This window comes from Marinagarivorans algicola (genome assembly GCF_001292705.1).
Classification (GTDB): Bacteria; Pseudomonadota; Gammaproteobacteria; order Pseudomonadales; family Cellvibrionaceae; genus Marinagarivorans; species Marinagarivorans algicola.
Genome location: NZ_LGAK01000010.1, coordinates 57,672 through 115,342, shown reverse-complemented (window position 1 = coordinate 115,342; position 57,671 = coordinate 57,672). Strand labels below are relative to the sequence as shown.

Genomic DNA, 57,671 nt, shown 5'->3' with positions numbered 1-57,671 from the left:
CCCCGTGGGGAGTCTGCAATTTGAGGTGGGTATACAAACTTTTAATACCGAAGTACAAGCAAATATTAGTCGCAAGCAAAACAACACTAAATCAAAAGATAATTTGATCTGGCTTAGAGATAATACCTCTGCGCATATCCATGCTGATCTTATTTTTGGGCTGCCCGGTGAAACATTCGATTCCTTTAAAGAGAGCTTTAATCAGTTATATCATTGCCGTCCTCATGAAATACAATTGGGTATATTAAAGCGTTTAAAGGGCAGTCCTATTATTCGGCATACCAAAGCTTTTGATTTACGCTTCAATCCATTGCCACCGTTTAATATATTAAGTACTGATAGGGTCGGATTTTCGACAATGCAAAAAATCAATCGCTTTGCGCGCTACTGGGATATGATTGGTAACTCAGGGCGATTTAAATATACCCTGCCTCACGTCTTATCAGATAAACCATTTGATGAGTTTATGGCCATCACACAATGGATTTATGATAAAACAGGGCAAAGCCATAATATTAGCCTTAAAAAGCTTTATGAGTTTTTTTCGCAGGCGATAGAAGCCTTGTTTCCTGAAAAGCATGCCTTGGTGATTTCTAAATTAAAAGAAGACTATAGCGCATCAAAATTAAAGAGCGTATTTGAGGGGCTTAATTTGTATGCGGTGCAGCATGTAGAGCCTGTGAGTAAAAACAAATCATTACAGCGCCAGCAGCGCCATATGAGTTAGAGCTATTGCAGAGCAGTTGTTACATCTGCGAGAGTGAGAGCTAAGTGGTAATCAAGCGCATAGGAAGTACTAAACATGAGTCATCGAATTGCAGTATTGGGTTCGGCTTTTAACCCGCCGCATATGGGGCATGCAAATGTTGTTGAGCAGGCACTGACTTTATTTGATCGCGTTATATTGGTGCCCAGTTTTGCCCATGCATTTGGCAAAAAAATGGCTCCTTTTACTTTAAGGCTTGCGATGGTTGAGGCGCTGAGGGTGTATGCAGGCTGGGGCGCGCGTGTTGAGGTCAGTGATATTGAACAAAAAATTGCTGCGCAAAAACCTTTTGGTGTCCCTATTTATACCTTTGATGTACTTGAAGCCATAGAGGTCATAGAGCCCCGTAGTACATTAACATTTGTGGTAGGGCCAGATAATGCTGCAGCGGCTACGTGGGCCAAGTTTTATAAAAGTGAAGATATTGACTTGCGCTGGGGGCGTTGGGTTGCCAAAGAGCAAAAGTCTATACGCAGTACCGCTATTCGGGCGATTATTGAACAGGGGCAATACCCACCGGAAAGCGCTTGTCCGGCCGTTGTCGTGCAGCCGTATTTTAATTTTGTAAATACTATTGGTACGTGTGGTGCGAGCTAGCCCGCCCCTATGTCAGAATTGGGTAATTCGTGGTAATAAAGCCCCCATTATGATTTTGAAAGCTACTGAGTTGTTAGCCAATATTAAAGGAGCCCGATTGTGAATGGCGTGAATAATAAAAAATTTACCGTACTAAATAAAAAGAGCTTATATAGCGGTTTTTTAAAGCTCAATAGATACACTTTACAGCACAGTTTACATCGAGGGGGCATGAGCCAGCCTGTGGTGCGTGAAGTCATGGAGCGCGGCCATGCGGTGGCGGTACTATTACACGATCCTACGAGAGATGAAATTGTATTAGTTGAGCAATTTAGGGCGGGCGCTATACATGAGGACAACCCTTGGCTTACCGAATTGGTGGCAGGCATGGTCGAGCCAGAGGAGAGTTTGGAGGATGTTGCCCGCAGAGAGGCAGAAGAAGAAAGCGGTGCGCAGGTGGGCGAGCTAGAATTTATCGGGAATTACTTTGGCTCGGTAGGGGCTTGTACCGAGAAGACAACCCTCTTTTATGCTCAAATCGATGCTACCCAAGTAGAGGGCATACATGGTGTTGCGGCTGAGAGCGAAGATATTCGCGTTGTTAAGTTATCGGCAAAGCAGTTTCTTGCACATCTGGATGCCCCGTTACTGCATACCGCGAGTTTAATGATTGCGGGTTTGTGGTTTAAAGTCCATAAATGTTGATACTCAGGCTTTACTTTGGTTGATGTGATGGCTACCGCTTAGGTTATGACTACACTTCAGGTGATGGCGACATTTAAGCGCTTAGCCTGCTTGAGTCTTAGCATTAAGGGGGGCGACATGGGTAACAAAAAAAACAGCGATGAGCACCGGCGCTGTCAAGCGCACAGTGATGGTGAGCGCAAAAGGTATGTGCGCGACTTGTGGATATACAGTGGTGCGATTATTTTCTTTATGCCGTTGGGCATGCAGATTTTTTGTTTGGCTGGACTATCATTTTTATCCTTGAGTATTATTGATGATGACGATGGTGAATAGGTTGAGCTACCTAGTGATTGCAGGTATAACTCAGCTCTTATTTGTGTTTAATGTGCTAGGGTATTTATGTCACGTTCTTCTTGTTTTGATAGTGCTAGCCGCAGTGAGGCTAGTTTTGATAATACCCATGTTGATAATACCTATGTTGATAGTGCGCGCTTTGATGCTATTGCTACAGAGGTTTACCTGCACGGCTTTAGTGTACAAGCTAATGCATTGCCATTGGCGTTAGCCAAAAAATTACATGCTCGTATGACAAGCTTACCCCCAGAAGCATTCGAGCGTGCAGGTATTGGTAGGCACGAGAGTCATCAGCATAACCAAGCTGTGCGCAGTGATCGTATTCGCTGGCTTGATAGCGCTGATGTGAGTGTTGATGGTGAGTGGTTAAAGTGGGCTGAGCAACTACAGCAGGCGCTCAATAGGCGATTATTTTTGGGGTTGTTTTCTTTTGAGAGTCATTTTGCGCACTATCGTGCAGGTGACTTTTATAGGCGCCATATTGATGCCTTTAAAGGGCAAGCGAGCCGCACAGTGTCCTTAGTGGTTTACTTAAATCGTGATTGGGATGAGGCCTGCGGAGGTGAGCTTGTGCTCTATCGTGATCGCGAGGATCAAAAGGGTATTCAAGTTGTGCCTAGTTTTGCTAAAGTTGTCGTATTTTTGAGCGAAGAGTTTCCGCACGAGGTGCTACCAGCGACGCGCGATCGCTATTCTATAGCCGGTTGGTTTCGAGTGAATACGTCTGACTCGGGGCGTATTGACCCGCCAAGCTAGGTCAAAATTGTGCATGGGCGCAGGTTGGTGCCTTGCCGGTACGCAGTGGATTTAGGCGTAAATTACGTAAAATAGTGCAGCGATTACTGGCAAATGTGACCAAACCCAACATACTAATATGTACATTCGATGTTTGACACGTTGAGGTTTATTACCTTACTGTACAATAACTGCGGATACATAAACTGCCGATTAAAGGCCTGAATGAAGATTATTATGAATAAATTAAAGAAGGCACTGCTTTGTGTTGCGATTGCATTTGGGCTAGTCAATGTAACCGCTCACGCACAAATTACCGCAACAGAGCTTGGCCAGCAGCTCGAGGATAAAAAGCAAGAAGCCGAGTACTTAGAGAAAGAAATTGGCTTTGCTAAATTACGCCGCCAAGCCTCACAAGACAAGCTCAAAGCTTACGAAAATGACCTAGCGCAAAAACAAAAAGAACTCAAGCAAGCGCAAGAGCGTTATACCTCTGCGCCGACCCCTGAAAACGAGCAGTTTTTACGCAATGCCGAGCAGCGCATTGAGCTAGCAGACTTAAGCATTAAATCGCGCATCTCTTCGGTCGTTCGCCTAGAAGCCAAAGAAGAGGAGCTCGTGTCTAAATTAGGTGCGCTAAAAAGTGAGCTTGCTAAACTCAATAGCAGCGTCAATAAAACGCGCCAAGCCCAAAATACAGAGCAAAATACACAAAACCTTAAGAGTGAAGTGCTCGCGCGCGAAGAACTACTACAGCGTCGCTTAGAAACTTTACAGCGTGAAAATGACCGCTTGAGACAGGTGGCACTTAATGAAACTGAAAAGCGTGAGCAAGCTGAGGAGCGTGCAACATCTGCTATAGAGCGTGCGCAAACTGCCGAGTTAGCATTGGCGCAAGCAAAAGGTACCAGCACTAAGGTTGCGGCTGAAGATGTCATGGCTGAAGATGATACACAAAGTGCACGCGCACGCGCCAAAGCTGAGATGCAACGGATGCAAGCGAAGCTAGCGTCTGGTGGTGCGGGCGGCAGCAGTGGCGTCAATTTGTTTTTGCGTGGCGCCGATGGTACCGATTACGGTATGTTCAAATATTTAGGTGCTCAGCAATACCGTGCTGACGCTGTAATTCATCAAGCCTCTTCACGTTTTCGGGTGGCTGGCCGTACCTACCAAGTCAAAGTTTCAAAAGCGGGCTTGGGGCAAGAATTTGTCTTTTTATATGATATGAGTAATCCCGAATCGCCACGGTTTGTGACCTTTAAAAAATCATTATTAGACTGATAAGAGCGCAGCGATAGACTCGCTGTTAAGGTCTCTATAATGTATCGTCAATCAACTTAAAAACCGACTTTCGCAGTCGGTTTTTTTGTGCCCGCATTTATCAGGCTCTGACTGTTAAATCACTTAAGAGTCAGTCAGCGATTGCTGTACGCTTGTTTAGCAAGAGTTAGACTGGCTCTACATTTTCTGCTTGTGGGCCTTTTTGGCCTACACCCTCGGTAAAAGTGACCGCCTGCCCTTCTTTTAGTGTTTTAAAACCAGTGCCTTGAATACTACTAAAATGCACAAACAAATCGGCTCCGTTATCACGACTAATAAAGCCATAGCCTTTGCTTTCGTTAAACCATTTGACGCTTCCGGTAATTTTATCTGACATTGGAATAATTAGACCTTTGTTAAGCTGTTTTTATATGACAAGGTGCATAATTGCGACTCGTTATAAGTTACGGTAGCGCCAAAATATGACGGCACAATGACACTGGCGCTATTATGTGCGTGCTTATATGGGTAGGGCCGACGCTTAAACGCCCGGTCAATAATCCGTCAGCACCCTATCAGGAGGGGGTTTTCAGTTTGGTTGAGAGTTACCTTGTTTTTATAGGGTGAGAGCTGACATTTTTATAATACATCGCCCTGTTTTGTCATAACTTAAGGGCCTACGATCTAAATAATGAGAGTTTTGATTATGATGATATCTCCAAAAATACCTGCTCACTGGCTTAGAGTGATCATTATTACAGCGGCAGCTACTGGGGGTGCAGGCGCGTCAGCTAACGATCACCAGCCACTTGAGGAGCCACGTTGGCAGCATACCGAACCTGATTATGATGAGCAATTTTCACAGCGTGAACGTGAGCGTAACAGGCAGCGTGCGCACGAACGCTTGAATCGTGAGCGCGAAGCCATGCAGCAAGATTTTAATCGGCAAATGCGCGAGTTAGATTTAGAAGGTCAGCGTATTGAACAGCGTAGCAACCAACAACGCGATGAACTTAATCGCAAGCGAGACGCCCTGAATCGTGCGCGCGATAGGCAAAATCAAGCCTATGACCGCGCTGCGCAGCAATTAAATTCACAGTGATAAGATGAGTAGAGCCTAAGTGCTTTAGTCAACGGCTCGACCGCGCCGCAAACAATTATGTAAATATTGGGGTAACTATTCAGCCAAGCTGAAAAATTTCATTGGATAGGGTGTTGATGATGGATTATTTTCTGGGCATATCAGCGCAATGATTTTTACATGCCCAATTTCGGTGCTTCTGAATAGTTATCTTTTAATGATAGTGCTTGTCATCAGCTGTTGTATATGTGGTTGCCATCCTTGGCTCTAGATCGCGCAAGGATGACTTCTTGTAGGTGGGCTTTATTTAGCTACTGAGCATAAAGGTTTGGGAGGGGTCGACGAGGACTTTATGGCTCATGCCTTCACGGCCAAATAGCATCAAGTAGCTCATGTCAGAGCGATCGGTCAAAGTGATTTCTATGGGCCAGCTTTGTTCGCCCAGCTCCAATAGCGTCTTAATCACATAGCGCTCTTGTGACTCCCCATTTGATGATTTAATACGGCGGATATCACAAATAGGTGTACAGCAAGTAACTAACTCATCAATGTTATAAATGTCTGGGTGAATATCAAATTGCACAAATGGTTTGCCGTTTTGTTTTAGGCGCGTGATATTGTCAACGTGTAATGATGATGTTTGTGCGCCAGTGTCTACGCGAATCTCCAAATTATTAATACCTAATTCGGGCAAGTTGCAGGTTTCTAGGCTGCCAATAATCATTTTAGGCTCGGGCGCTGCAGGTGTGGCTCCTTTAGAGTGTGTTTTTGTCATAGTTTGGCCTGCTGAAAGGATAGTGTTATTGTCATTGATATGGTCACTGTTGAAATCGGTATACTGACGGGCTTATGGTTGCTGTATGCCGTAAATATGCGAGTTGTCATTAGGCGCGTTACTGGCTAATAGCGTGTCTTGCATTTTTTCGATATTCTCGGCGATGTCTTCATCGGGTTCAGAGAAATAGGCGATATGAAACATTGCCTCACCCTCCTGAGCAAGAGGGATATTTTGTTTGCCAATAATAATCCCAGCACGCGGTGTAGTTACATGGTCAAAAATCTCGCCGTAAGGACTGCCAATAGTGGCGAGAATATCGCCTTTTTGCACTTGATCGCCTAGGTTTTTGAGGTTGTTCACGATGCCGCTTTCATTCGCGCGGCACCAAACACTATTGTTAGCAATAAAATGCTGTATCTTTTTTTGTGGCCCTTTACGTTTGACCATGCCGATATGATTCAGAATATTGAGAATCCCTTTGACCCCTGCACGAATCGATAGCTCATCAAAGCGTAATGCTTGGCCAGCTTCATATAATAAAATCTTAGTCCCCGACTCGACGGCGGCTTCACGCAATGAGCCATCGCGTAAATTAGAATTCAATAAAACCGGTACGCCAAAAGCTTCGGCTAAATTAAGTGTTTCAGGATCTTCTAGATTGGCGCGTATCTGTGGCAAGTTTGAGCGATGAATAGCGCCAGTGTGTAAATCTATGCCGTAGTCGCAGTGTTGAACAATTTCGGTTAAAAAAGTATGCGCCATACGACCGGCGAGTGAGCCTTTGGCCGAGCCTGGAAAGCAGCGATTTAAATCGCGACGATCTGGCATGTAGCGGCTTTGGTTTTGGACACCATAAATATTCACAATAGGGACTAAAATTAATGTGCCATGCGTTAATTTAAGGCTTTTTAAATTGATGAGGCGACGCACAATTTCGATGCCATTGAGCTCATCGCCATGTACTGCAGCGCTGACAAAAACAGTCGGCCCATCTTTTTTGGCTCTAATGACATAAACCGGCATGGCAACATCGGTATCGGTATATAAGCGAATGCCGGGAATATCGATTTTTTGTGTGCTATCAGGGGCAATGGTGTGCCCGCCAATAATCAATGTTTTCATGGATTGTGTAAACTCTGTTTTAAGCATTACTGTTGTGGCATGATACGGCTAATCTGTAACGAAAAGCCGCGTGTTTAGCGAATTAGCCTTGACCGCGCGTGCGGGTATTGTTGGGTTTTGCATGGGTTTCGATATGAGCATAAATAAGATCGGCAACATCGAGCTCCGTGGCTTTTTCTATACCCTCTAAACCTGGCGAAGAGTTAACCTCCATGACAACCGGGCCATTTTTAGACTGTAAAATATCCACCCCGCATACACCTAGCCCCATCACTTTGGCAGCGTTAACGGCTGTTGCACGTTCGGCACGCGTTAACTTGACGAGTGTAGCGCTACCGCCTCGATGTAAGTTAGAGCGAAACTCGCCTTCAGCACCTTGGCGCTTCATGGCGGCAACGACTTTATCGCCAATCACAAAACAGCGAATATCAGCTCCGCCAGCTTCAGCGATATATTCTTGCACCAAAATATTCGCTTTTAAGCCCATAAAGGCTTCAATAATAGACTCGGCGGCTTTGTTGGTATCGGCTAAGACGACGCCAATACCTTGCGTACCTTCGAGCAATTTAATCACTAAAGGCGCGCCGCCTACATTTTTAACAAGGTCTTTAATTTTATCGGGTTTGCTGGCGAAACCAGTACGCGGTAGGCCGACACCTTTGCGTGATAATAGTTGTAGCGAACGCAATTTATCGCGTGAGCGACTAATGGCAACCGACTCGTTCACGCAAAAAGTGCCCATCATTTCAAATTGGCGAACAACGGCGGTACCGTAAAAAGTAATTGAGGCGCCAATGCGTGGAATCACCGCATCATACAAGGGAAGCTCTTCGCCGTTGTAGCGTACTGCGGGACGATTTTGGGTGATATCCATGTAGCAATGCAGTGTGTCGATAATATCAACGGTATGGCCACGCGCTTCGCCAGCTTCTTTTAGGCGGCGGGTGGAATACAGGTTTTCTCCACGAGAGAGTACAGCAATACGCATAATAAAGTCCTAGCGCAAGGGCGGGCATTAGCACAAAACAGGCAGACGCAAAGGCACTTGAGCAAAATGTCAGTAAGAGTTTTAAGAATAATTTAAGGCTAAGGACTAGCCTAAATACTACAACGGCGTTGTAGACCTACTTTTAAACATGGTGTTAAACACCTGTAAAAGCAGCCCTAGGAACAGGGCTGGTTAGATTGCAGGCAGATTAAGCCCAACGTGAATCGCTGTAAAGTCTTTTTTTTATTTATTTGTTGCTAGCGACTAGGTGCCGTATTCAGCGGCATTAGGCGATAACTGGCGCCTTTGAACAGCAGGCTATGAGTGGTGCTATTCAGTGCGGTTTCTTGGCATACCGGATGGGTTATTGCGCTTCTTTTGCCATGTCATCGACGAGCTGTTCTTCTGTGTTTAGCGCAAGTTCTGCATCGCCGCATTCCCAGCCCCAGTTGCGCTGCTGCTCGACAAAGGCAGTGGCTTTTTCTTCGCAATAACCCTTGCTGTTTTGGGCAGCCCATAAGACTTGCTCGCTAGCGGTGCCTTTTTGGTAGCTGACACTGCAAGGCACTGGCGCATCGCCGGCATAATTAATTTTAATGGTGCGAGTGGTATCATTTTTGGTGCACACAAAGCGTGCATCACTTTGTGCCAACACAGTAGGCGCCGCTAAGCTAGTTAGGGCAGCGGTTATGATAATGCGGTTGAGCATAGGTATATCCTCTTGTTAATAGCGGGTTTAACTCATCAGCTGCGTAGCATAATGCAGTAATTGTCGTGTGTCTTTAAAAACGCTTTGCGCGCCAAGTTGTTGCAGGTCTATACCCTGAGCATAGCCTTGCTCGACAAGCCAGCAAGGTATACCGGCATGTTGTGCGCTTTTCGCATCGGCTGTACTGTCTCCAATCATCAAGGCGCGACTGGGCGGGCAGTGAAAGCGCGAGCATAAGGTTAACAATGGCAGAGGACTAGGCTTGCACTCTGGCAAGCTATTGCCGCCTACAATAGCACTGACAAAAGGCATTAAGCCCTCGGCGCTTAAGATAGCCGGTACAAATTGTTGCGGTTTATTGGTAGCGATGGCCTGAGCCACACCGTGGCGCTTAAATAAGGCCATGAGCTCGTGTGTTCCCGCAAATGTACTGCTTGTCGTACTAGAAGCGGCTGCGTCAGGACTGCTTTGCACTTGTCTCCCGTAATGATCTAAAAAATGCTGATGAATACGATCAAGTTGTTTAAGGTCGGCCTGTAGGGCTTCAAGTGCTCGACGGATTAACATGAGGCTGCCGTTGCCCACCCAGAGGCGAACCTGTTGCTCGCTCACGCGGGGCATAAGAGCTTGTTGTAAGGTATTGTTGAGGGCGAGCGCAATGCTCGGTACGCTATCGATAAGCGTGCCGTCAAGATCGTAAATGACCAACTGCGGAGGGGGGAGTTTCATACACAATAATCTTCAGTTTTAGCTAGAACTAGCTGTGGATAAATGTGCTTAAGCTTAGTCCGGTAAGGGCTCTAGGCGGTTGTTTGTTTTTTGAACTTCGCTGTTTTCGAGGTTTTGTAGGCGGTTATTTTACAGGCGGCATGGTCATTTAAGTAACGGGCCATGACGGTGTGATGGTGTTAGATCACTACAATACCATCAGCTTCTATTTGTGCGCCCTTAGGTAGTTGGCTGACGCCAATTGCAGCGCGGGCGGGGTAAGGCGCTTGAAAATATTGCGCCATGACGTCATTCACAATGGCAAAGTGGCTTAGGTCGGTGAGATAGATATTGAGCTTAACAATATCGGCTAACCGAGCATTGCTGGCTTCGCAGACCGCTTGAAGATTTTTAAACACTTGATGCGCTTCAGCAGCAAAGTCACCTTGTACCATTTCCATAGTGTCTGGAATGAGGGGTATTTGGCCCGAAAGGTACACAGTATTGTTGACTTTAATCGCTTGGGAGTAAGTGCCAATGGCGCGAGGGGCTTTTTCGGTCGAAATAATCGCTTTGTTGGTCATAGGAAGTCCTGTGTTCTAAAGATACTGTAAGCGCTAGGTTCTAAGGTTCTAAGGTTCTAAGATTCTAAGGTTCTAAGCGTAGCGAGTCATGCCCTGGTAACGGCGCAGTTAGCGCGCGTTAGGCGTTTGATTATTGTGAAACGGCTGGGCGCGGGTATGCACAGTCGCATTAATTTTTACCGCGATAAACAAGGCCTACCGAGCGCATTGTGCGTACTCGACGCATTACATCGGCTAATTGTTTGCGGTTTTTTACGGCGATCGTCAGTGTAATCACGCTGTGCTCGGCATCGCGTTCGGCCACTTGAATACCTTCTATATTGGTGCGTGTTTCGGCGATACGAGTGGCGAGGCTTGCAATAATGCCACGCTCGGAATTGACTTCAACGCGAATGTCGGTGTAGTACTCGCCGCTGACGTTATTGGACCAATCAATCGCATTGATGTTTTCGCCTTTACTGCGTAAGTCGCCGATGTTTTTACAGGTTTCGCGGTGCACCACAATCCCTTTGCCGGTACTAAAGTGCCCTAAAATTTGGTCACCAGGAATAGGGCGGCAACAGCGGGCAAATTTAATCAGTAGCCCGTCGGGCGAATCTACGGTGATGGGTGCGCTAGTATGGGTTTGCTCGGCATTAGGGTGAAGCCCTTGAACCACTGAGATCGCTGCAATTTTACCTTGGCCAATATCTTGATAAAGATCGTCACGTGTGGCCAGTTTATTGAGATCTAGCACATATTGCAGCTGTTCGATGGTGATCGCCTCAAGCGATAAATTGTTATTGGCCAGTGCGCGGCTTAGCATGCGGCGACCTAGTTCAACCGACTCGATGTGGCGTTGGGTTTTGAGGTAGTGCCGGATGGCCGTGCGAGCCTTGGCCGATACCACAAAGTTGAGCCAGTTAGGGTTGGGCTGTGAAGACTCCGAGGTAATGATCTTAATTTTCTGGCCGCTTTGCAGTGGCTGTGACAGTGGCGCAGGGCGATCATTAATACGGCATGCGACACAGGCATTACCAATGTCGGTATGCACACTGTAGGCAAAATCAACGGGTGTTGCGCCCGAGGCGAGCTCGACAATGGCGCCTTTGGGGGTGAATACGTACACCTCGTCGCGGAATAAATCAATTTTAACGTTTTCGATAAACTCCAGCGAGTTGCCTGCGTGCTGTTGAATTTCGAGAATGCGTTGAATCCAGCGGTCGACACGGGCTTGCGACTCGCCGCCGTGGTCTTTACCGTTAACCGATTTATACAGCCAGTGTGCCGCAATGCCTCGGCTGGCGAGCTCGTCCATTTCTTTGGTGCGTATTTGCACCTCGATGGGCACGCCGTGCATGCCAATTAAAATAGTGTGTAAACTTTGGTAGCCGTTAATTTTAGGGATGGCAATATAGTCTTTGAATTCGCTAGCCATTGGTTTGTATAGGTTGTGTACGGCCCCTAATGCGCGGTAGCAGGTATCTATGTCCTCTACAATAATGCGGAAGGCATAGACATCCATGATTTCTTTAAAAGACTTTTTCTTATTACGCATTTTGCTGTAAATGCTGTAAAGATGCTTTTCGCGGCCAATCACCAGTGAGGGAATCCCCTCGCGTTGTAAGCGGTTTTCGATGGCGTCTTGAATATTTTCAACGAGTGCTTTGCGGTTGCCGCGCACATGTTTAAGAGCGGCTTGCAGGCGTGATGCGCGCAGTGGGTAAATGGCTGTAAAGCAGCGGTCTTCGTACTCAATCCGTAGGTCGTTCATGCCTAAGCGATGCGCGATGGGAGCGTAAATTTCGAGTGTTTCTTTGGCGATACGCCGTTTTTTTGCTGGTGCTAGCGAGCCGAGTGTACGCATGTTATGTAAGCGGTCGGCGAGCTTAACCACAATAACACGTAAATCATGTGCCATGGCCATGGCCATTTTTTGAAAATTTTTGGCCTGTTTCTCGGCTTGCGACTCGTATTCTATTTTGGCGAGTTTACTGACGCCATCGACGAGGTCGGCGATAGGCTTGCCAAACTGCTTGGCGATAGCCTCTTTGCCGATGCTGGTATCTTCGATAACATCGTGCAGCATGGCCGCAATAAGGCTTTGGTAGCCCATGTGCATGGACGCAAGAATGTTGGCAACAGCAAGCGGGTGGGTGATGTATCGCTCGCCACTACGCCGGTATTGGCCGGTATGGGCTTGCTCGGCATAGTAGTAGGCGCGTTTTACCGCCCGAATTTGCTCGGGCTCAAGGTAGGAGGACAGCCTGTGGCTGAGTGAATCTATAGTGAGCAAAGTTGTCCTCCGGGGTCGGTTTTAATCGTGATGAGGAATCTCTAAATTAAGATCGTGCTTCATCAAGGGTTGGTTGTCGGTATCGGGCTCGCTCAAAATCCCCGCATTGATAAGACCGAGCTCGATTTCGCGCAAAGCAATCACGGTAGGCTTGTCATTTTCTTCGGGAACTAATGCGTCTTTGCCGCCAACAGCGAGTTGGCGCGCGCGTTTACTGCCAACAACCACTAATTCAAAACGGTTATCTACGTGTTCTAAGCAATCTTCTACGGTAATGCGAGCCATGGTGTTTTCCTGATCGAGTACGCCAATGAATGTGCGTTGAAGCACATTTAGGCGCTCAAAACGTAGCGCTTAAATGTGCATGATTTTTAGCTTATAAGCAAGTGCCAGCTCATTTCTATTCGAATAAAAACGACTGTAGCAAACTTAAAATGGGGCGTAATTCTACGGAAATGTCGCCATAAGAACAAGTACGCAATGACACTTGGCAGTGCTTGTTTATTGTAACTCGCTGTAAAAGAGAGCAATTGCTCGAGCTAGCGGCATAATAACGTTTGTTTTACGCATGTTGTGTTATTTGAGTGTAGCCGCTTTGGCCTGTTTGGCGCGGCGGCGCGGCTGAGTTTAAGCGAGTAAACGGCTTAATAGTGCCTGATGGCGGTTTTGTTGTTTGCTTTGGGTTAGGCGCTCAGCGTGGATAATGGCCTTAAAGTCAGCCAGTGCAACGTCAAAATCGTCGTTAATAATCAGGTAGTCGCTTTCAATATAGTGTGTCATTTCGTTTTTGGCATCGCGCATGCGGCGCTCAATGATCTCTTCAGGGTCTTGGCCGCGATTGTTGAGTCGCTCACGTAGTGCACTTTGGCTTGGCGGTAAAATAAAAATACCGCGAGTGTGCGGTACGAGTTTACGGATTTGCTCAGCACCTTGCCAATCGATCTCCAAAATGACATCCTGGCCCTTTGCTAGTGTGTCTTCAACCCATTGGCGTGAGGTGCCATAGTAATGATCAAACACCTGTGCATGCTCTAAAAAAGCGCTGTGCTCGAGCATGCTGATAAATTCGCTTTGGCTCACAAAGTTGTAGTTAACGCCATTGTGCTCACCCGGGCGCATGGCGCGTGTAGTATGAGAAACAGATACTTGGATGCCGCAAGTGGTATCGATAAGGGCTTTAACAAGGCTGGTTTTGCCCGCGCCAGAGGGCGCAGAGACAGTGTAAAGTGTACCGCGAGTAGTCATAAAATAAGGTGTTGGCTAAAGTAGTGGGCAGCTATTGTACATCAAGAGGCAACAGGCGAAATAGCTTAGCGCTAAATACATAAAAAGGTGGGTGTTGTGATATGAGGTTGACGCAGGTTTTGCCGCCTACAGCGTGTGATTTTGAGACTTTAAAATATGGCCTTACGCAGTACAATGAAAGCTTTACCGGTACTGTATTCAGAGAAAAAATCGCCGCTTTTGTGAAAGATGATAAGGACGTAGTCGTGGGTGGTGTTCTGGGTGAAATACACTGGAACTGGCTACACATTCAAGGGCTCTGGCTTGATGAGTCAATACGCAAAGAGGGCTGGGGGACAAAATTACTGGCTCACGTGGAGCGGTACGCAGTCTCAAAAAATACATTGAATATTCGCTTAGAGACGACAAGCTTTCAGGCCTTGGATTTTTATATCAAGCTCGGTTACGCAGTCTTTGGCGAACTACCGAATATGCCGCAGGGCTACACGAGTTATTTTTTACAAAAAACACTCAGCGTAACAGCTAAATAAGCGCATCGTTTGTTTCAATATTGCGTCGCGACCTACATTATCAATCAATACCCTACAATATCGAAATGATACGTATGTAGTCTTTCTTAGGCTGCTAAATTACCTATGCCTTTGTGCTTTTTTATTTTGTTCTTTTTGATTTTGTGTTTCTTGATTGTGTTCTTTTTGATGTTGCACGCCTTAAAATCCAGCATTAAATTTTCATAAAATAACCCTTTAGCTTCTTATGTTGAGATTTGTCGGCTGATTGAATAGCGATAATTATTATTGAGTTTAAAATTTTAAAAGCGCTCTGGTGCTATCAATTTATAAAGCACGATAGAGCGATGCTTTGTGTCTTATAGAATTTGCATGGGTGTTGATAAATTTTACATGGTTGGTTTTTGTATTATGCCCCTTCTTTTATCTGTAATAAAATATATGACACTTCTAACGATTTAAATTATTTTTTATGGGTGTCTTAAAAGGATTAATAACTGCAAAAAATGTTTTGGGTGCCACTAATGCTCTTGTTAAGTTATTAGGGTTGGACAATGATTTCCGAAAGGTTTCTACTGTTTTGACATGAAGACATACTGCGTTTTGCTCTTTGTGTTAACTGCTTTAATGCCCCTATTATTTAATGATGTTTAAGAGGAACTTCATTGTGAAAAAAACGAATAAAATGAATAGTCAGCGACTGTGTCAGTACTTGCTGATTATGATGGCCTTGTGTTTTGCACCATTTGCTTGGTCTGTATCAACTGATACCGATGGTGACGGCGTTATTAATACCCGGGATAATTGTCGGGAAGTTGCCAATCCTCAGCAAATAGATAGCGATAATGATGGCTATGGTAATGTGTGTGATGGCGACTTTGATAATAACGGCCGTGTCGATAGTGCTGATGCATCATTATTTGTCAGTGCTTTTAGTTCACAAAATTTACTTTATGATTTAGATGAAAGCGGTCGTGTAGGTCTGGAGGATTTCCGTTATTTTAATAGTGTATTACTGAATAATCCGCCAGGCCCTGGTGCTGAGCAAGAAACAACTTCGCAATCCCTTGTGAATGGCCGCGTAACTGATACCGCAGGCCTAGCAGTGTTTAATGCCACAATCGAGGTGTACCAAGACGGTCAACTAGTGAGTGATGATCAAGTTACGGATATCGACGGTAATTTTTCACTTACCCTAAATGCTCTTGAAAAATACAGCCTCCGTATTGCCTCTGTAGGTTTTGCTTATCAAGTTGTTCCTGTGTCAACACCTAAGGAAGATGGTCGTATTTTTGTTGATGTTACCATCATTAAGCGTGGTGAAATAATCACTATCAGCAATAGTGGACAAAGTGTGCAAGTGGGTGCTAATGGCGCTGCTGTGACGGTTGATAAAGACGATTTTGTTGATGCCAGCGGTAACCCTGTGACGGGTGATATTCAATTAACTATCACGCCAGTTGATGTATCAAACCCTGCAACTTTGCTGGCTTTTCCTGGTAGTTTTACTGGTGTTTCTGATGAGGGGGCTGAGCCTAATGATATTATTAGTTTGGGTACGGTAGAATATGAGTTCACGCAAAATGGTCAACCTATTCAATTGGCAGCTGATAAAACAGCGGATATTATCATTCCAATGTATGTGAGTACTTACCAAGACGGTACAACTATTAAAGTTGGAGACACTATTCCGCTATGGTCATTAAACGAAAAAACCGGTGTTTGGTTACAAGAGGGTACAGGCCAAGTTATTGCATCTAGTGAATCGACAACAGGCTTAGCCATGCAGGCAACGGTGAGCCATTTTACATGGTGGAATTGTGACATTGTTGCACAAACAGCTTCGGTGAGTATCACCGTATTGGGCTCGAGGGCGGGTGAAGCGACTATTTTAGCGCAAGCAACAACACTCGCTTGGCTCAGTAATGCCAGTACAACCCTGACAGTAGGTGATACGACAGAACCATTAAAAATACCGGCCAATACAGAAGTATGTTTTAGTGCGGGTATTTTTTATGATGATCTTAGTTTTGCTTTTACCCAAGAAGCGTGCATTACAGCAGCTACCAACGAACAGCTAGCCATTACGTTAAATGGCCCTGCTGCAGGGCCGGTTGATATTATTTCTAACCCTATTGGTTTTGATGACGATAAACTAAAAATTTATGCTTTGGTGGATGAACCGGTACCGGTGAATATTTTACCTATTACCGCAGAGCAAGACATTAGTTATACCATTGCTAGCGGTATATTACCTGACGGTCTAGCATTAAATGTTTTTGGTAATCGCGCGCGTTTAGTGGGTACTCCTACTACGACTGGAACATTTGAGTTTACCGTAGAAGCAAGAGATACCGAGAACCATACAGATACTATTGAATTTATTTATGTAGTTGAGGCGTTATCAGCCAACCAAATTAGCTTGGATTTTGCTGCAACCGATAAATTAGGGCTCTCTGTAGGCGTATCATCCGGTATCGCCACTATTGATTGGCAAGATGGCGAGCCAGTCGATGTCGTTAGTTTTGATACTCATAATAGAAGCCGTAATGGTGAGCTTTATACGAGTGTCTATCATGATTACGGGTCTACGCGCTCGGGCAGTGTCGTCATTACATTTTTAAATGGTATAGGTACAGCGAGAGTATTGAAATCTGAAAGAATTGAAGGTGAATATAGTACTTTTGATTTCGATGTCGCGGCATTATCAAAAGCTGTTAATTTAAAAGTAGTTGAATTTGATTACGGTAGCCCACTAACGGGTGATTTTGGCTCGTTACCGACTAGTCTTGAATATCTCTACATAAACGGCCGTGACAGTACAGTAACAGGAACAGCAGCGAACCTACCTAGGACGTTAACCTATTTACGCCTTCAAGGTAAAAGTGGTGTTTCTGGTAAAATTCAAGACCTACCGGTAAACCTTGAGCATTTAAGCATATATGGACGGACCTCAGTCGCATCGGGCTTGATGGGGAATATTGCTAATCTCCCCGGCTCACTGACTTATTTATACCTTTATGATAAGGGGAATGTTAATGGTGATATTGAACAGCTATCTAGTTCGTTAGAAACATTATATTTACTAAGTAGTAATACGGTGAGTGGAAATATAGCTAGCATAACAGATACTATGAGGGTGTTTTATGTGCGAGGTAGCAATACCCTTACAGGTAATATTGCTAATATTCCGCAAAATGTAAAATATTTTGATGTATACGGGAACAATACTATTAGCGGGAATGTAAATACGCTATCTGCTGGGCTGGCAAGTTTTAATGTCTATGGCCAGAATACAATAATGGGCGATATTGGCACCTTAGAGAATAGCATAACTAATTTTAATGTTAGGGGGAATAATACGTTACTCGGTGATATTGCAAGCCTAAAAGAGACAATGAGGAATTTTACCGTGTATGGTAATAATACAATAATGGGTAATATCACTACATTACCTATTAATATATCAAGTTTCACATTGTATGGTAATAACACGGTTTATGGTGATTTATCCCAGTTGGTGCATAACCAGATAACGACCTTCCAATTAGGTGGTGAAAACACGGTTGATAAATTTAATTTGCCTTCACAGTGGAATCCCAAGCAATTAGCTAATTTAAATTTACAGCAAGGTGGTAGTACTGCGTTTGATTCCTTTGAGGTTGATAACTTACTTAATCATTTAAATACCATTAATTTTTCTAGAAAGAATATTTTTATCAATATCTTGCGCTTGAATGATGGTGCGCCTACGGCAGCCTCTGCTACGGCGGTATCTGAGTTAACAGACAAGGGAGCTAGAGTTATAACAAAATAAATAACTATTAATTATGCGGCTGTATATATTAATGAGTCGCTGCCATTATATCAGCGAGCACAAGATTGCAGGTTGCTTAAACGAGCCAGTCAATATTTTATGAGTCTTCAGGCTTTGCTATCTCTAAATAATAGTTTACTATTTTATAATTAATTGATATTTAAGCGCTTTAGTTTTTAAACTAAAGTGCTTTTTTTATAGCTTTTGACTCTCTTAATTTAGTCTATAGCTTGCATCGATTCTTTGATTTTAAGTTACTATTTATAAATTGTGAAATGGGGCGCTAATAAATGTCTTGGCTACTCAGGCCATCCATGAGTGCTTATAGGAGCGCTCTGGATGCTAAAACCTTCAAAATATAATTCATTGCACCCTACCAGATGAAATTTGTCAGCTTGACTGAAGGTGCATCGATATGTGCCGCATTGGGTTATACCAAAAAACTTAATACATTAATACTTGATTACGATGTACAGGCGGCCGCACAAGAGACTGCCGATTTATATGTATAAGCGGTCAAAGACCAAGTTATGAGTGAGAACGCGAGTGCTGGAACGGGCCTTCTATTGCTAAAAGCTTTCTTGAAAGTGGGTGAAGTGTTACATTTGATGACTTTCATACGGATACTGCTCGCTTAAGTCGCAATCATATTGCGCCGGTTTCTTATGAAAGTATTAACCGTGTCTATTTGAATCAATATACCGATCTTAATGATTATTTAAAAAATATGACGCAAAAGCAGTGTGATGTCATTATGGATGAGCGCTTTACGCATATGGGAGCGTCGTTTATCAATGTGGTACGCTCACATGATGCCGCTACAGACCGCCACCATGTGGTTAATTTTTTATTTTTTGAATTAGATAAAAGCACGCACAATAACTAGGTAGGCGTACCTTGTAGTAATCTCGTTTGAAAAACATGATTCGAAAAGGCATTGATGACTGATTTTTGTCTATTTCAGCGCTGCGCTTTACGCGGATTTATGTGTTTGTACTGCTTCACGCATATAGCGCTGACTGTTGGTATCGCATTGTCTTCGAGGTGTGATGATCGGTGGTATAAAAAGCAATTAGCGCAGGGGGCGTTATGAATTTTGATCAGCCTGATGGGCTTAGTGCATTATTACAGCGTTTGCAGTTGCATGCTGAAGTGTATGTCAACGGTGAATTTTGTGGCCCTTGGGCGGTAGATACCTCTGGGGCAAAGCATATGCCCTTTCATCTTATTAGTCGTGGTGAGGCCTGGCTACACATGGGCTCTGAGCCCCCTAGGCACCTAACATCGGGTGATCTTGTTTTTTTCCCGCATGATGATCGCCATATTATTGCCAGCGATAGCTTGTGCCCTGCCGAAGAGGCAATCAATGTGGATAGTCAGCTGAACATGGGCCCTATTACACAGATGGTGTGTGGTTTTTTTGAATTTAAAAATAAGCAGGCTTGGCCTCTCGTCGAGGCATTGGGCTCGGTTGTGATACTGGATTTAAGCGCGATGAGTGATGCCCCGCAAGTGCGCACGGTACTGGATTTAATGATTGGTGAGTTAAGTCGTGAGCAGCCAGGGCACTATGCCGTGGTTAATCATTTAGCGTACCTGTTGTTTGTAGAGGTTATTCGTCAGCAAATCAAAGTGGGTGCGATCCAGTCAGGTTTATTGACAGCGCTATTTGATACGCGAATCAGTCGTGCGTTGGCAGCCATTCACGGTCAACCGGGGCGACATTGGTCACTGGAGTTGCTTGCCGCTGAGACTGCAATGGGGCGCTCCTCTTTTGCTAAGCGCTTCAATGACATGGTGGGTATGCCTGCAATGCAGTATTTGGTGCATTGGCGTATGCAAGAGGCAACGCATGAGCTTGTCAAAACTCAGCGGACTATTACTGATATTGCTGAGCAATGTGGTTATGAGTCAGAAGCGGCATTTCGTAAAGCCTTCAAAAAAGTCACAGGGCGAACGCCGAGCGATGTTCGTAAAGCTCGGTAAATATTAATCTGTAAACCGTATCAATACCATATTGATATGACCGCCCATCTACTCATCCTGCCACTAAATACTGGCCTATCTTTTGTGAGCGCTATTCATCAGTTGCACCCATTCATTGTCTCTATTCATTGTTACCTTATACGCCGTCACTCACATGGAGCCAGGTACTTAGCAGTGCTTAGTGAGAGTGATGCACGCATATGCATTGATAAAAAATCACGGCTTTTTTGAGTGCTTAGCCTACTCAAAATCTAGACTGAGCGCTGTTGTCTCATTCTTTATTTGGGCTGCCTTATTGTAGGCCGTTATAACGTCACTTTTTATGGTGTGACATAGGTCGCTTTTTATATGAGCGGACACACAGCGCTACTCTGGCAAGGGTTGTGAGCTAGTCGTGTTTTTGGGTAATAGCCCAATTTCGCATTCCAAATACCCTATTATATTGGGACAAAAGTTAGTCTTGTGGGACATTGCGGTATGAATTGGGAATCTACTAATCGTTATAATTGGTGTAAATTTCACCAAAAGAAAGTCTTGGTGGCTTTTTTATGAAGAGATGCTCAGAAAGAGCTGGCCTTACTCATCATTGTGCGCACGGATTGACAGGGCGGCTCTATGTGATGGCTGGTTGAGTGGCTAGGCAGCACGTAGTGAAAAATAATGTAGTGATGTACCGACAACAATAAAGGCACTACGCAGCGTGTGCTGAATACCAATAAATGCGACTAATGTCGTTATAAATGAGAGACAGATCATGATGACTCAAATGATAAAAAGACCGATGACTCGGCAGCAACCATACGTGCGACAGGCGCAAGGTTGTCGCTTGTTGAATAAGCTATGGACTGCCGCTCTTGTTACGCTATCGATAGCGGTTCTAGTGGGGTGCTCCGGAACGGAAGATGACAAAGTTGCACCTACAGACCCTGTGTCTAACAACCCTATGAGCTCGGTTGCGCCATTATCGAGCGTACCAACCGCTTCATCACAGGGGCAGGCCAGCTCTCGGTCAAGCCATTCACAATCAAATACAACTTCATCGCGCGCTTCACAAGACGCAATTGCAAGCCGATATGCTGCTGAGTGTGGTAATTGTCACGGCAATGAAAAGGGCGAAAACGTTGCTGTCGGTGGAGCCTTAACAGCGTCGCAGTGTGAAACCTGTAGTAATTACGATACCTTGGTGAGTGCGATTGAAGTACGCATGCCCTTGGCAGCACCGACATCGTGCGGTAACGACTGTGCGAAAGAGTTTGCCGATTATATTTTGGCAAATTTTGCAGGCTATCACGATGATGGCCCCGATGAGGTCGAATTTAATGATCCAGGCTTAGCGGGTGATATGAAAGCCTGTGAAATAGGTGTTGACGCCAGCTACGGTGGTATTAAACGTTTGACCAGCGTTGAATACAACCACTTAATTAATACCTTATTTAGCGATAGCCGAGACTTTAGCGAGAATTTTTCGGATGATACTAAAATCGGTAGCTTCAGTTTTAATACACAGTTTGCAGTATCGGAGCAGCAAGTTCAGCAGTACTTAGATACCGCAAAAAAAATTGCTGCAACGGCGGTTGAAAATCGAGATCGCTGGATGCCATGTCGTCTAGAGGGTGGCCCGAGTATTGTGCCCGGTACAGACCAATGTAATAGCACGCGTCAATGCCGAGAAGTGTTTGGTGCCGGCGCCACTGATTGCAAAAACAGCAGTGCGAACGACAGTGTATGCATGTGTGGTAACAAACCGTGCGCACAGCCGGTATCCTCCGGCGGTACTGCATCTGCTGATACGCCCAGCTGTATCGCTAACGTTTTGAATACGGTGGTGAAAAAAGCCTACCGCAGGCCGTTAAGCCACCAAGAAAAAGATGGTCTTATGGCTGTTTACACCCGCGCCAGCAACGATGCATCACCTGCCGAAGGTTTGCAAGTCATGCTGCAAGCAGTGCTATCGTCGCCTAATTTTATCTATCACATTGAAGTGGGGGAGCCACGCGAAGTGAGCCCGGGAGTATATCCTCTCACGCAGTATGAATTGGCCTCGCGTTTAGCCTTTTACTTTTGGCGTGATGCGCCCGATGATGCTTTGTTAGCCGCTGCGGCCGAAGGTAAATTAAAAACCAATGCTCAAATCAAAGCGCAGGCTCAACGTTTATTTGAAGACCCGCGTTCTAAGGTTGTTATCAGTCAATTTCATCGCGAGTGGATGCATTTACAAGCCCCTGTTGCTGGCGATGATAAAGAGTCTTTAGTACGCGCCTCTAACGAAGATACTTTGCGTACGGTGCAGTCATTGGTCTATGAAGATAACGCCTCTTTTGATCAGCTATTTACGGTGAGTTATGGCTTTTTAAATGATGAGACAAAAGCATTGTATGAAGTGACGGGTAATGCGAGTGGCCCCGAGCAAGAGGGCTATGCGCGTTATGAATTGGATGCTAGCCGTCGTGGTGGGCTACTGGCAAGAGCTGGGTTTTTAAATAGTAATACACCGCCTTCGGGTCGAGGTATTTTTATTCGCGAGGGAGTATTGTGCGGCCATGTCCCGCCTCCGCCAGCTAATGTCCCGACTGAAATCGAAAATGATGACCCCGATGCTTCGCCACGTGAAAAATGGTTGAGCCATATCTCAGATACTAGTTGCGGTGGTTGCCATGTATTGCTGGATCCACTCGGCTTTGCATTTGATCATTACGATCGCGATGGTAAATGGCGTGATGTATTAGTGTCAATATCGGGCAAAGAGTTTGATATTGACGATCATGGTGAAGTGGTAGCCACTAGTGATATCAACGGCTTTTTTACTGGTGGGCAAGAGCTGCAAATGCTACTGGGTTCAAGTATTGATTCGCGTGCTTGCTATACCCAGCAATGGATGCGTTTTGCAACAGGGCGAATGGCGGGCAATGAAGACTCTTGCTCCCTGGCCGTTGCCAACCAAGCGGCTGCCCGCTCTAATTACAGTATACGTGAGACGATGCTCTCTGTTGTATTAACCGATGCCTTTCGCTACCTACGTACAGAAAAAAAATAGGAATACCGTCATGAATACTAATCATTATTACACGCAAAAATTCGGACGACGCGCCCTTCTACGTACTGCCGGTGCTGGTGCGGCGATTGCGCCTTTCGTCCCTGTCTTAGAGGCCGATGCCGCGAGCCAGATTCATAAGCGTTTTATTATTGTGGTAACGCCCAACGGGGTAGAAGATACTGTGCCCAACGGCAACGGTAGTAGTTTTGCCCTTAAAGACTCTTTTAAAGCACTCGAAAAATATAAAAATGAAATGGTGTGTGTATCGGGGATTGATTATAAATCGTTTACTTCTCGTCCTATCGAAAACAGTCACCCGCCGGTTGTGCCACAATTATTGACTGGTGCTTATGGTATTGATCCGAAAAATGGCCGCAAAAACGATTGGACATCATCTGGCCCGTCTATCGATCAGGTGTTGGCTAAGCGCATTATGGCTGACCCTGCAACGCGTACAAAATTTAATACCATTAATGCCGGTATCGAAACGACTAGTTGGGCGTCAAAAATTATTTATGCTGAACCGGGCAAGCCATTACCGCCAGAAACTAAGGCCTCAAACTTACACGCACGGCTTTTTAACGGCTTAGGCAGCGGCGCGGCAGACCCCGATTTATTGCGTCGTCTAGCACAAGAAAAAAGTGTGCTCGATAATGTTTCTGCTGATCTTAATCGCATTCTTAATAAGCTTGGCGCCGATGATAGGCATAAAATGGAAGCGCATATGCAATCGATTCGTGAGATTGAGGCACGCCTGACCTTTGATGCACCCGATGTGGATATGAGTGCTTGTATGACGCCGCCTTTACAAAATGAAAGCGGATCAGCAGAAGATGCATACCGCAAAAAAGGCGAAAATACGATGGACACTATCGCCCATGCGCTGGCATGTAATTTAACGCGTATTGTTACCATGCAATGGGAAAATGGCGTATCTAAAAAGAAATTCCCCTCAAAAGGTATGAATAAAGACCACCATTCGATTACGCATAATGATATTAGTCAAAATAAAGGTAACCGCATTAAAGTGAGTCAATGGTATGCCGAGCGTATGGCGTACTTTATCGAAAAACTTAAATCGATCCCAGAAGGTGACGGCACGGTATTTGATAACACTACGATCTTATGGACCAGCGAGCATGCTGGTGGAGGAGGGCATGGGCGTCGCAATATTCCTTTTGTTTTTATGGGTGGTATGGGGGGGGCGATTCGTACTGGGCAGCACCTTAATTTTACAAGTAACAGTAAAGCCAACGCCGATGGTTTTTTAAGTGTTGCGCATGGCATGGGTTTTACCGATATGAAAACCTTTGGTGAGCCCGATTTATGTGATGGCGTATTACCTGGTTTTTTGAGCTAGCGTACGGTGTTTTTTATCGTGTGACAGAGCAAGATGAATAGTCTAACTTTGAGTGTTTAGGCCTAAGCCCTCATAAACACGCGAAAAGTCATTGGCTGACATCATACTAATATTCACCTATTCACCTAAAGGTTAGCCCTGATATCCCCCTATGTTAGCTGCATGGGGGGTAAATTTTTAGTATGTGACACAGTTACGTAAAGCGGCCAAAAAGATGTCGAGCGTGCCACACTTTGATGAAATGTGATACTTATTGGATTACTCTGGCAATGGCTTCTGGCAACATTGCGGTTCATTTATTTAGTGTAATCAGGGTTTTTATGAGTCCTATATATTTTTTATCTCTCGGTGTGCTGTCGTTAGCGCTATCGGCTTGTGGTGGTAACTCGGGTTCTTCTAAGCCCATAAAAGAAGATGCCACCAGCGATGCGGGTACAGCCTCTTCTTTGCAAAATAGCGGTACCGCCTCTAGTGCTGTATCCAGTGAAGCCACTAGCGAAATGCCTGTCGTTTCATCTGTTTCGTCTATGGCATTAAGTAGTTTGGCCTCTAGCTCAGAAGCTAGCCCAGAAGGCGAGCAGCCGCCTAGCTCACAAGCGATGAGCTCATCAAGCAGTGCCCCGGTTTTTGGTGTTGAAAAAAGCTTCCCCGCTAAAAATCAGCGATATATTTTGCCCGCTTCTGTTTTGAGTGTCACATTGAGCAAGGACATAGATAGCGCCAGTGTGGATACCAATAGTGCCATTATATTAAGCGAGCGAGACACAGCAATAGCCGTCAGTGGTACCGTTGCTATTGCCGATGCACGCACATTAACTTTTACACCTGCCGAACCGTTAAAAGAAAACCTCATTTATAACATTGCGCTATCGGGTGATATTTTGGCGCAAGATGGCGACAGCTACCCCGGTGGCAATTGGGATTTCTCGACGCCCCCTAACTTGGGTGTCACAACGCAAGCGCACATAGCGCAGTGCGGTAACTCGTCAACGGTTGAGGGCTTGGCCTTTGTTGTACGTGAACGCATGCTGCAAGAAGGGTCAGTCTGTAAATCACTGGGCTTCACTTTACCGGTAGGTGGTTATACCACGCGCCTTAACTGTAAACTTGTTGATGTCGCTAATGATGCTGTAGCGTTTAAAGTGCGCTCATTCAGGACTAATGTCCGCCAGGGTAATAATGCTTTTGATGCGTCTTTTGATTACGATTCTGCCGTCATGCTTCGAGGCTATAATCAGGCGTATAAAAATCTGAACCTTAGCTCACTGAATGGCAGTAAAAAGTATGCCAATTATTTTGCTGATCTTGATCATGCAAAATGCGACGTTATTATGAACCCTAAATTCACTGAGTTTGGCAGTCGCTTGCTTAGCGTATCGGGTTTTCCGTCAGTTAATATTTTTACCTTCCATGAATACATGTTGGGTGAAGCGGAGTAATACTGTTTGAATGCAAGATTAGCAATGCCCTGCTGGTTAAGTGTTGCGACTTTAATGTAGATGTGTTTACCTTTTACGCCTTCCTTTATCCTAATTAGGAAATTTGTAAAGGCCTAACCCTTGGGTTTTTGGAGCGTGAAGATACGGAAGAGAATACTTCCTCGCTTGGCGTATGACGCTAATAAGTAGGAGACGATAGCTGCGCTATGCAATCACGTTTTAAGGATAATGTGGTTAAGGATGGGACTGTCGATTGCCGTGATCTGCCAAAATTCGAATTGGTAGCAAGCCGATAACCTTGCCTAGTGTCGTTCGGTCTGCGATTCGCACGCTAACCCAACCTCCTCCGCTAGAGCGGCACCGCTCCGGTCGTGATCTAGCCTCCGGCGTCCAGTTCTTCTGGGCGCTGTCGTCAATGCTGATAGCGTCAACGCATGCCGACATTACATGGAAAAGTATGCGGGTGAGTGCTCGATCTTCGCCTATGCAAGACTCGGGTTGTGCGGTCGCTGTGGGCTGCACAGGCAACGATCGGCTGCTATTGCCCCTAGCGGGAAGGGGGCTGCGGTTTCTGGTTTGCGCTTGATTTTGTGGGCTGCGCCCCTTGCTGTATTCCAAGATACTTTGAGGCAAGCTCGGTAAATACTTCTTGGCGCTTTGCTTCTGAAACTAAAAACATTGATGCGCCTAGTAGTAAGCAGGTGACTATAAATGATGAAACAATGCTTGGGATGCCCGATAGAAGCCATGAGCCAAGCTTTTCGTACCATTCCCGATTTACTTCTTGATAGTTTTTAATTTTATTGAACAGTTTTGTCTTTTCTTTTGTTAGGGTGCTCTTGTGCTCTTTGTCTGACTTTGCTTTTTCCTTCTGATACTTCTCCTTCTCTCGGGTCTCAACTTCTTTGATCATTTGATTTAAGAAATTCGTAGCTTTGTCCCTGTAGTCATCCAATGAATTGTGTTGCAGGGTTTGATCATGAAAAGTTTGAACTTGAGTTTGTATATCGTTTTCTTCTCGGCCTTCATTTCGCAGCGTGGTGGCGAGCGTATGCTTTTTATGCTTGTAAAGCGCGTAGGCAATGAGGCCGATAGCATCTTTATCGTCCGTGACTAAGCTGGCGAACACCCACTTTTTACTCAACCGTTATCCCCCACAAACAAAAACGCCCCATATAAATGGGGCGTTATTGAAAATTTCTTTGAAAATTATGCGCAGACTGCAGATAGCGCTTTGGCAGAAACGTCTCTAATATAGCGTTCCCTATCTTTAGAAACAGTCTTTTTGCTCGATAAATTATCTGAGCTGAAGCTTACTGATCTGGCCACTTTACTTATTGCGCTTTTCTTATTTGCATCACTTTTCGAAGCTTTCATTGTCGCCTCCAAACGGGCATTTCGTTACCCTCTGTAATTAGTATAGCTGTTAATAGGCAATATTAGTAGCCATTAGTTGCCCTTTCAATTCAATCAGCTAATACGAATGTAAGTGCGTGTAAGCAACGTTTCAAGAGAGTTTTCATTTTAGCAAAAAGCCCCGAAAATCTTATGGCTCGGGGCTTTGATATGGTGGGCCTTCCCAGACTTGAACTGGGGACCTGCCGATTATGAGTCGGATGCTCTAACCAACTGAGCTAAAGGCCCTAAATAGGATGCTTTTGGCTTGTGCAGTGTTTTGTAATTACTGCGTGGCCTAAAGGAGGTGGGCATTATAAGGGCTTGTTTTGGGCTTGGCTACTATTTTGTCGGTCGTGTGTGGCATTCTTTGCTTTGTGGGTCAAAGCCTTGTTACTCGTTATGGCTGCTGATGTGTGGTTATGTCTTTGGTGGGCAAAAGTGGCGGGCATAAAAAAGCCCCTGCAGGCAGGGGCTTTTGAGTGAGATATTGCTAGTTAGGTAGCGCGCCCGACTCTACTTGCACTACTCATCTAAAAAGCTGCGCAGGTGGTCTGAGCGTGTTGGATGGCGTAGTTTCCGTAGGGCTTTGGCTTCGATTTGGCGAATACGCTCGCGGGTTACATCGAACTGCTTGCCCACCTCTTCTAGGGTGTGGTCGGTATTCATGTCGATACCAAAGCGCATGCGCAGTACTTTAGCTTCGCGGGCTGTGAGGCCGGCGAGCACTTCGCGTGTTGACTCCATTAGGCCTTGTGTAGTGGCGGATTCCACTGGCGAGGTAATGGTACCGTCTTCAATAAAGTCGCCAAGGTGCGAGTCTTCGTCGTCGCCAATGGGGGTTTCCATTGAGATGGGCTCTTTGGCGATTTTGAGCACTTTGCGCACTTTGTCTTCAGGCATTTCCATGCGCTCGCCAAGCTCTTCGGGTGTGGGTTCGCGGCCCATTTCTTGAAGCATTTGACGGCTGATACGGTTGAGTTTGTTGATGGTCTCAATCATATGCACTGGGATGCGGATAGTGCGCGCCTGGTCTGCAATCGAGCGGGTAATAGCTTGACGAATCCACCATGTTGCGTAAGTCGAGAACTTGTAACCGCGGCGGTATTCAAACTTATCAACCGCTTTCATTAGGCCGATGTTGCCTTCTTGGATAAGATCCAAAAATTGTAAGCCACGGTTGGTGTATTTTTTGGCAATCGAAATCACGAGGCGTAAGTTGGCTTCGACCATTTCTTTTTTGGCGCGGCGAGCGCGCGCTTCGCCAAGTGACATGCGGCGGTTGATCTCTTTGATGGTGCTGAGCTCTAGGCCGGTGGCTTGCTCCATTTCCAATAAGATTTCTTGGCGCTTTAAGATGTTGTCTTGAACGTTGCGCATGTTATCGGAGTAGTCGCGTTTTTTCTTGATGATTGTTGGAATCCAATCAAGATCAGTCTCGTTGCCGGGAAATTCTTTAATGAAGGTTTTGCGTGGCATTTTGCCATAGCGAATACACTGCATCATGAGATCGCGCTCAGTGGTACGCACCTTTTGGAGTATTTCGCGGGCGCTGCCATAGATTGGATCAAACTGGCGAGGCGGTAGCTTAAAGAAGCGGAATACGCTGCCTAGCTCTTCTAGGGCAATGCCGGCTTCTTTGCTCATGCGACCTTTAGCGGCGATGACTTCTTCAGCAGCTAAGTAGGCTTCTTTGAGTTCGGTAAAGCGCTCGCGGGCATACTCAGGGTCGATACCTGTGTTTTCTTCGTCTTCTTCGTCTTCGTCATCTTTTTTGTCATCATCAATGACGCCGACGGCTTTTTCTTGGAAGCCCTCGATTTTAGGGGCCTCCGGATCTTCGGCGGGGTCTAGCCACCCGCTAATAACATCTGTTAGGCGGCGCTCGCCTTGTTCGCAAAGCTCAAACTCGTCAAGCAGCGCTTTGACCGAGCCGGGCCAAAAAGCGAGTGCGTGCATCAGCTCACGCAGGCCCTCTTCTATGCGTTTGGCGATGGCGATTTCACCTTCGCGTGTCAGTAGCTCTACCGTACCCATTTCACGCATGTACATGCGTACGGGGTCGGTAGTGCGGCCAACTTCAGTTTCTACGGCGGCAAGTGCGGCAGCGGCTTCAGCGGCGGCAATCTCGTCAGGGTTTTCGCTGTCATTCATTAACAGCTCATCGGCATCGGGCGCTGTTTCAAACACGCGAATGCCCATGTCATTGATCATTTGAATGATATCTTCGACCTGATCTGGATCGGAAATATCTTCGGGTAGGTGATCATTAACTTCGTCGTAGGTCAGGTAGCCTTGCTCGCGACCACGATTGATTAAGTCTTTGATTCGCGACTGTTTGTTTTCGCTCATTCAAGCATCCGTTAAAGCAGGTTAGGTGTGACGGGATAGCCGGACATTATAGTTGAAATCTCTAAAATTTACTATTTAAGATATTGTTTTGTGTTCGTTTTTTCATCACTTAAGGTGAGTTTTAGGCTTTTGGCTACCATGTGATTTTATTTTGACGCATTAATGGGCGTTTTTGAACTTATTCTGTTTTAGAGGGGGTTTTGGATTTGCCTGAGGCCAGCAGGTCGAGTAGTTGTTGCTTGTCTTCGGGCGAGAGGGTGTTGAATGGTTTGGAGTGTAGCTGGCTAAGTGCTTGGCGTCGCTGGCGCTCGTCAGCTTGTTGTTGCAGCTTGCTGAGGGCGTCTTGTAGCTCTTGATAATCATCAAAAGCAGGACTCTTTTTGGCTTGCCCTAGCACCTCTGTTGCGGTGGCGTCGAGTAGATCTTCTTTGGCATCAGGGCCAAAAATACCGAGCCAGGCGCCAACAATACTATTGAATGTAGGGTTTTCGCGTAGCTTCAAAAAGTGGAAAAGCCGCAATAAGTGCGTTGTTTCGGGAGATTCTGGTAGCTCGAGCGTCTGGATGCGGTGCGCAAGCGCTGGGTTTTCGAGTAATAAACGAATGGCAAGCTTGTGGGCTGGCAATTTAATTTTGCTTGAGTGTGTTGCGAGCTGTTGTGTTTGCGTGTTTGCGCTGGTGCTGTTAAGCGGTACTTGTTGTGCAAAATACGACTCGTAAGGTGTGGGCTCACCGTCGAAAGCAGGAATAAAGCCGTCATCGTGTGGCGGTGGTGTGTCATGCTGCGTGTCTGGGCTCTGCAGTTTGGTGGGAGTGAGTTCATCGGGTGCCAGTTTGGGGACGGGTTCGGCGATGAGTTCTTGTAAGATATCTTGGTTTAGGCCTGTGCGCTGCGCCAGTAGCTCAAACATGAGTTCGCGATATACGCTTTTGGGCAGCTTGTGCAATAGCGGCGCAGCTAGCTTGCTTAAGCGTGCGCGCCCGCCCATTGAGGTGGTATCTAGGTCTTCGCTGAGCACATCAAAAAAGAACTCTTCTAGTGGGCTGCCTTTGGCGACAAGCTCGGCGAAGCGCTCGGGACCAATCTGGCGGACAAGAGAGTCGGGGTCTTGCCCTTCAGGAACAAATAAAAACTGGATTTGATAGCCGTCATGCATCACCGGGATGGCATTTTCGAGCGCGCGCTTGGCGGCGGTGCGGCCGGCCTTGTCACCATCAAAGCAAAATACGATGGTGTTGGTGTATTTAAAGGCGAGCTTGAGGTGCTCTTCGCCGCAGGCGGTGCCTAGCGTGGCTACAGCATTGGTGATGCCGTACTGCGCAAGTGCAATGACATCCATATAGCCCTCAACGACTAACAGGTGCTTGAGTGTGCGGTTGGCTTGGCGCGCCTGATAGAGCCCGTAGAGCTCCTTGCCTTTATGAAAGACGGGTGTTTCGGGGGAGTTAAGGTATTTGGGGCCGCCCCCTTTCATTTTTTTTCCGTCGGCACCTACGCGGTTTTCTTCGCCTAATACGCGACCCCCAAAGCCGATGGTGCGCCCACGTGTATCTAAAATGGGGAACATGATACGGTGGCGAAAGCGGTCGTAGCGCTTGTTGTCTTCGGTGTTGTCAATCACCATGCCGGCGGTAATCAGTGCTTTGCAGTCGTCTTCGGTTAAGCCAAATTTACTGAGCAGGTTGTTCCAGCCTTGCGGGGCGTAGCCCATGCCATAGGTTTTGGCTATATGCCCAGTTAGGCCGCGCTCTTGTAGATATTTGACGGCTTTTGAGCGATCGGGGTGCTCTTTCAGTTGCTCTTGATAAAACTCGCTGCAGTCGGCGAGCAGCTTGTAGAGGCTTTTGAAGTCTTGTTTGGGTTTGCTGCTTTTGGAGTGGGACTCTTCTTTGGGGACCTGCAGGCCTGCACTACTGGCAAGGGATTCTACAGCATCGACAAAATCGGTTTTGTCGAACTCCATAACAAAGCCCAAGGCATTACCGCTGGCACCACAGCCAAAGCAATAGTAAAACTGTTTGTCTTGGCTTACAGTAAAAGAGGGTGTTTTTTCGTTATGAAAAGGGCAGCAGGCTGAATAGTTTTTGCCGGTTTTCTTGAGCTTTACGCGTTTATCGACAATCTCGACGATATCGAGTCGGTTGAGTAAGTCATCAATAAAGGGTTGTGGGATGCGGCTCATTGCGCGGGCTCGTAGTCAATATGCCGTTGTTTTGCTGGTCAGTAGCGCACTGGTTAGGTGAATGCCTCGCTGCGATTTGCGTGTATGGGCGGTTCTTAGTCTTGTAAGCTAGCTTTGATAAGCTTGCTTACGGCACCCATGTCGGCGCGGCCTTGTACTCGAGGCTTGATAATGCCCATCACTTTGCCCATATCACCCATATTGCTGGCGCCTGTACTGGCAATGGCCTCACGGATAAGTGTGTGTATTTCTTCTTCGGTGAGGGCTTGGGGTAAAAAAGCCTGTATCACTTCAATTTCAAAATTTTCAATATCAGCTAAATCTTGGCGATTGGCATCAGTAAACTGAGTAGCGGCATCGCGGCGCTGCTTGGTCATTTTATCGAGCACCGCGAGCACGCGAGCGTCATCAAGTTCTATGCGTTCATCAACTTCTATGCGTTTAAATTCTGCCGTTACCATGCGTAAAACGCTGAGGCGTTCTTTCGCTTTGGCTCGCATAGCATCTTTAACTGCGCTGGTGATTGCTTGTTTGATTTCGCTCATCAGGTAGTCGCCCTAAATTGTTGTATTAAGTGGTTTTTCAATAATATTGAAATACGACTTAACAGTGGAATGAAATATAACATTCCGTACTAGCTTCGATGCTAACATCAAAACGATAGTATTTGTGCTTAATAACTGCGCTGCTCTTAATGCTGTTTTAGAATGCGGGGCTTAACGTTGCAACTAATACAGTGGTGTGGGCGAGTGCAGTAACACGTTGCGTTGCCGTTTTATGCAGCGCAAGTGCGATTAGTACATGCGTTGAAATTTGCGGTTTTCGCGAGACATTTTTTTCGCGTGACGCTTAACAGCAGCAGCCGCTTTACGCTTGCGAACAGTTGTGGGCTTTTCATAGCATTCACGACGACGAACTTCGGCGAGAACACCCGCTTTTTCGCAAGAGCGCTTAAAGCGACGAAGGGCTACATCAAATGGCTCGTTTTCTTTCAGTTTTACTGAAGGCATATTTCTACCTGTACAAATTAAAGTTGGGTAATGACTGCTTTAGGGGGCAGTCGTTTTAAGGGTGCGCAATTCTATACAGTTGATGCGCTGCCTGCAACGTTTAATTGTAGACAGGGGTCGTGTTTTACGCTATGAGGCGAAAATCGTAGAGAATTCGGGGGCTGCAAGGTAATATTATCCATACATTTTAATGCGCTTTTACACGCCAACAGTCTTGCACTGTGAGGTGAGCCTGAATAACGGGCTGTTTGTGTTAAAGGCGATGATTTTATCTGTTATCAACGTGTGGTTATCAAATGTTAGTGTTGGGAATTGAAACCTCGTGCGATGAAACGGGGGTTGCGCTTTACCATAGCGAAAAGGGCTTGTTGGCGCACACTTTATTTAGTCAGGTGGCTTTGCATGCTGAATACGGCGGAGTAGTGCCAGAGCTTGCCTCGCGTGATCATATTCGCAAGCTATTACCACTGATCGATCAAGTATTAGAGCAGGCGGCATGTACCAAGCAAGACATTGAGGCGGTTGCTTATACGCAAGGGCCTGGCTTAATTGGAGCATTGCTTGTCGGCGCTTGTACAGGAAGGGCTTTGGCCATGGGGCTAGGGGTGCCAGCAATAGGCGTGCATCATATGGAAGGGCATTTGTTAGCGCCGCAACTAGAGGCTAGACCGCCGGAGTACCCTTTTGTTGCTTTACTGGTATCAGGTGGCCATACGCAGCTTATCGAGGTGAAGGCGCTAGGCGAATATATTTTGTTGGGTGAATCATTAGATGATGCGGCAGGTGAGGCCTTTGACAAAGCCGCCAAAATGCTCGACCTTGATTACCCTGGCGGGCCTAGGTTGGCTGCTATGGCCGAGCAAGGTACTGCTGGACGCTTTAAGTTTCCGCGACCGATGTGCGATCGACCTGGCCTTGATTTTAGCTTTAGCGGCTTAAAAACCTTCACCCTCAATACCGTGACTCAGCATGCGTTACCCGATGGCTTGCCCGATGAGCAAACCTGTGCCGATATTGCTTATGCGTTTCAAGAAGCGGTGGCTGATACCTTAGTGATCAAGTGCCGTCGAGCTTTAGAGCAGTGCGGTATGAAGCGCTTGGTGATTGCTGGTGGCGTCTCTGCCAATGTGCATTTACGGCAAAAACTCGAGTCGGCACTGGGCAAAATGAAAGCGCAGGTGTTTTATGCGCGCCATGAGTTTTGCACTGATAACGGCGCGATGATTGCTTATGCCGGTTGTCAGCGTTTACGGGCCGGTCAGCGCGCCGCCTTGGCGGTAAATGTCAAACCGCGCTGGCCAATGACTGAGTTAGCAGGGTTAACGCAGTCAGGAGTGCAGGCATGAATGGTGATACCGTATTTATCAAGGGGCTAAAAACTGAAGGCGTGATTGGTGTTTTTGATTGGGAGCGTGAAATTCGCCAGCCGCTGTATATTGATGTCACGATGGCCACTGATATTCGCTTGGCTGCTGCCAGCGATGATTTAACCCACACGCTAGATTACAAGGCGATTACTGATCGCATTACACAGTTTGTCGCGGCGAGCGCCTTTCAGTTAATCGAAACACTCGCCGAGCGTTTGGCTGAATTATTACAAAAAGAATTTGCTGTTCAATGGCTGCAATTGGCCATTCACAAGCCGGGTGCTATTGCTGCTGCAAGTGATATTGGTATTCAAATAGAGCGAGGAGAAAAACCATAATGGCCGTTGTGTTGTTGGGCCTGGGCAGTAATCAAAATGCTGTGCACAGTATTCAAGCGGCGCTGGTGGCGCTTACAAAAACCTTTGGTCAGTTAACGCTATCCCCAATTTATGAAAGCGAAGCTGTTGGCTTTGATGGCGATAACTTTTTAAATATGGTGGTAGAAATTAATACAAAATTGGCGGTAGGTGAGCTTTGGCAGGTGTTGCGCGATATTGAAGATGCTCATGGTCGCGATCGTACGCAACCTAAATTTGCCGGTCGTACTTTGGATATTGATATTTTAACGTATGACCAAAAAGTGGGCACCATTGATAGTGTGGTGCTGCCGCGCGATGAAATTTTAAAAAATGCTTTCGTCTTGAAGCCTCTCGCCGATACTTGGCCGCAATATGTTCACCCCGAAGTGAATCAAACTTACCAAGCGTTATGGGCTGCGTACGATCAGAGCTCACAAAAACTCTGGCCGGTTGAATTGTAGCGTTAATTGTAGCGACCGTGGTTTGAATGTTACTTGGCGCGCCATTTATAGCTTATTTAGAGTTTTGTTTTGTAGATACTCATACCTAAAGTAAACTGCTGGCTTTAATGTGCTGTCGGGCGCGCTTGTGGGTAAATTTTTGTGTTGTATCGTATTCTTTGTGTATTATTGTGTGGTTGTATAGGCAGCGTTACCAGTGGTGCTGTAATGGCTCAAGCACTGGCCAAAAAACCGCTTAAGCAGCCCAAATGGCAAGTGGGTTTGGGCATTGGTGGGCAGGCGTTGCCCGACTACCGTGGGTCTGATCAACGGCATAATAAGTTTATTCCTGTACCATTGGTGTTGTATCGCGGGCGTTATTTAAAAATAGATAAAGGCGGTGCTCGCAGCGAAATTTTTGAAAATGTGCGCGTGCAAATTAACTTGTCGGCCGATGCCTCGCTCAGTGCTGATAGCGATGAAAATATTGCTCGTGAAGGTATGCCTAAATTGGATTCCGCTTTTGAGTTGGGGCCCTCTATTAATGTTAAACTTAGCGGCCCTAGTTTTAATCACGGCTGGGGCTTGCGGTTTCCTTTGCGTGCAGTCACAACTGTTGGTGGCGCGGGCGTACGTTATCGAGGTTATGTGTTTAACCCTAGGCTAGTATGGCGCAAGCCTAATATGTATCACGGCTGGGGGCTGGGTGTTTCTGCGGGTGCATTGTGGGGCAGTCAAAAATACCACAGCTATTACTATACTGTACTCCCTGAGTACGCCACCGCTGAACGCCCCGAGTACTCGGCCAGCGCTGGTTACTCAGGGAGCTACGCTAAGCTCTCGGTAAAAAAGTTTACCGAAGGCTGGCTGTTGGGTGCATATATTCGTTACGATAATTTATCGCATGCTGCATTTGAATCTAGCCCACTAGTGAAAACAAAACATTATGCAGCCGTGGGTGTGGGTGTGGGTAAGGTATTTAAGCTGTTTTAAATCTAAATACGATAGCGTGCGTATGGATTTACCCTTTTATTGCAGCATGTATTATGGCGTGTTGCTCGTTATTAGCGTTTAAATAACTGATTTTGGATGGAATCTACTATGAGTGTTGTTGAGTTCTTAAAAGAAAAAGAGCGTATTTTTCGTGAACAATTTAAGACGGTTGATATTAAAGGTCGCCTTGATCCCCAGCTGCGCAATTTATCAGAGCGCTTTAGTGAGACGCTGGCGAATACCATGAATAACCCCTGGGTTGGTAAGATTAACCCCTTCTTTGAGCGCGAACCTGAAGCTCCTCGTGTGATTAGCCCCGAAGCGCAGGCTTTTTATAATAAGTGGTATCAGCGCTTAGATGAAGAAACCTATAGCGGGCAGTGGCATGTTATTGGACAAGAGTGCATTAATCAGTTTGCGGCTGTCACCGGGGATGAGCAGTGGATACATACCAATCCCGAACGAGCACAAAAAGAGTCACCTTTTGGTTGTACTATTGCGCATGGCTTTTTAACCTTGGCGCTTATTCCTAAATTGACTGACTCGGTGAACCTTCAAAATAATCCCTACCCTGAAGCCCGCATGTTAGTGAATTATGGTTTAAATCGCGTGCGCTTCCCCTCTCCGGTTAAAGCTAACTCATCGGTGCGCGCGCGCACCAAACTCATCGATTTAATTCCTGCTAAGCGCAGTGTGGATGTAGTGAGTGAGGTCAGTGTAGAAATCAATGGCAGTAACCGTCTGGCGTGTGTCGCCGAGACGGTACTTAGGGTATATTTTTAATTTTTTTCAATTGTTGATATTGTTATCACCGAATACGTTGCAGTAATGCGTGATGTGTCGGCATATGCTGCACCGTTTGTTTAATGACTTCACTGGTGCTGTTAAGTAAGCCAAAGAGATCTTGCTCGGTAATACCGTTGGCCATTGGGTGGTGATTTTCTGGTGTGACACCTTGTCCATACATAACCGCTAGCCAGCTTGTTTGTCTAAAAAATTCTTCTTGATCTTTAATAATGTTGCCTGTCTTTTGAAAGAGCTCTACTTTAAGTTTAAGTGTGTCGCTAATGGGCATGGTTTTACAGATACGCCAAAATTCACTGTCATCTCTTTGCGTTAATTTGTAGTGCAAAATAATAAAATCTTTAATCTCGTTGTAAGTTTTATGCATGCCACTGTTAAATGCGGTTATTGCGGGTTGAGTGATTTGACCATGGGGTATGAAATCGAGAATCCGAGTGATTGATAATTGCGTTAAATGCAAGCTGGTTGACTCTAGGGGCTCTAAAAACCCGCCCGATAAACCAACAGCAATACAATTTTTAGCCCACTGCTCTTTACGCTTACCTGTTGTAAAGCGAATATAGTTGGGGTCTTTGAGCGGCTGTCCTTTTAAGTTTTTGCGTAATGTATGCTCAGCCTCATCATCAGAGATATGCTGGTTAGAGTACACAATGCCGTTACCGGTCCTATGCTGGAGCGGAATGCGCCACTGCCAACCAAAAGGGTGAGCAATAGCTTGAGTGTAGGGGTGGGGGTGCTGCTCATCAGTTGGAATCGCGATGGCCCTATTGCACAATAGTTCTTCGCTCCAGTCTTCGTAGCCTACATGTAATGTTTTTTCTATCAGTAAAGCGGCAAAGCCTGTGCAGTCAATAAATAAGTCACCCTCTAATTCACTTCCGTCATCAAATATCAACTTATCAATAAAACCGTTGGAATCTTTGAGCGCAATATTACGCACTGTTTTTTGAACATGATTGACACCTTGCTCAAGTGCTTTTTGTTTCAGTAGTCGTGCATACATAGCGGCATCAAAATGATATGCATAACCAAAGTTTTCGAGAGGTGAATTGGCTTGCCCCGAAGGGTGCTGAAAGCGATGATTATAAGCGGCGACAGTTTCTATAGAGTATTGAGCAAGGTTGGTATTGTTGTGATTAATAAGGCTGCGTATCCAATAATGATGGAAAGGCACTTTACCTGTAGCACGCCCAAGAGTGCCAAAGGGGTGAAAGTATTGACTATTTATCTGCGACCAGTGAGTAAATTCAATGCCCAATTTTATTGTTGCATTTGTCTCTTTCAAAAACGTTGCTTCATCAATACCGAGCGCGGCATTAAATGAATGAATCGGTGGGATAGTGGCCTCTCCTACCCCAATAGTTTCAATGCTTGTTGATTCTATTAATGTAATAGAAAAAGACTCTTTGGGTAAAAAACGTGACAAATAGGCAGCGGTCATCCATCCAGCACTGCCCCCGCCAACAATGATAATTTTTCTTATTGGGTTGCTCATAAGATACCTACTAAATGCTGTTTAAAATTTTTATAGTTGGCACACTGTACCGTTGTTTGCCTAAAGATATGTTTAATTCGTTCTGTATACTGAATGGGCACACTAATCGGGTGTGAAGGAGTGGGTAAGCTTTGTGCTTTTTGCTCAGAAACTAAAATACAAAAATATGGCCAATAAGATTTAATGTGAGGAGGAATGACATGAGAAATTTGTACACTATCTTCAAAAAGTTTTAATGCGTGTTCAATTGCCGTTGTGGTCTTTGGGTTCGCTATCGTTGCCTGATTAAAAAGATACGCGATGGCGCTATACATAAAAATATCGGCTGTATGTATTCTTAGCTGTTCATGTTCAAGCTGTATTGTTGGTATTTGTATGGTGTCATTATTGATTAGAATATTATTTGCAACTAGCGTGCTTATATTAATGTGTGTACTGATGAACCCCGCTTGAGAAAATAGCCCTAAATGGCTATTTTTTAAATGTAATACCTTTGTATCACCATAAGATGATTGTTGATATGTTGGGGCTTTTTCTGATGGTGTATTCAGCATGTGAATATGCTCACTAGAGCCTGTTACAATACTATAGGTGACGCTTGATTCAGCATGCTGCAGTGATATGTGGTTTTTAAGGCACGTGCTATCAGTGCGTTTATGCATAATATCGATATCACCTAAGCCTTCGGCTAGTATGATTAAATCGATATTATGCTTGTACTTTTTATCGAGGGCGTGTATGCCAAGTGATTGAGCGTAAGCTATCAGTGTGGGAGTAATTGCATCGTGCTTGAGTGTATAACAATATTCAAGTTCACAAAGCGGTGATGATTGGTCAGAAGAAAATCCCATATTATTAGCATGTGCAAGCTGATAGGCGAGAGAGTAATCGTTAATTGAATGAGGGGGGTCTAAATTTTTGACGTGCTCTAAATATGATAAGTAAAAGGGTTTTTTGTGAATGGTTGCGCCGTAATGACCGAAGGGTAAAAAAACATTTTTTGTTGAATTTATGTGTCTATGATTGATCCCTAAGGCAAACTCTGCATCGCCGCTTTTTAATAGCTGTCTAAGATCAACCCCCATTTTTTGTAATTGAGAGGCGGTGTGCGCATCACAATGCGAGGCCTGAATAGAGGTGGGGTAGCTTGATGAGTTTGAGGGTTTTAACTCGAGACATACATTCAGTGCATTGCCTAGCTGTACTTTGAGTACAATCGCTGTAAGGCATGCTTCAAGTGGGTTGCCGCGAACAATGATATTGGGAGGAGGGTTAGGCATGGTTGTCACTTTATTTTAAGTTATTGTGTGTTTGTAATAACGTTGCCGCGTAATCAGGAGTTTGTTGGGCACTGACTTGGATGGAATGATATAAGTGGTTTATCATGTCAGAGACCTTGTTTTTGGGTAGAGCACTTATTCTTATATTGCCTTGTGTACTTTCTACGTTTTGTCCGTTAAAAACGGCTAACCAGCTAGGCTGTAAAAAAATCTCATCTATGTTTTCTAAGATGCTGCCCGAGCTTTTGTAGAGGGCTATTTTTTTTGCTAGAGTGGCTGGGATGTCCATATGCTTACAATATTCCCAAAAAGGGCTACTGGATAGGTTTGCACATTTGTAATGTAAAATTAAGAAGTCGCGGACGGTTTCCCACTCACGGTTCATTCTTAGGTTGAATTCTAGTTCCTGCACTAAGGGTTCAGGCTGTGTTGTGCTGATTACCTCTGGTAGTAATTCTACAAGGTTCATAATGGCGGCCTGGATCAAATAAATACTGGTTGATTCAAGCGGCTCTAAAAAGCCTGCAGATAAACCAATGGCTACCACATTGTTTTTCCAATTATGAGAGTATCGGCCTGTTTTAAATGTAATACTGGGACGTAAATCTTCGGGTTTGAGCTCGGGGAACTCGTGCAGAATATTTTTTCTTGCTTGCTCTTCACTTAGGTATTGGCTAGAAAATATATAGCCATTGCCTGTGCGCGAGGCGAGGGGGATTTCCCATCGCCACCCGTAGTCATGCGCAATTGAGCGGGTGTAAGGGCGTATGTCGGCGGTATTTTGTGTGGGGGTGGCAAAGGGGATTGCGGTATCGCTTGGTAGCCAGTGTTGCCAATTTTCAAAAGTTACCTCTTTTTGAGGGCGCAGCAGTAAGCTTTTAAAACCAGTGCAATCAATAAATAAATCACCGGTAATGCTCTTCCCGTTACTGAGAGTGACTGATTGTATGTGGCCATTGGCATGATGGCTGATATCACTGACTGTATCGCTAATGTGCACAGCACCTAATGCTTGGCATTGCTGTTGTAGAAATACTGCGTATTTTTTGGCATCAAGGTGGTAGGCGTACGCAAAATTGTGTTCTTGATAGGTTGTATTGGGCGAGAATTTATTGAGTTTACACAGTGCAATCGGCAAGCTGTAGTCGTCAATATTCTGTGACGGGCTATTGTTTATATGATGCTTTAGCACTTGATGGAAATCGATACCAGCAATGCTTTTTCCGTACTCACCAAAAGGGTGTATATAAGGTGATGGCCCCCAATTTTCAAATTGGATACCGAGTTTATAGGTGGCATTAGTTGCACGGATGAATGCTTGCTCATCGATACCTAGGGCCTGATGGAAAGCTTTAATGGTTGGTATTGTGGCTTCGCCAACACCGACACTACCAATGCGCTGAGATTCAATAACAGTGAGCGTGGCTAGTGTGTTTTTTTTAAGTTTTAACAGTGCTAGAGCACTCATCCAACCCGCAGTGCCACCTCCTACCACAACAATATTGAGTTTATTCATAATGGATATGTCGAATTCCGATTAAAAAAAAAGCGCACCTTTCGGTGCGCTTCTATAATGCTAAGTTATTGTGCGTTAGAACGAACCACGAACAACAAAAGAGAAGCGACGGTCGTTAACAAACCACGAACGGCCAACTTTAGTACCATTATTATCAACTTGCATTAATGTTTTGGTTTCTTCGTTGGTTAAGTTGGTTGCTTGTAAGCCAATTTTAAAGTACTCGCCCACATCAAAGAAGATAGAGCCGTCAAGCTGGCCTGTCGCATCTGAGAAAATAGGGAGCTTGGTGATCACATCGCGAGTGGTGAGTAAGTACTCTGAACGCCAGTTGTAGGCTAAACGCATTTCCACAGGAGCAAGCTGGTACATAACAGCAATGTTAGCGGTATCTTTTGATAAGCCTTGTAGTGGCAGGTTACCAAATGCAAAATCGCTATGGTCTTCGCCATCGGGGTTGTTGCCAAGCCCAGAGTTTGGTGTGCCGCTGTTACCTACGTAGGTGTAGTTAAACTGCATACCAAGGCCAGACCAGGCACCGGGTAAAAAGTCGTAAAACTGTTGGTAAGCAATTTCGTAACCGTTAATATCGCCTTTGGCACCATTACTAGCACCGGTAACTTCTACGGTTCTGGTTGCGCCATTATTGGTAAATTGGCGTGGAAAGGCGCCATCAATGAAGTAATTTTTAAGTTTTTTACCAAACATGGTGGCACTTAAGGAGCCTACATCAGAGAAGTACCATTCAAAAGACATGTCATACTGTACAGCTTCCATAGGTTTTAAGAATGGGTTGCCTGCTTCAGCTTTATAAAAGTTGACGACCGAATTGTCATCATCAATCTCTACAACATTATCTTCATCAATAACGGTGTAGTTACGTTTTTTGCCTAAATCAGGTAATGCGATGGCTTTCGACAGAGCAAAGCGCATAATCACGTCATCAGTAACGCCTAGCTTAATGTTAAAGCTTGGTAATACAGTGGAATAGCTAGCGTCTGCAGTTTCAGCAACAACAGCTTTATTGCCAAAGTTTCTGTCGGCAATTGGTAGATCGCTTTTAGGGTCGCCTGGATTATCTGGCGTTAAGTCAGGAAATACTGTAAAACCTGCCGTTGAGCTATCGATATTTACATAGCGTAAGCCAAAGTTACCTGAGTAGCGGATTTCGGTATCTTCACTACCAAAGTTCATTTTGATATAAGCCGATTTGGTATCTTCTGTGAGCGTATTGATTTCTGAGTTGGTGTACCCATTGTTAGTGGCTACCGGCACGTAACAATCGGGGCTCCAGCAGTTAGTGCCGTCGGCACTAAGGGGGTCGCCAGTTTCATTTTCTAGAATACGATCAGGTAGTGGGCGCCATTGGCTACCGCTAAATGCACCTTCAGATAGCTGCTGGCGGGCACGATCATAATCTTGCACTAAAGCAACACTTGGGAAGACAAAGTTTTGACCTTCATTGCCAAACACGCCACCGCGATGGAAGTTGTCAAAGCTGTATTGCTCGTGTTCGGCTCTATCCCCAAAGCTTGAGTCTAACCATTTAGGTCCAGCATTCCCTTGATCTGTTTGGCCAGCAGGGCCGTACTCGCCATAATTAGACCAAGATTCAGAAAGGGATTTCCAGTTATAGCGGGCCCATCTGTTTTCTTGCTCGCGTGCAGAAAAGCGTACGCCACCTTCAATCGAGGTAAAGAACTTCGACTCTAGCTCGTAATCGGCATCAATCGCAAATGCGCTAGAATTACCGCTACTCTCCTCTGTGTGATCCATCGCTGAGCGAGCAAAGTAAGAGCTGTTTGAAGCAAAGTGGTCATCACCTGCAGGTGAGTTTGCGGCATTCGAAATAAACGGATCAATAAATGTAGCGTTAGGAGTGCTGCCACGTGTATCAAGCTGAAGTGCAGCAAAAGTGCCATTCATTAAGGTGAAGTCAAGGTTTTCGACTTCTGCATCAACATATTGACCGTCAATCGAAACACTTAAACGATCATTGGGATTAAAAGTAATATTTAGGCCAAAATCATTCACGGTGTTAGTATTTTCGTTTGACCGTGTTAAAGCAGCATATTTTGCTCCAAATTGACCAATTGGGCCGCGAGTGGTTGTGAGACCAACAGGGTTACCTTCTTGATCAAAGCGATACTTATCAGGGCCATAGTCAGCGACGAGTAGGCCGCTGGTAAAGTAGTTGTCGTCGTTAAAAGTCAGTGCGCTGCCGTTGGCGGCGTAAATGCTGCCTTCATAATCTGTATCTTGGAACTCTAAGGCATGCTCTATCCATGCGGCGGTAGATTCTGAGCGAATGGCTTGAGCGGTCACAACAACGGTTTCGTTGGGGTTTTCCCATTGGAGTGCTGCAGCTAGGCCTTCGCGGTCACGATCGTGCTCTTGCGTACGAATATTTGCACCACGGGGCACGTATAAAGCGTCTTCGCTTGTGCCAGCTTGGCCGCTGCTATTGATATTGGTGCGTGCAACATAATTATCGACCTGTATACCATCAGTACGAGACTTAAGGTTTGAGGCGGCGACGTTCAGTAGAAAACCAAATTTACCGGCGTCCGTATCCCAGATATCGCTATACATTAGCGAGCCTGTCGGGGTTGTTTCTTCAGACAGGTCTGAGTAAGTGGCCTCTGCTGAGAAGCCAATCACTCGCTCGTCAGAGTCGAATGGTAAGCGTGTTTTAAGGTTTACAGTCCCTGAAATACCACCTTCTACCATATCGGCAGTTTGGTTTTTAGATATTTCTACGGCGCCCATAAGCTCGGGCGGAACATCTTGGAAGCTTAGGCCGCGACCATTGTTGGCTGTGAAGGTATCACGGCCGTTAAACTCACTTCGCGTTTGTGTTAAGCCGCGAATAACAACACCGCTACCTTCTACAGAGAAGTGGTCGGGATCTTCTGCTGAGGCAAAACGCTCAATAGAAACACCCGGTATACGTTGCAGAGCTTCTAGAACACTTCGATCTGGAAGAGCTCCTATGTCTGATGCTGAAATCGCGTCCACAAAGGTATCCGCGTCACGCTTTATATCTTGAGCATTTTGTAGGCTTTGTTTTACACCATAAACAACAACTTCTTCTAGTACAGCTGGATCTTCGTTGTCTTGTGCGTGTGCTTGTGCGGCGAAAGCCGTCATTACACAGGCGGCGATTGCAGAGCGTTTAAATAACTTACGCTCCATTTGAGTTTTGATGGTCTTGTGCATAGCTCCCCCTGAAGTATTTATGCTTAACCTTAGTAGAATAAGTCCAGTAAACTAAATGCATGCCCCAATAAAGGGCGTATGTATTCGTCTATATTTTTTATAAGTTATGAGCTAGCGCGTACATCATTGTTTGCGCGTCACTTCTTAATTTGGACCCCGTTAGGATACGGTAAATAAAATTAATTAAAAACCCCTTTCATCGCTCAAGCTTCCTTCGAGAGAGGATTTATTGCGTTTTTCTGATGGTTTTTTGGACTATTTGATCCGTGAAGGGCTTTTGGGTTGTTAAAATAGGCGGAAAGGTTTATAAACATAAGCTATTTTTAAGTAAAAAAACGGGACAAAAGTATGGCTTTTGACAGCGGTGCGGTGGCGGTATCGAGGCCGAAAAGTTTTACCCTTAAAGGTGCTTTGCTCCCGATGACTCTTTTAGAGCTGCGCACTAATGATGCAAGTAAAATTGCGAGTGAATTGGCGCAAAAAGTTGCTGCGGCACCTGACTTCTTTGGCGGTAGTCCGGTAGTCGTCAGTGTTGAGTCTGTGGTTGCCGATGTGCCATTTTTGACGGATGTTATTGATATTTGTGCGCGTTTGGGGTTTCGGTTAGCAGGTGTTAAAGGCGATGGTCAGCATATTGTCGAATTCACAAAAGTTTTGCAGTTGGGGCATTTTCCTGGAGGCAAGGTCAAAAACCTCAGTAAGCGGTCATTAGCGGGTAAGCGCTCGGATCCTCAGGCAAAAAGTATTATTGATACTTATATTTCCACCAAAACCATTGTGACGCCAGTGCGATCTGGCCAGCAAATTTACTCTGATGGCGACTTGATTGTGTTGGCGCAGGTGTCGGCAGGTGCGGAATTATTGGCTGCGGGTTGCATTCATGTCTATGCTCCGATGCGGGGTCGTGCATTAGCTGGCGTGAAAGGCGATGAATCGGCGCGTATCTTTTGTATGAGTCAGCAAGCCGAGTTGGTTTCTATTGCAGGGCACTTTATGATTGATGAGAATCTTCGTGATGCGTACTGGCAGCGTGCCACTCAAATATTTTTTGATGGTAATGAGCTTCAAGTGGAACCTATAGCGGGTTTTTCAGCTTAATTGTACATACGCTTAATTCAAGCATAAAAAATTAAACATAATAAAGGGTATCTGTTGTGGCCAAAGTAATTGTAATGACTTCGGGCAAGGGTGGAGTCGGTAAAACGACTTCTAGCGCAGCAATTAGTAGTGGGTTGGCACTGAGTGGTCATAAAACGGCGGTCATTGATTTTGATATTGGCTTGCGCAATTTAGATTTAGTGATGAATTGTGAGCGCCGCGTGGTATATGACTTTGTCAATGTGATTAACGGTGAGGCAACATTAAGGCAGGCGCTAATCAAAGATAAGCGCTGTGAAAATTTATACATCCTACCAGCTTCGCAAACGCGTGATAAAGATGCGTTAACAAAAGACGGTGTGGAGCGGGTACTTAAAGAGCTCGCAGCGGATGGTTTTGAGTATATTATTTGCGATTCGCCTGCTGGTATCGAGCATGGCGCTTTTATGGCGCTGTACTTTGCCGATGAAGCGATTGTGGTGGCCAACCCAGAGGTGTCTTCGGTGCGCGACTCTGACCGCATTTTAGGAATACTGCAAAGCAAGTCCAAAAAAGCCGAGCAAGGCGAGCGCGTTAAAGAACATTTGCTATTGACGCGCTATAACCCTGAGCGAGTGGAAAAAGGCGAAATGCTTGCGGTAGGCGATGTCGAAGAAATTTTGGCGACCAAGCTGCTGGGTGTGATCCCAGAGTGCTCTTCTGTACTTAAAGCGTCTAATCAAGGTGTCCCTGTGATTCACGATGAAGAAAGCCGAGCGGGTCAAGCATATAGCGATGCGGTGAAGCGTATGCTCGGGGAAGAAGTTGATCATCGCTTTTTAACGCCAGACCATAAGGGGTTGTTTCAGCGCTTATTTAGGAGAAGTGCATGAGTTTCTTAGATTATTTTTCGCACAATAAAAGCCAGGCAGCCTCGATTGCTAAAGAGCGATTGCAAATTATTGTTGCTCATGAGCGCTCTAGGCGTGATCAGCCCGAGTATTTAGAGGCTTTGCAAAAAGATATTATGGCGGTAGTCCGTAAATATGTGGACATTGATACCGATAGCATTGAAGTACAGCTAGAGCGAAATGGCGATTATGCCGTGCTAGAGCTTAATGTCATGCTACCCGACTAAAATCAATACTCACTTTATGTACTCAAAGTAAGTCTCAACTTTACGTTTTGGTACATGTTTCCTATTGAGCGCGCCATCTTGCATTGCTAAGGTGGCGCTTTCTTTTATCTGACGCGTTAGATTACACAATGACTGACCCAAACTCCTTTGTTACTTTGCTAGGGCGCCATAAAGCATGGCTGACCCCTGGTGTTTTACTGGTGGCCTCGCTATTGATGTTTTTGGCGGGCTTGCAATATCCTAAATCTATGTTTTGGGATGAAAACTACCATGTGGTATCAGCGCAAAAGCACGTTGATGGCATGATGTATATGGAGCCGCATCCACCGCTAGGTAAGATGATCATGGGGCTGAGTGAGGCTATATTCCAGCCCAATGCAGATCGTGATATGTCAGCCTTATTAAAAACGGACTATCTTAAGGGCGCTGAGATGCCTAAGGGGATGGAGTTTTGGGCATTTAGATTGCCCTCGGCACTCATGATGGCGCTTTCGGTGTGGTTTTTGTACCAAATACTCTTTCGTATCACTAGGTACCAACCTGTAGCCTTTGTATTCTCGTTGTTTATTATTTTTGATAACGCAATGGTGCTGCATTCACGCTCGGCCATGCTTGAGGGCATTCAGTTTTTCTTTATCTTGTTGTCTCTTTGGTATTTTGTACGAATCGTGACACAAAATATTCCTATTACCTTAAAACATTATCTTATTCTGGGGACGACAGTAGGTCTTGTTACGGCAGTAAAGGTGAATGGCTTGGTGCTGAGCTTGGTTTACGGCATGCTGCTATTAGAGGATAAAGGTAAAGCTTTGCTCAACAAGGAGTTTATGGCTTGCCTTGAGCGGGTGGTGTTATCAGTCGTAACATTTTTTGGCTCGCTAGCGTTTGTTTTTTGTTTTGTTTTTTATATTCATATTGGCTTAGGCGATAAGGTTGAGCCTACTAAAAAGTACAAGGCTTCGCCCGAATATTTACAGTCATTAGAGCAAAATGGTGGCTTTAGTTTTACAACCTTTCGTATAGGCTTCAAAGATCATATGCGCTACAGCAGTGAGTACGCCAGTGGTGTGCCGCGCTTAGATATTTGTAAGGATACAGAAAACGGTAGTTATTATGCAAAGTGGCCTTTTGGTGGCAAGGGCATTAATTACCGCTGGAGTAAAAACACTATTGATGGCGTCACTAAAGTTAGCTACTCCTATTTGGTCGGTAACCCACTTATTTGGTTGACGGTGATTGCGGGTATTTTGCTGTCTATTTCGTTGATTATAGGGCGCTTTGTTTTTGATCTTCCCAGTAAAGATGATCGTTTATTTATGTATATTCTGTATTTTTGTGGCATGTACTTAAGTTATATGATTGCGATTGCTCAAATCGATAGGGTGATGTATTTATATCATTATTTTGTGCCGCTGCTATTTGGCATTATCAATGCTGCTTTGGTGTTTACCTATGTTTTTAAAGAGGCTTTAGCGAGTGGCTCGCGCCTAACGTGGATTAACCTTGGGGTATTTGGTGTATTGGTCGTGGCGGTGTTTGCATACTTTTCGCCCTTTACGTTTGGTATCCCTATTACCGAGGCTCAGTTTGAGTTGCGTAATTGGTTTTCGCTGTGGGATATAGAGGTGGTGAGATAAGATAATGAAAAATTTAATACAGTACGCTCATTGTGCTTGGGCGCTCACGGTGCAAAAGCCAAAAGAAGTGGGCTTTTTGGCTCTGATGATGATATTTACTTCTATGGCAGTGTATAAGTCTACGCCTGCTATGGTGGATAAGGTTTTTGAGCTTAATATATATAAGAATAAAACTTCAATTAGCAGTATCTTTCAGAAGCGCGATATTGCGCAAAGTAAAGTAGTGTGGGTTGATACTTTAATGCTTAAAAGTGGTTCGCAGCTTAAGCATGCAAAGCTGGGTGCGATTGGCTTTAGCGATTCTTATTTTATTGATGTGGAATCAGACTTTACAGTGAAAGAGGCTGGCACCTATTACTTTATTCCGGGTAGTGATGATGGTTTTGCGCTTGAGGTTGACGGTAAGCAGCTGTGCGCGCACGAGGGGGATCGCCCGTATTCGACTCAGCGTTGCCGCGTAGAGTTGAGTAAGGGCGCTCACAGTTTCAAAATGATGTACTTTCAGGGTGGCGGGCATGCGGGTATGACGCTCGCTTATCAATTTAAGGGTGACCGTAAAAAGCGCTGGGTTGGTGAAAATAGCCGCTACTTAAAGTTCTAGTCAGCGCTTGGCGTTAGCATGGCCTGTTTAAAAAGCTCGACTTAGTGCGTCGGGCTTTTTGTGTGTGATGGATGGGTTAGTCGTTATTGCCTTAGTGTAAGCGATCCACAACCCCCATCTTATCAGCTCATCGCACTTTCGCTAAGCTAACTTCAAATTGTTCTGGTCAACTCAAGCCGGACACTCTATTAGGTGGTTTTAGTTTATCTTGATGGTTATTGGCACAGCATGACCTTCAGTCTCAATGGGAGGCATGTCAAAAATAAAATGACACTAAGTTTTATCGACTATCGTATCTCCACGCCAAAACAATCGCTAATAGCGCATTAATGTAATAGAGGCATAAATAACCCCAAGCTAATAACTTTGGTTTATTGGGTTGGGCAGGGGTGATGGTGGGTGATGCGGGAAAAATTTATGGTGGTTGGATATTAGGCGGCGCGCGTGGGCCTTTGTCTGTGTTTGACGGATAAGGCTTACGTGAGGTATTCACTAATGCAGCGCGAGCAAGATGCTCAAGAGCTGCCGGCATAATGGACTAAATCAATGTAATCGGCTAGATAATAAAATAGCTTTATCAGATGAAGTTAAAATAATTCTATTGCGAGCAGATTAGCTTAATATTTTCGTTCAGATTTAAATATTTAGAGGAGTTTAATTTTTTCAATGAAGGGGGTAATTCAGTTATTTTTAGTGACGGGGTTAGTGAAAAAAATACTTATGTGAGTATTTACTAACCCCGTAACACTATAAATAATGGCGCGCTCGGGAGGATTCGAACCTCCGACCGCCTGGTTCGTAGCCAGGTACTCTATCCAGCTGAGCTACGAGCGCGTCTTACTCTTCAGGTTGACACTGCGTTTAAACTGCTGTGTCTGCTTCGGCGTTTGCCCTGTCGATGGCGCGCATATTACGGATAACTCCCTGATGCGTCAAGCTTTTATTTCAAAAAGTTTTAAAATGATATTAGGTGACATGCCCGTAAATTTGGCATCTAAAGCGTTGAGTGTGGCTCTCGAGTGGATTGAGGCGTTAAAAAAGCCTTGAATGTTGCGTTGCTGCTGTAATGAGTGAGCAGCACCTGATAGGTATCACCATCTTCTTCTGTGTGCTGAATTTTAGCGAGCGCGTACTCTAACTCGGGTATTAACCATAAACGTGTAGCTTTAAGGCTGTCGCTTTGTGTACGAGCAAGTACCACGGCTAAATACTGCTTACCCTTAAAGGTGATCGTCTCTTGAGCTTGGCGTTCAAAATGGTATGTTTTTGTTTGGTTGCGGCGCGCAAAAGTGTAGCTAAAGCGTTGTTGCTGAGGGTTGAGTATGAGGTCTTGCTGTAGCTGTAATTGGTAAAGTGTAGGGTCTAATGTGTGTTGACTAAGAGTTTGGCTGCCGACGTTTTTTTTGCCTTTGGTGTAATGCACCTGCTTTTGGGGCCAATCGAAAGCGAGATACTCATTTTTTTTAACGCCAAAAACCTTCCTCTCGTAATGGTATTGTCCAGCGATGAGGGCCGTATTTTGGCGACTGAACTGACTTACTTCGTTAATTTTTGCCATAAAACTAGTTGCGGTAGATTGCAGGGTGTAACTCTCACCGTTCTGCTCTAGTGTGCGCACCATTTTTATATTCATACTACCGTAGGTACCCTGATACTCGGCTGTAAACAGCGGCTCGGCATAGCTTGTACTGGCTATGATCAAGGTTAGTAAGCTCAATGTGATTAGGCGCAGCGGCTGCAGGCGCTTTTTGAATAAGGCTGCTTTATAGAGTAAAGGCATAGATATCCTGCGTCATTATGATGAAAAAAATCGTCGGAGGTGCTGAAGCAGCCTGAGCTTAAGCGTTGTGAGCTGAACCTTAACTGAAAAGCCTTTTTTACGATGTTATGCTGCATTGATATGGTGATTTATCGATAATGAGTATTTGTTGTGAATGATACGCTATCGCGGCTACTGCTCTAGCTTCACGGTAGCGTGTTGTGGGAATGACCGGTTATTTTGACCTTGAGTTTTTGTAAAATTTAGAGTGTTTTAAGGTATTCGATCAGCTCCCAGCGTTGCTGTTGTGTGAGGGGGGCAAGCTGCCGTCCGTTGGGTTGTGGTGTCCTGCCTGCGGCATATTCATGCCCGCTGTTCCAATTGCCTCTTTTGCGGGTATCAAAGACAAAGCCGCCAAACCCTTGCTGAATAAAGCCTACACGCTGAGTATCAAATTCTCGAGCGCCGACTTCAAACGCATCTGGCCGGTACTCTCCATCACTCGGGTCATTGGGTCGCTTTTTAGGTAGGAGCAAATCATAGAGTGTGGGCACGGAACCATTGTGTAAATAGGGCGCGGTGGCCCAGATACCATTGAGTGAGCGTGCTTTGTAAGCGAGCAATGAATTAAATGGTTGGGCTGTTGTGTCGGGTTGGTAACTGCCGGCTTTGACGGTGGCTTGGATATTATTTTTAAACGCTGAAGCGGCCATGAGATAAAGCCAATCTAGCCATCTTCGCACCCACCACTTGTCGGGATCTGGGGTTGCAACAACGCCGCGAGTCACCGATGTCAGAATCATGGCAACAGGGGCTTCTTCTTCAAGGTAAAGGTCGCCTATGGACTGGTTTTGAACGGTATATTTAAAATTGCCCGATTTACCCGTATAGCTCACGCTATTTATTGCCATTGCGGGGTCGGTCCCCACGGCATCTAGGCTTGCCATTTTTGCGATAATAATGCGATCCCAGTTATCGCGGTCAACAATTTCATGGCAACTTTGGCAATACTCCTCATAAATAAGCTCACCGCGAGCAGCTTTTTGACGGTCTATTTGCCCTAATATTGCCTCTGGCCAGAGTGGGGACTTGAGTTTTTGTAGGTGATTTTCGATGCGCTCTAAGTTGACCAAATTAATCGAAGAGGTGAATGTGACATGTTTTTGCTTTTTACTTTGCCCAGAAATTCTCGCCGATAAACTCAATGAGGGCTCTTGCGCGGTCCAGTCTAGGGTGCCAAATACTCCGATGACCTCACCGGCATTGCGCCCTAGCGGCCCGACACCGGCATTGCTGGCAAGCCCGTTCCATTGGACGTAATCAGAATGAGTAATATCCCACAAAAAGGGGTAGCTAACGGGAGCGTCGGGTTCATTAAAAATCATATTACGGATACGCAGAAGCTGCGCCGCGGTAAGATTTGGGTAGCCGGTTTCAGAAGACTTTAGGCGGTTAAAAACCTTTGCAAACCCACGACTCCCGATAATAGTGGCGTCAATATCACGCAGCACTAAGTCGACTTGCGCTGATGTCAGCAGGCGATTGCCATCGTCGTCTATGGCGCGTAAAAACAAGTTGCGTACCTGCTTCAGGTTAATCACATGCTGTAATACACGATTGTAGATAAGGCCAAACGCATCAAGCCGAGCATAGCCATAATCAACATTGGTATTGTTGATGCTATTGTAGAGCATGATCGATTGATAGGTTTTTTCTAAGTCGGCGATGACGTGCTGGGGTTTACTGTAGTCGCCTTTGCGCTGTGTCACGCGAGTGATGAAACGTTGCCGCTTTGCCGCTTGCGTTAATGTAGTGTTAAGCGCTTGTTCTAACGACAGCATAAACCCCCTCATGTTGGCCATGGCGGGGGCACCATCAATGCGTATCGCTTGGCCTTTCACGTTTATTTGGCCTGTGTGGCAAGCTGCGCAGGTATATCCGATATAAGCTCGTCCTTGATAGGTGTCTTTGACAAAGCCTACCGGTAAGCCATCGGGGTTAAAAAAGGTGGGCTTTTGCGGCAGGTAGCGATACCGGTCAATATTAGCATTACTGCGAAAAAGCGCATTGCTATGGCTTTGTTCTAAAGCCATAAACAGATCATAGGGCATTAAGTTGGAGCCTTGCGTTGTATTGTAAAACCATAGGCTTTGGGCGTTTGACCAGCCCTGATCCAAATACCGCGGGGTATTATAGCTTTCGTTGTAAGCGCCTTGCGCTAGGGCTATGGCACCACGATCAGGGTCGTTATCCCAGTGTTGGTATATCTTGCCACTAAATAAAATGGCGCATAAGACGAGTAGTGCAGTCATGATAATTGAGCACCCGATAACAAGTCGGTGTCGGATGTTGTGCCGCGCTTTTTTAAGGGCTCGTGTGATGCCGATTATGTGTTGCTGAGTCACCTTGGGCTCCTGTTATGTCTAGTTTCAATCTGCGTGTTGTGTCATAAATACCCTAAGCTATGGTCAAGTTAGCAACAGCGCGGCTTGTTTTTATTATCATGTTACACGTCAAAATGCGCTATTTGGTGCCTTGCTTATGGTTTTTATGGCATGAAAGCAAATGGCGGGTGTGCAAGCGCAGTGCTTGGGGCAGCGAGAGAGAAAAATATTGTTTAAAATATAGACAACTTGAGTTTGTGCTCCTACTGTTAAAGTGATACTGGTAAAACTCAGCTCCCACTGAGGGTTACTGCATTGCTCTTTAGCAGCTTACTTGGAGTAGACTTATTATGCGTTTTTCATTAGCGGCAACACCTTCTAAAGCGGTCTCTGTGGTGGGTCAATTTTCACATTTGGCTGTACAAATCGGGCAAAGTGAGAACTTTGAACACTTGGCAAATCAACTCAAGGCCGGCTTAGAAAAAATGCATCTAGAAGGTTGCTTTCTTGTGAGCTGTTTTGGTTTTAATCGCGAAACGCGTTTTGGTCATTGGACCAACGGCTATGTCTTTCCATTGCGCTCGGATCTAAGCCAAGTGAGGCCTGCACTCACCTTTCGCGATGACTTAATTATTGTGAGTAGTGGCTTTTTTACATTGGTTGTGGGTGGGGCTGCAGAGCTGACCGATAAAGATGAATCCATAGCCGATTTGCTCTTGATGCTAGGTGAAAGCGCACGGCTTTGGGTAAAAGGGTATACCAATCAAGTTGATCAAGAATTCGACTCGCTCAATCATCGCAAAGCGAGTTGCAAACAACTGCTTGAGGTAGTGCACCAACTTGATGAGTCGGGGCGCGACATTATTAGTACACACAAGCGTGTTGTATCTGCTATTAATTCAGGGGTGCCCGAGGGCATTGCGCGGTTGCATCTGACCGATGCTCAGCAATCTATTGTTCTTGATGAATTTGATGAGATCGGCCGCGCATATTCTATTTTTACCAAGCAGCAAATGGCGCTGCATAGCCAGCTGAAGGAGCAGGTGCGCTCGGTAGCCGAGTTTTTGTTGGCACGTGAAAGCGGTGTGTAAATATTGATGAGCCAGTGTTAGAGACAAAAAAAATTAGAGACAAAAAGGCCGCTCGCTCACACTAGCGGCCTTTTTTGTGCTCAGTACGCCACTGTAATCTACGCCACCATCATGTGGGTACTGCGTCGATAATGGCCATGTTGGCCGGCGCAGAGGATTGCCTAGCATGATGCGAGGTGTTTGGTTTGCTTTTTTGTTGCGTAAACGAATAGCGGGGAGGTTATTGACCGTCTAGCCTCGTGCTGATTGAGTGCATCTACCCGCTATGGGTAAGTCGTCATATCATACCGGCAGGGCGTTTTTACGCGCCGTTAGCCATTAAGACTGCCACTAATGGCATAACAACCAGTAAAGTCAGCTCAGCACGTATCACGCCAATAATGTACTTAGGGGGCGTGACTGCGGTTGTGTCATCATTGAGTGTTTTTGCGCTGCGTATAAAAAACAGCGTTGGCACCATAGATAAACCGGCAAGCACCACAAATAACGTCAGTTTAATATGTATTAGACCACCTGTACTGTAAAACACTTTAGGCTTACCGACCGCCAACCATAAAAGCAAGCCGCTAACAAACGCAATGCCTAAGCCTGCACCATAGACTTTATTGAGTGTACGTAAGCGAGCCAGTTGTGTGCGGTTGATGTTGGCACTATAAAGCAAGTGCTGAGCGACCAGCATAGAGGCTAAAATAATAATGCCTAAAAAGTGTAAATAACGCACCAGTAAATCAATCATAAATGTCTCATTGTGTGAGTAAAAGGCGATGGTATTCGTTTTTAAGAGTATGGGCTATGGTTATTTAATATTTAGGTGGTTATTGAGTGGGTGGGTATCTATAAATTCAGGAAGAGCGGCTGAATGCTTGGGTGACCTTACTGAATAACACCCATTGGCTATAGGCGCGCCATGCGTTGTAATTTATTGAAGCGCTCATACTGCGCATCCTGCGGTTTGATTTGTGCGCGAATGTGGTTGAGCTGCTCATCAATAATGTGTTCTAGATCGCCCGTATCACCGCGCTTATGTTTACCAATGTAGGCTTGGCAAATATTCATTTGTAAGCCTAGATGCCGGGGGAATAATACCTGAGCACGCTGGAAGCATAGTATGGCCTCATCAAACTCTTGATTATCGTATAATGCAATACCTTCTTTGTTTGCTTCGGCTAAAAGGCGTTTATTTGTTTTGTTTTGAGGCTCATCCATGACTGCATCAAGCTGTGCGAGTGCGGCTTCATTATCGGCATATTGCTCGGCAAGCGCTTGAGTGAGCGCTTGTGCTTGATCGTTTTTTTTGAGCGTGCGAATGGCCTTGATATGATCAATATCTATTTTCACATCATTTTTTTCGCGCGCCAGATAGCGCGATTCGGCCTTACTGATTGTTTTTTCGCCGTCTAGCTGTTGGCGACTTAAATATTGTAAGCGTCCTTGTACAAACTGCACACGTAATAGGTCGTCGCCATTGACATGGAAAAAATCAGTGGCGGCTTTGAGGGATTTAAGGGCCTCTTGGGGGAGTAAATCTTTTGTGGCGAGTAGTGCTTGTGGGGCATCAGCGGTATTGATACCAAGGCGATAAGCATCTTGCCAGTCACCATGGCAGCTGTGCATACCTAAGCGAACGCACTCGCGTAAGGCTTCAATAGCGGTGCTAATATCGCCGTTTTCTTCGGCGATATTGGCGAGGTTCTTTTGCCTAAGAATGGATAGTGGTGAGGCTTTGACCGCTGAGGCAATCGCCGTTTGTAAATTGGCATAGTCTTTTTGCTGATGATAAATACTAGCGAGCCCATCATAGGCGGCAAGGCACAAGGGGTTATCTTGTAATATGCTGTGAAAGGCTTCACAGGCGCGCTCTAAAAACGTTTTGCCCATGAAGGTATGCGCTTGACCTAAGCGGGCCCACTCCACGGGCTTTTCTTCTAGAATACACTGGAAATAGGTGTCGGCTTCATCGAATTTATCGGCTTGTAGTAGCACGTCGCCGAGTAATTTTTTGGCTTGACTGGCAAGGCGTTGCTCGGGGTGGCATAGGCGCTCGAGCAATGCGATGGCGAGTTCGGTGTTATTTTGCTCGAGAGCAGCCGTTACAGGTTTAAATGTTTGATGTGACCTGATGGCGCGTATCAGTCGGCGCTCTAAAACGACAGCATTGATGGGTTTGGTGAGGTAGTCATCGGCGGCACATTCACTGCTAGCCAGTACAGCTTGGCGTGAGGTGTCAGCGGTTAGCATCATAAATAATGTGTCTGTTGTGATGAGCTTAAAATGCCTAAGCGCCTCTAAAAGCTGATGCCCATTTTTCCCTTTTCCTAAATTAAAGTCGCATAAAATTACATCATAGTGATGGCTTCTGCAGCTATCGAGCGCTTGATTGCCGTTTTGAGCGACATCGATATCATTAATGCCAAAAGAGTTCAGCATACTACTCACAGCCGAGCGGAAAAAGCTCGAGTCTTCAACGACCAAAAAGCGAAGTTTCTGTTCTGCTAGTGGTAGCACTCGCGCTCCTCAAATAATGCAATATCCCAAAAGGTGAAGGGCCTGGATATTATGGGGGCTCTGCCGAAAGTATGATGATCGGCCGCGCTATATGACTGGACCTTACCGTAAGGTACCAGTGCCTTGGGCACTGCGCTTTGCGGAATATACCTATTGAGTGTGGTTGAAATTGAGCTAAATAGTGGGAGTGAATCGATTGCTGGTTATTTTGTTGGATTGAGGGGCAGGGCTAAGGGCTGAGTACGATGCCTATATCTTGCTGGAGGTGCCATGTCTAATCGTCATGTTTTTTCGTCAGTACTACAGCTTTAGCTTTGAGCGGGGTATTGGGTATAATACTCTTGTATTTTGTGCGGGTATTGTGTTGCTTTTAAGTCCTATTGCTCAATACCCGTGTGCTATCGGTTTTGTATGGTGTCGGGTCCCGTTATGATACATAGCATACAAGCATTTTTAAGTGTGTTGTAAACACCGTTAAGTTGTAAAACAAGAGGTTTTAAATGAGTGCTACTAAGCGTGATAGCCAAACAGGTAAGAAAATTGTCGTAGCCGCCATGTATAAATTTGTGAGCTTGCCAGAGTTTGAGCAGTTGCGTGAGCCAATTTTAGATTTTTGCCTAGCGCACGACATTAAAGGAACGCTGCTATTGGCGCATGAAGGTATCAACGGTACCGTATCGGGTAGCCGTGAAGCTATTGATGGCTTATTGGCGTTTTTGCGGGAGCAGCCGTGTTTTGCTGGCATTGAGCATAAAGAGTCATACGAGCAAGAACAGCCGTTTTATCGCATGAAGGTTAAGCTCAAAAAAGAAATTGTGACAATGGGGGTGGAAGATATTGACCCTAACCATACCGTAGGAACTTATCTTAATCCGCAGCAGTGGAATGAAGTAATTAGTGACCCCGATGTAGTGGTGGTAGATACGCGTAATTATTACGAATATAACATCGGTACCTTTAAAGGTGCGGTGAATCCTGAAACCACGACATTTAGAGAGTTTCCTGATTATGTTGAAAAGAACCTTGACCCGCAAAAGCATAAAAAAGTGGCTAT

Annotated in this window: 49 protein-coding genes and 2 tRNA genes (2 of these 51 cut by a window edge); 26 read left to right on the top strand and 25 right to left on the bottom strand. The window is 45.5% G+C overall.

Annotated features, from left to right (window positions below):
• The 6 genes from AC438_RS04545 to AC438_RS04520 all read left to right on the top strand — a co-directional run.
• On the top strand, nucleotides 1-727 hold the end of the coding sequence (locus tag AC438_RS04545; RefSeq protein WP_053980082.1) for a B12-binding domain-containing radical SAM protein. It extends 944 nt beyond the left edge of the window; 727 of the gene's 1,671 nt are visible here — the last part of the coding sequence; its start codon lies beyond the left edge, outside the window; it ends in the stop codon at nucleotides 725-727.
• Nucleotides 728-802: 75 nt separating this feature from the next.
• Nucleotides 803-1,363: an adenylyltransferase/cytidyltransferase family protein gene (locus tag AC438_RS04540; protein WP_053980081.1), complete on the top strand. Its 561-nt coding sequence runs from the start codon at nucleotides 803-805 to the stop codon at nucleotides 1,361-1,363.
• A gap of 99 nt (nucleotides 1,364-1,462) precedes the next feature.
• Nucleotides 1,463-2,047 carry an NUDIX domain-containing protein gene (locus tag AC438_RS04535; protein ID WP_053980080.1) on the top strand — a complete coding sequence of 195 codons (585 nt, stop codon included), beginning with the start codon at nucleotides 1,463-1,465 and terminating at the stop codon, nucleotides 2,045-2,047.
• A 117-nt stretch (nucleotides 2,048-2,164) separates the two neighbouring features.
• Complete coding sequence (locus tag AC438_RS04530; protein WP_156312484.1) at nucleotides 2,165-2,362, top strand: hypothetical protein; 198 nt, start codon at nucleotides 2,165-2,167, stop codon at nucleotides 2,360-2,362.
• Between the two features lie 66 nt (nucleotides 2,363-2,428).
• Nucleotides 2,429-3,139: a 2OG-Fe(II) oxygenase gene (locus tag AC438_RS04525; protein WP_053980078.1), complete on the top strand. Its 711-nt coding sequence runs from the start codon at nucleotides 2,429-2,431 to the stop codon at nucleotides 3,137-3,139.
• Between the two features lie 216 nt (nucleotides 3,140-3,355).
• Nucleotides 3,356-4,399, top strand: coding sequence for a coiled-coil domain-containing protein (locus tag AC438_RS04520; protein WP_156316995.1), 1,044 nt, complete (start codon nucleotides 3,356-3,358; stop codon nucleotides 4,397-4,399).
• A gap of 166 nt (nucleotides 4,400-4,565) precedes the next feature.
• Here AC438_RS04520 and AC438_RS04515 read toward each other — a convergent pair whose 3' ends face one another.
• On the bottom strand, nucleotides 4,566-4,775 hold the full coding sequence (locus AC438_RS04515; protein ID WP_053980076.1) for a cold-shock protein: 210 nt from the start codon (nucleotides 4,773-4,775) through the stop codon (nucleotides 4,566-4,568).
• A gap of 309 nt (nucleotides 4,776-5,084) precedes the next feature.
• Between AC438_RS04515 and AC438_RS04510 the strand changes: the two genes are divergently transcribed.
• Nucleotides 5,085-5,480 carry a hypothetical protein gene (locus AC438_RS04510; RefSeq protein WP_053980075.1) on the top strand — a complete coding sequence of 132 codons (396 nt, stop codon included), beginning with the start codon at nucleotides 5,085-5,087 and terminating at the stop codon, nucleotides 5,478-5,480.
• 286 nt (nucleotides 5,481-5,766) lie between these two features.
• Here AC438_RS04510 and AC438_RS04505 read toward each other — a convergent pair whose 3' ends face one another.
• The 9 genes from AC438_RS04505 to gmk all read right to left on the bottom strand — a co-directional run bounded on the left by AC438_RS04505 (nucleotide 5,767) and on the right by gmk (nucleotide 13,868).
• Nucleotides 5,767-6,234: an ATP-dependent zinc protease family protein gene (locus AC438_RS04505; RefSeq protein ID WP_053980074.1), complete on the bottom strand. Its 468-nt coding sequence runs from the start codon at nucleotides 6,232-6,234 to the stop codon at nucleotides 5,767-5,769.
• A 72-nt stretch (nucleotides 6,235-6,306) separates the two neighbouring features.
• Entirely contained in the window at nucleotides 6,307-7,359 is a 1,053-nt protein-coding gene (locus AC438_RS04500; protein ID WP_053980125.1) for a succinylglutamate desuccinylase/aspartoacylase family protein, read from the bottom strand.
• An 82-nt stretch (nucleotides 7,360-7,441) separates the two neighbouring features.
• Nucleotides 7,442-8,347 (bottom strand): 30S ribosomal protein S6--L-glutamate ligase, encoded by a 906-nt coding sequence (gene rimK / locus AC438_RS04495; RefSeq protein ID WP_053980073.1) that lies wholly within the window; start codon nucleotides 8,345-8,347, stop codon nucleotides 7,442-7,444.
• A 364-nt stretch (nucleotides 8,348-8,711) separates the two neighbouring features.
• Entirely contained in the window at nucleotides 8,712-9,056 is a 345-nt protein-coding gene (locus AC438_RS04490) for a hypothetical protein (protein WP_053980072.1), read from the bottom strand.
• Between the two features lie 27 nt (nucleotides 9,057-9,083).
• Nucleotides 9,084-9,785, bottom strand: coding sequence for an HAD hydrolase-like protein (locus tag AC438_RS04485; RefSeq protein ID WP_053980071.1), 702 nt, complete (start codon nucleotides 9,783-9,785; stop codon nucleotides 9,084-9,086).
• A gap of 179 nt (nucleotides 9,786-9,964) precedes the next feature.
• A complete protein-coding gene (locus AC438_RS04480; protein ID WP_053980070.1) occupies nucleotides 9,965-10,348 on the bottom strand; it encodes a RidA family protein in 384 nt (127 codons plus the stop codon).
• A 169-nt stretch (nucleotides 10,349-10,517) separates the two neighbouring features.
• Nucleotides 10,518-12,623, bottom strand: coding sequence for a RelA/SpoT family protein (locus AC438_RS04475; protein ID WP_053980069.1), 2,106 nt, complete (start codon nucleotides 12,621-12,623; stop codon nucleotides 10,518-10,520).
• A 21-nt stretch (nucleotides 12,624-12,644) separates the two neighbouring features.
• Nucleotides 12,645-12,908 (bottom strand): DNA-directed RNA polymerase subunit omega, encoded by a 264-nt coding sequence (rpoZ, locus tag AC438_RS04470; RefSeq protein WP_053980124.1) that lies wholly within the window; start codon nucleotides 12,906-12,908, stop codon nucleotides 12,645-12,647.
• Nucleotides 12,909-13,250: 342 nt separating this feature from the next.
• Nucleotides 13,251-13,868 (bottom strand): guanylate kinase, encoded by a 618-nt coding sequence (gmk, locus tag AC438_RS04465; protein WP_053980068.1) that lies wholly within the window; start codon nucleotides 13,866-13,868, stop codon nucleotides 13,251-13,253.
• Between the two features lie 101 nt (nucleotides 13,869-13,969).
• Between gmk and AC438_RS04460 the strand changes: the two genes are divergently transcribed.
• The 7 genes from AC438_RS04460 (at nucleotide 13,970) to AC438_RS04430 (ending at nucleotide 26,013) form a co-directional block, all read left to right on the top strand.
• Nucleotides 13,970-14,398: a GNAT family N-acetyltransferase gene (locus AC438_RS04460; protein WP_053980067.1), complete on the top strand. Its 429-nt coding sequence runs from the start codon at nucleotides 13,970-13,972 to the stop codon at nucleotides 14,396-14,398.
• A gap of 646 nt (nucleotides 14,399-15,044) precedes the next feature.
• A complete protein-coding gene (locus AC438_RS04455) occupies nucleotides 15,045-18,194 on the top strand; it encodes a thrombospondin type 3 repeat-containing protein (RefSeq protein WP_053980066.1) in 3,150 nt (1,049 codons plus the stop codon).
• 688 nt (nucleotides 18,195-18,882) lie between these two features.
• On the top strand, nucleotides 18,883-19,080 hold the full coding sequence (locus AC438_RS04450) for a hypothetical protein (protein WP_053980065.1): 198 nt from the start codon (nucleotides 18,883-18,885) through the stop codon (nucleotides 19,078-19,080).
• Nucleotides 19,081-19,283: 203 nt separating this feature from the next.
• The gene (locus AC438_RS04445; RefSeq protein WP_053980064.1) at nucleotides 19,284-20,180 is read left to right on the top strand and encodes an AraC family transcriptional regulator; all 897 of its coding nucleotides are present in this window, start codon (nucleotides 19,284-19,286) and stop codon (nucleotides 20,178-20,180) included.
• 754 nt (nucleotides 20,181-20,934) lie between these two features.
• Nucleotides 20,935-23,214, top strand: a complete 2,280-nt coding sequence (locus tag AC438_RS04440) for a DUF1592 domain-containing protein (RefSeq protein ID WP_082353968.1) — start codon at nucleotides 20,935-20,937, stop codon at nucleotides 23,212-23,214.
• A 10-nt stretch (nucleotides 23,215-23,224) separates the two neighbouring features.
• Nucleotides 23,225-24,574, top strand: coding sequence for a DUF1552 domain-containing protein (locus AC438_RS04435; protein ID WP_053980062.1), 1,350 nt, complete (start codon nucleotides 23,225-23,227; stop codon nucleotides 24,572-24,574).
• Nucleotides 24,575-24,894: 320 nt separating this feature from the next.
• Nucleotides 24,895-26,013, top strand: a complete 1,119-nt coding sequence (locus tag AC438_RS04430) for an Ig-like domain-containing domain (RefSeq protein ID WP_162230695.1) — start codon at nucleotides 24,895-24,897, stop codon at nucleotides 26,011-26,013.
• Nucleotides 26,014-26,560: 547 nt separating this feature from the next.
• Here AC438_RS04430 and AC438_RS17075 read toward each other — a convergent pair.
• The 6 genes from AC438_RS17075 to rpsU form a co-directional block, all read right to left on the bottom strand.
• Entirely contained in the window at nucleotides 26,561-27,157 is a 597-nt protein-coding gene (locus tag AC438_RS17075; RefSeq protein WP_202904706.1) for a hypothetical protein, read from the bottom strand.
• 423 nt (nucleotides 27,158-27,580) lie between these two features.
• Nucleotides 27,581-27,657 (bottom strand) — tRNA-Ile (locus AC438_RS04420).
• 276 nt (nucleotides 27,658-27,933) lie between these two features.
• The gene (gene rpoD / locus AC438_RS04410; RefSeq protein WP_053980059.1) at nucleotides 27,934-29,760 is read right to left on the bottom strand and encodes an RNA polymerase sigma factor RpoD; all 1,827 of its coding nucleotides are present in this window, start codon (nucleotides 29,758-29,760) and stop codon (nucleotides 27,934-27,936) included.
• 178 nt (nucleotides 29,761-29,938) lie between these two features.
• Nucleotides 29,939-31,942, bottom strand: a complete 2,004-nt coding sequence (gene dnaG / locus AC438_RS04405; RefSeq protein ID WP_053980058.1) for a DNA primase — start codon at nucleotides 31,940-31,942, stop codon at nucleotides 29,939-29,941.
• A 95-nt stretch (nucleotides 31,943-32,037) separates the two neighbouring features.
• Complete coding sequence (locus AC438_RS04400; protein ID WP_053980057.1) at nucleotides 32,038-32,490, bottom strand: GatB/YqeY domain-containing protein; 453 nt, start codon at nucleotides 32,488-32,490, stop codon at nucleotides 32,038-32,040.
• Between the two features lie 246 nt (nucleotides 32,491-32,736).
• On the bottom strand, nucleotides 32,737-32,952 hold the full coding sequence (gene rpsU / locus AC438_RS04395; protein WP_053980056.1) for a 30S ribosomal protein S21: 216 nt from the start codon (nucleotides 32,950-32,952) through the stop codon (nucleotides 32,737-32,739).
• Nucleotides 32,953-33,248: 296 nt separating this feature from the next.
• Between rpsU and tsaD the strand changes: the two genes are divergently transcribed.
• The 5 genes from tsaD to AC438_RS04370 all read left to right on the top strand — a co-directional run bounded on the left by tsaD (nucleotide 33,249) and on the right by AC438_RS04370 (nucleotide 36,894).
• Entirely contained in the window at nucleotides 33,249-34,298 is a 1,050-nt protein-coding gene (tsaD, locus tag AC438_RS04390; protein ID WP_053980055.1) for a tRNA (adenosine(37)-N6)-threonylcarbamoyltransferase complex transferase subunit TsaD, read from the top strand.
• A complete protein-coding gene (gene folB / locus AC438_RS04385) occupies nucleotides 34,295-34,657 on the top strand; it encodes a dihydroneopterin aldolase (RefSeq protein ID WP_053980054.1) in 363 nt (120 codons plus the stop codon). Before tsaD ends, folB begins: the two co-directional genes overlap by 4 nt.
• The gene (gene folK / locus AC438_RS04380) at nucleotides 34,657-35,139 is read left to right on the top strand and encodes a 2-amino-4-hydroxy-6-hydroxymethyldihydropteridine diphosphokinase (RefSeq protein WP_053980053.1); all 483 of its coding nucleotides are present in this window, start codon (nucleotides 34,657-34,659) and stop codon (nucleotides 35,137-35,139) included. The genes folB and folK overlap by 1 nt, the downstream gene beginning before the upstream one ends.
• Nucleotides 35,140-35,346: 207 nt before the next feature.
• Entirely contained in the window at nucleotides 35,347-36,111 is a 765-nt protein-coding gene (locus tag AC438_RS04375) for a MipA/OmpV family protein (RefSeq protein ID WP_053980052.1), read from the top strand.
• 108 nt (nucleotides 36,112-36,219) lie between these two features.
• The gene (locus tag AC438_RS04370; RefSeq protein ID WP_053980051.1) at nucleotides 36,220-36,894 is read left to right on the top strand and encodes a MaoC family dehydratase; all 675 of its coding nucleotides are present in this window, start codon (nucleotides 36,220-36,222) and stop codon (nucleotides 36,892-36,894) included.
• A 25-nt stretch (nucleotides 36,895-36,919) separates the two neighbouring features.
• On the opposite strand, the gene AC438_RS04365 is transcribed toward AC438_RS04370, so the two are convergent.
• The 4 genes from AC438_RS04365 to AC438_RS04350 form a co-directional block, all read right to left on the bottom strand.
• Nucleotides 36,920-38,410 carry a tryptophan halogenase family protein gene (locus tag AC438_RS04365; RefSeq protein ID WP_053980050.1) on the bottom strand — a complete coding sequence of 497 codons (1,491 nt, stop codon included), beginning with the start codon at nucleotides 38,408-38,410 and terminating at the stop codon, nucleotides 36,920-36,922.
• Nucleotides 38,407-39,690, bottom strand: a complete 1,284-nt coding sequence (locus AC438_RS04360) for a tryptophan 7-halogenase (protein ID WP_053980049.1) — start codon at nucleotides 39,688-39,690, stop codon at nucleotides 38,407-38,409. The genes AC438_RS04365 and AC438_RS04360 overlap by 4 nt, the downstream gene beginning before the upstream one ends.
• A gap of 10 nt (nucleotides 39,691-39,700) precedes the next feature.
• Nucleotides 39,701-41,206: a tryptophan halogenase family protein gene (locus AC438_RS04355; RefSeq protein WP_053980048.1), complete on the bottom strand. Its 1,506-nt coding sequence runs from the start codon at nucleotides 41,204-41,206 to the stop codon at nucleotides 39,701-39,703.
• A gap of 75 nt (nucleotides 41,207-41,281) precedes the next feature.
• Nucleotides 41,282-44,425 (bottom strand): TonB-dependent receptor, encoded by a 3,144-nt coding sequence (locus AC438_RS04350; protein ID WP_053980047.1) that lies wholly within the window; start codon nucleotides 44,423-44,425, stop codon nucleotides 41,282-41,284.
• Between the two features lie 348 nt (nucleotides 44,426-44,773).
• On the opposite strand from AC438_RS04350, the gene minC reads away from it, so the two are divergent.
• The 5 genes from minC to AC438_RS04325 all read left to right on the top strand — a co-directional run bounded on the left by minC (nucleotide 44,774) and on the right by AC438_RS04325 (nucleotide 48,878).
• On the top strand, nucleotides 44,774-45,523 hold the full coding sequence (gene minC, locus AC438_RS04345) for a septum site-determining protein MinC (RefSeq protein ID WP_053980046.1): 750 nt from the start codon (nucleotides 44,774-44,776) through the stop codon (nucleotides 45,521-45,523).
• 56 nt (nucleotides 45,524-45,579) lie between these two features.
• Nucleotides 45,580-46,395, top strand: coding sequence for a septum site-determining protein MinD (gene minD / locus AC438_RS04340; RefSeq protein ID WP_053980045.1), 816 nt, complete (start codon nucleotides 45,580-45,582; stop codon nucleotides 46,393-46,395).
• Nucleotides 46,392-46,640, top strand: coding sequence for a cell division topological specificity factor MinE (gene minE / locus AC438_RS04335; RefSeq protein ID WP_053980044.1), 249 nt, complete (start codon nucleotides 46,392-46,394; stop codon nucleotides 46,638-46,640). Before minD ends, minE begins: the two co-directional genes overlap by 4 nt.
• Before the next feature lie 128 nt (nucleotides 46,641-46,768).
• Nucleotides 46,769-48,277 carry a phospholipid carrier-dependent glycosyltransferase gene (locus AC438_RS04330; protein ID WP_053980043.1) on the top strand — a complete coding sequence of 503 codons (1,509 nt, stop codon included), beginning with the start codon at nucleotides 46,769-46,771 and terminating at the stop codon, nucleotides 48,275-48,277.
• Nucleotides 48,278-48,281: 4 nt separating this feature from the next.
• Complete coding sequence (locus tag AC438_RS04325; RefSeq protein ID WP_053980042.1) at nucleotides 48,282-48,878, top strand: PA14 domain-containing protein; 597 nt, start codon at nucleotides 48,282-48,284, stop codon at nucleotides 48,876-48,878.
• A 757-nt stretch (nucleotides 48,879-49,635) separates the two neighbouring features.
• On the opposite strand, the gene AC438_RS04320 is transcribed toward AC438_RS04325, so the two are convergent.
• The 3 genes from AC438_RS04320 to AC438_RS04310 form a co-directional block, all read right to left on the bottom strand.
• A tRNA-Arg gene (locus AC438_RS04320) sits at nucleotides 49,636-49,712 on the bottom strand.
• A gap of 160 nt (nucleotides 49,713-49,872) precedes the next feature.
• Nucleotides 49,873-50,658 (bottom strand): DUF3108 domain-containing protein, encoded by a 786-nt coding sequence (locus AC438_RS04315; RefSeq protein ID WP_053980041.1) that lies wholly within the window; start codon nucleotides 50,656-50,658, stop codon nucleotides 49,873-49,875.
• Between the two features lie 242 nt (nucleotides 50,659-50,900).
• Nucleotides 50,901-52,949: a di-heme-cytochrome C peroxidase gene (locus AC438_RS04310; protein WP_238376318.1), complete on the bottom strand. Its 2,049-nt coding sequence runs from the start codon at nucleotides 52,947-52,949 to the stop codon at nucleotides 50,901-50,903.
• Nucleotides 52,950-53,371: 422 nt separating this feature from the next.
• Between AC438_RS04310 and AC438_RS04300 the strand changes: the two genes are divergently transcribed.
• Nucleotides 53,372-54,112 carry a hypothetical protein gene (locus AC438_RS04300; RefSeq protein ID WP_053980039.1) on the top strand — a complete coding sequence of 247 codons (741 nt, stop codon included), beginning with the start codon at nucleotides 53,372-53,374 and terminating at the stop codon, nucleotides 54,110-54,112.
• Nucleotides 54,113-54,413: 301 nt separating this feature from the next.
• Here the strand turns inward: AC438_RS04300 and AC438_RS04295 are convergent, their stop codons facing one another.
• Together AC438_RS04295 and AC438_RS04290 are read right to left on the bottom strand one after the other, a co-directional pair.
• Nucleotides 54,414-54,848 (bottom strand): DUF2214 family protein, encoded by a 435-nt coding sequence (locus tag AC438_RS04295; protein ID WP_053980038.1) that lies wholly within the window; start codon nucleotides 54,846-54,848, stop codon nucleotides 54,414-54,416.
• Between the two features lie 158 nt (nucleotides 54,849-55,006).
• Entirely contained in the window at nucleotides 55,007-56,617 is a 1,611-nt protein-coding gene (locus AC438_RS04290) for a tetratricopeptide repeat-containing response regulator (RefSeq protein ID WP_053980037.1), read from the bottom strand.
• A gap of 500 nt (nucleotides 56,618-57,117) precedes the next feature.
• Here AC438_RS04290 and trhO point away from each other — a divergent pair, with 500 nt between their 5' ends.
• Nucleotides 57,118-57,671, top strand: the 5' portion of a protein-coding gene (gene trhO, locus AC438_RS04285) for an oxygen-dependent tRNA uridine(34) hydroxylase TrhO (RefSeq protein ID WP_053980036.1). 421 nt of this gene lie beyond the right edge of the window; 554 of the gene's 975 nt are visible here — the first part of the coding sequence; its start codon is at nucleotides 57,118-57,120; the stop codon falls past the right edge of the window.

Coding starts and splice junctions, on each gene's coding strand:
- AC438_RS04540 (WP_053980081.1), top strand. CDS start 803: ATGAGTCATCGAATTGCAGTATTGGGTTCGGCTTTTAACCCGCCGCAT.
- AC438_RS04530 (WP_156312484.1), top strand. CDS start 2,165: ATGGGTAACAAAAAAAACAGCGATGAGCACCGGCGCTGTCAAGCGCAC.
- AC438_RS04525 (WP_053980078.1), top strand. CDS start 2,429: ATGTCACGTTCTTCTTGTTTTGATAGTGCTAGCCGCAGTGAGGCTAGT.
- AC438_RS04520 (WP_156316995.1), top strand. CDS start 3,356: ATGAATAAATTAAAGAAGGCACTGCTTTGTGTTGCGATTGCATTTGGG.
- AC438_RS04515 (WP_053980076.1), bottom strand. CDS start 4,775: ATGTCAGATAAAATTACCGGAAGCGTCAAATGGTTTAACGAAAGCAAA.
- AC438_RS04510 (WP_053980075.1), top strand. CDS start 5,085: ATGATGATATCTCCAAAAATACCTGCTCACTGGCTTAGAGTGATCATT.
- AC438_RS04505 (WP_053980074.1), bottom strand. CDS start 6,234: ATGACAAAAACACACTCTAAAGGAGCCACACCTGCAGCGCCCGAGCCT.
- AC438_RS04500 (WP_053980125.1), bottom strand. CDS start 7,359: ATGAAAACATTGATTATTGGCGGGCACACCATTGCCCCTGATAGCACA.
- rimK (WP_053980073.1), bottom strand. CDS start 8,347: ATGCGTATTGCTGTACTCTCTCGTGGAGAAAACCTGTATTCCACCCGC.
- AC438_RS04490 (WP_053980072.1), bottom strand. CDS start 9,056: ATGCTCAACCGCATTATCATAACCGCTGCCCTAACTAGCTTAGCGGCG.
- AC438_RS04485 (WP_053980071.1), bottom strand. CDS start 9,785: ATGAAACTCCCCCCTCCGCAGTTGGTCATTTACGATCTTGACGGCACG.
- AC438_RS04480 (WP_053980070.1), bottom strand. CDS start 10,348: ATGACCAACAAAGCGATTATTTCGACCGAAAAAGCCCCTCGCGCCATT.
- rpoZ (WP_053980124.1), bottom strand. CDS start 12,908: ATGGCTCGCATTACCGTAGAAGATTGCTTAGAACACGTAGATAACCGT.
- gmk (WP_053980068.1), bottom strand. CDS start 13,868: ATGACTACTCGCGGTACACTTTACACTGTCTCTGCGCCCTCTGGCGCG.
- AC438_RS04460 (WP_053980067.1), top strand. CDS start 13,970: ATGAGGTTGACGCAGGTTTTGCCGCCTACAGCGTGTGATTTTGAGACT.
- AC438_RS04445 (WP_053980064.1), top strand. CDS start 19,284: ATGAATTTTGATCAGCCTGATGGGCTTAGTGCATTATTACAGCGTTTG.
- AC438_RS04440 (WP_082353968.1), top strand. CDS start 20,935: ATGATGACTCAAATGATAAAAAGACCGATGACTCGGCAGCAACCATAC.
- AC438_RS04435 (WP_053980062.1), top strand. CDS start 23,225: ATGAATACTAATCATTATTACACGCAAAAATTCGGACGACGCGCCCTT.
- AC438_RS04430 (WP_162230695.1), top strand. CDS start 24,895: ATGAGTCCTATATATTTTTTATCTCTCGGTGTGCTGTCGTTAGCGCTA.
- rpoD (WP_053980059.1), bottom strand. CDS start 29,760: ATGAGCGAAAACAAACAGTCGCGAATCAAAGACTTAATCAATCGTGGT.
- dnaG (WP_053980058.1), bottom strand. CDS start 31,942: ATGAGCCGCATCCCACAACCCTTTATTGATGACTTACTCAACCGACTC.
- rpsU (WP_053980056.1), bottom strand. CDS start 32,952: ATGCCTTCAGTAAAACTGAAAGAAAACGAGCCATTTGATGTAGCCCTT.
- tsaD (WP_053980055.1), top strand. CDS start 33,249: ATGTTAGTGTTGGGAATTGAAACCTCGTGCGATGAAACGGGGGTTGCG.
- folB (WP_053980054.1), top strand. CDS start 34,295: ATGAATGGTGATACCGTATTTATCAAGGGGCTAAAAACTGAAGGCGTG.
- folK (WP_053980053.1), top strand. CDS start 34,657: ATGGCCGTTGTGTTGTTGGGCCTGGGCAGTAATCAAAATGCTGTGCAC.
- AC438_RS04375 (WP_053980052.1), top strand. CDS start 35,347: ATGGCTCAAGCACTGGCCAAAAAACCGCTTAAGCAGCCCAAATGGCAA.
- AC438_RS04370 (WP_053980051.1), top strand. CDS start 36,220: ATGAGTGTTGTTGAGTTCTTAAAAGAAAAAGAGCGTATTTTTCGTGAA.
- AC438_RS04365 (WP_053980050.1), bottom strand. CDS start 38,410: ATGAGCAACCCAATAAGAAAAATTATCATTGTTGGCGGGGGCAGTGCT.
- AC438_RS04360 (WP_053980049.1), bottom strand. CDS start 39,690: ATGCCTAACCCTCCTCCCAATATCATTGTTCGCGGCAACCCACTTGAA.
- AC438_RS04355 (WP_053980048.1), bottom strand. CDS start 41,206: ATGAATAAACTCAATATTGTTGTGGTAGGAGGTGGCACTGCGGGTTGG.
- AC438_RS04350 (WP_053980047.1), bottom strand. CDS start 44,425: ATGCACAAGACCATCAAAACTCAAATGGAGCGTAAGTTATTTAAACGC.
- minC (WP_053980046.1), top strand. CDS start 44,774: ATGGCTTTTGACAGCGGTGCGGTGGCGGTATCGAGGCCGAAAAGTTTT.
- minE (WP_053980044.1), top strand. CDS start 46,392: ATGAGTTTCTTAGATTATTTTTCGCACAATAAAAGCCAGGCAGCCTCG.
- AC438_RS04330 (WP_053980043.1), top strand. CDS start 46,769: ATGACTGACCCAAACTCCTTTGTTACTTTGCTAGGGCGCCATAAAGCA.
- AC438_RS04325 (WP_053980042.1), top strand. CDS start 48,282: ATGAAAAATTTAATACAGTACGCTCATTGTGCTTGGGCGCTCACGGTG.
- AC438_RS04315 (WP_053980041.1), bottom strand. CDS start 50,658: ATGCCTTTACTCTATAAAGCAGCCTTATTCAAAAAGCGCCTGCAGCCG.
- AC438_RS04310 (WP_238376318.1), bottom strand. CDS start 52,949: ATGACTGCACTACTCGTCTTATGCGCCATTTTATTTAGTGGCAAGATA.
- AC438_RS04300 (WP_053980039.1), top strand. CDS start 53,372: ATGCGTTTTTCATTAGCGGCAACACCTTCTAAAGCGGTCTCTGTGGTG.
- AC438_RS04295 (WP_053980038.1), bottom strand. CDS start 54,848: ATGATTGATTTACTGGTGCGTTATTTACACTTTTTAGGCATTATTATT.